The sequence below is a fragment of the Erwinia sp. 9145 genome, from assembly GCF_000745075.1.
Lineage (GTDB): Bacteria > Pseudomonadota > Gammaproteobacteria > Enterobacterales > Enterobacteriaceae > Erwinia > Erwinia oleae.
The window spans coordinates 632916-690586 of record NZ_JQNE01000001.1; the positions used below are offsets into that span (position 1 = coordinate 632916).

General features: G+C 55.4%; 54 protein-coding genes, 4 tRNA genes and 3 rRNA genes (2 of these 61 cut by a window edge). 41 read left to right on the forward strand and 20 right to left on the reverse strand.

What is annotated here, in order from left to right; genetic code table 11:
• Nucleotides 1-855 carry the 3' portion of a CdaR family transcriptional regulator gene (locus tag FA91_RS03070; RefSeq protein WP_034912438.1) on the forward strand. 303 nt of this gene lie to the left of the window's left edge, so 855 of the gene's 1158 nt are visible here — the last part of the coding sequence; the start codon falls outside the window, past its left edge; its stop codon occupies nt 853-855.
• 61 nt (nt 856-916) lie between these two features.
• Here FA91_RS03070 and FA91_RS03075 read toward each other — a convergent pair whose 3' ends face one another.
• The 4 genes from FA91_RS03075 to map all read right to left on the reverse strand — a co-directional run bounded on the left by FA91_RS03075 (nt 917) and on the right by map (nt 6106).
• Entirely contained in the window at nt 917-1309 is a 393-nt protein-coding gene (locus tag FA91_RS03075) for a DUF3461 family protein (protein WP_034912440.1), read from the reverse strand.
• Nucleotides 1310-1643: 334 nt separating this feature from the next.
• Nucleotides 1644-2468, reverse strand: a complete 825-nt coding sequence (gene dapD / locus FA91_RS03080; protein ID WP_034912441.1) for a 2,3,4,5-tetrahydropyridine-2,6-dicarboxylate N-succinyltransferase — start codon at nt 2466-2468, stop codon at nt 1644-1646.
• Between the two features lie 105 nt (nt 2469-2573).
• Nucleotides 2574-5219 carry a bifunctional uridylyltransferase/uridylyl-removing protein GlnD gene (gene glnD / locus FA91_RS03085; protein WP_034912444.1) on the reverse strand — a complete coding sequence of 882 codons (2646 nt, stop codon included), beginning with the start codon at nt 5217-5219 and terminating at the stop codon, nt 2574-2576.
• Nucleotides 5220-5311: 92 nt separating this feature from the next.
• Nucleotides 5312-6106 (reverse strand): type I methionyl aminopeptidase, encoded by a 795-nt coding sequence (gene map / locus FA91_RS03090; protein ID WP_034912447.1) that lies wholly within the window; start codon nt 6104-6106, stop codon nt 5312-5314.
• A 321-nt stretch (nt 6107-6427) separates the two neighbouring features.
• Between map and rpsB the strand changes: the two genes are divergently transcribed.
• The 22 genes from rpsB to FA91_RS03200 all read left to right on the forward strand — a co-directional run bounded on the left by rpsB (nt 6428) and on the right by FA91_RS03200 (nt 30836).
• Nucleotides 6428-7153, forward strand: coding sequence for a 30S ribosomal protein S2 (gene rpsB, locus FA91_RS03095; protein ID WP_034912448.1), 726 nt, complete (start codon nt 6428-6430; stop codon nt 7151-7153).
• Between the two features lie 183 nt (nt 7154-7336).
• Nucleotides 7337-8188 (forward strand): translation elongation factor Ts, encoded by an 852-nt coding sequence (gene tsf, locus FA91_RS03100; protein WP_034912450.1) that lies wholly within the window; start codon nt 7337-7339, stop codon nt 8186-8188.
• 150 nt (nt 8189-8338) lie between these two features.
• Nucleotides 8339-9064, forward strand: coding sequence for a UMP kinase (gene pyrH, locus FA91_RS03105; protein ID WP_034912451.1), 726 nt, complete (start codon nt 8339-8341; stop codon nt 9062-9064).
• A gap of 135 nt (nt 9065-9199) precedes the next feature.
• A complete protein-coding gene (gene frr / locus FA91_RS03110; protein ID WP_034912455.1) occupies nt 9200-9757 on the forward strand; it encodes a ribosome recycling factor in 558 nt (185 codons plus the stop codon).
• 137 nt (nt 9758-9894) lie between these two features.
• Nucleotides 9895-11097, forward strand: coding sequence for a 1-deoxy-D-xylulose-5-phosphate reductoisomerase (gene ispC, locus FA91_RS03115; RefSeq protein ID WP_034918870.1), 1203 nt, complete (start codon nt 9895-9897; stop codon nt 11095-11097).
• Nucleotides 11098-11254: 157 nt separating this feature from the next.
• Complete coding sequence (gene ispU / locus FA91_RS03120; protein WP_034912458.1) at nt 11255-12007, forward strand: (2E,6E)-farnesyl-diphosphate-specific ditrans,polycis-undecaprenyl-diphosphate synthase; 753 nt, start codon at nt 11255-11257, stop codon at nt 12005-12007.
• 18 nt (nt 12008-12025) lie between these two features.
• A complete protein-coding gene (cdsA, locus tag FA91_RS03125; RefSeq protein WP_034912459.1) occupies nt 12026-12883 on the forward strand; it encodes a phosphatidate cytidylyltransferase in 858 nt (285 codons plus the stop codon).
• An 8-nt stretch (nt 12884-12891) separates the two neighbouring features.
• Entirely contained in the window at nt 12892-14241 is a 1350-nt protein-coding gene (rseP, locus tag FA91_RS03130) for a sigma E protease regulator RseP (RefSeq protein ID WP_034912461.1), read from the forward strand.
• A 54-nt stretch (nt 14242-14295) separates the two neighbouring features.
• Nucleotides 14296-16701 carry an outer membrane protein assembly factor BamA gene (bamA, locus tag FA91_RS03135; RefSeq protein ID WP_034912463.1) on the forward strand — a complete coding sequence of 802 codons (2406 nt, stop codon included), beginning with the start codon at nt 14296-14298 and terminating at the stop codon, nt 16699-16701.
• A gap of 120 nt (nt 16702-16821) precedes the next feature.
• The gene (skp, locus tag FA91_RS03140) at nt 16822-17319 is read left to right on the forward strand and encodes a molecular chaperone Skp (protein WP_034918873.1); all 498 of its coding nucleotides are present in this window, start codon (nt 16822-16824) and stop codon (nt 17317-17319) included.
• A 3-nt stretch (nt 17320-17322) separates the two neighbouring features.
• Nucleotides 17323-18345, forward strand: coding sequence for a UDP-3-O-(3-hydroxymyristoyl)glucosamine N-acyltransferase (gene lpxD / locus FA91_RS03145; RefSeq protein WP_034912466.1), 1023 nt, complete (start codon nt 17323-17325; stop codon nt 18343-18345).
• Between the two features lie 191 nt (nt 18346-18536).
• Nucleotides 18537-18992 carry a 3-hydroxyacyl-ACP dehydratase FabZ gene (fabZ, locus tag FA91_RS03150; RefSeq protein ID WP_034912469.1) on the forward strand — a complete coding sequence of 152 codons (456 nt, stop codon included), beginning with the start codon at nt 18537-18539 and terminating at the stop codon, nt 18990-18992.
• Between the two features lie 3 nt (nt 18993-18995).
• Entirely contained in the window at nt 18996-19784 is a 789-nt protein-coding gene (gene lpxA, locus FA91_RS03155; protein WP_034912471.1) for an acyl-ACP--UDP-N-acetylglucosamine O-acyltransferase, read from the forward strand.
• A gap of 3 nt (nt 19785-19787) precedes the next feature.
• A complete protein-coding gene (lpxB, locus tag FA91_RS03160) occupies nt 19788-20966 on the forward strand; it encodes a lipid-A-disaccharide synthase (protein WP_051936975.1) in 1179 nt (392 codons plus the stop codon).
• Nucleotides 20963-21589, forward strand: coding sequence for a ribonuclease HII (gene rnhB / locus FA91_RS03165; protein ID WP_034912472.1), 627 nt, complete (start codon nt 20963-20965; stop codon nt 21587-21589). The genes lpxB and rnhB overlap by 4 nt, the downstream gene beginning before the upstream one ends.
• Nucleotides 21590-21600: 11 nt before the next feature.
• Nucleotides 21601-25083 carry a DNA polymerase III subunit alpha gene (gene dnaE, locus FA91_RS03170; RefSeq protein WP_034912475.1) on the forward strand — a complete coding sequence of 1161 codons (3483 nt, stop codon included), beginning with the start codon at nt 21601-21603 and terminating at the stop codon, nt 25081-25083.
• Between the two features lie 12 nt (nt 25084-25095).
• On the forward strand, nt 25096-26055 hold the full coding sequence (accA, locus tag FA91_RS03175; protein ID WP_034912476.1) for an acetyl-CoA carboxylase carboxyl transferase subunit alpha: 960 nt from the start codon (nt 25096-25098) through the stop codon (nt 26053-26055).
• A gap of 266 nt (nt 26056-26321) precedes the next feature.
• On the forward strand, nt 26322-26507 hold the full coding sequence (locus tag FA91_RS03180) for a YegP family protein (RefSeq protein ID WP_034912477.1): 186 nt from the start codon (nt 26322-26324) through the stop codon (nt 26505-26507).
• A gap of 84 nt (nt 26508-26591) precedes the next feature.
• Complete coding sequence (locus tag FA91_RS03185) at nt 26592-28730, forward strand: lysine decarboxylase LdcC (RefSeq protein WP_034912478.1); 2139 nt, start codon at nt 26592-26594, stop codon at nt 28728-28730.
• Nucleotides 28731-28805: 75 nt separating this feature from the next.
• Nucleotides 28806-29195, forward strand: a complete 390-nt coding sequence (locus FA91_RS03190) for a VOC family protein (protein WP_034918877.1) — start codon at nt 28806-28808, stop codon at nt 29193-29195.
• A 34-nt stretch (nt 29196-29229) separates the two neighbouring features.
• Nucleotides 29230-30522, forward strand: a complete 1293-nt coding sequence (gene tilS / locus FA91_RS03195; RefSeq protein WP_034912479.1) for a tRNA lysidine(34) synthetase TilS — start codon at nt 29230-29232, stop codon at nt 30520-30522.
• Entirely contained in the window at nt 30519-30836 is a 318-nt protein-coding gene (locus FA91_RS03200) for a cytochrome c (protein ID WP_034912480.1), read from the forward strand. The genes tilS and FA91_RS03200 overlap by 4 nt, the downstream gene beginning before the upstream one ends.
• 37 nt (nt 30837-30873) lie before the next feature.
• Here the strand turns inward: FA91_RS03200 and rof are convergent, their stop codons facing one another.
• Both rof and FA91_RS03210 read right to left on the reverse strand, forming a co-directional pair.
• Entirely contained in the window at nt 30874-31137 is a 264-nt protein-coding gene (gene rof / locus FA91_RS03205; protein WP_034912483.1) for a Rho-binding antiterminator, read from the reverse strand.
• Nucleotides 31124-31324, reverse strand: coding sequence for a YaeP family protein (locus FA91_RS03210; protein WP_034918878.1), 201 nt, complete (start codon nt 31322-31324; stop codon nt 31124-31126). The genes rof and FA91_RS03210 overlap by 14 nt, the downstream gene beginning before the upstream one ends.
• 133 nt (nt 31325-31457) lie before the next feature.
• On the opposite strand from FA91_RS03210, the gene FA91_RS03215 reads away from it, so the two are divergent.
• The 3 genes from FA91_RS03215 to FA91_RS03225 are packed head-to-tail and all read left to right on the forward strand — an operon-like array spanning nt 31458 to nt 32854.
• Nucleotides 31458-32012 (forward strand): YaeQ family protein, encoded by a 555-nt coding sequence (locus tag FA91_RS03215; protein WP_034912484.1) that lies wholly within the window; start codon nt 31458-31460, stop codon nt 32010-32012.
• A complete protein-coding gene (gene arfB / locus FA91_RS03220) occupies nt 32009-32431 on the forward strand; it encodes an alternative ribosome rescue aminoacyl-tRNA hydrolase ArfB (RefSeq protein ID WP_034912487.1) in 423 nt (140 codons plus the stop codon). The genes FA91_RS03215 and arfB overlap by 4 nt, the downstream gene beginning before the upstream one ends.
• Before the next feature lie 18 nt (nt 32432-32449).
• Nucleotides 32450-32854, forward strand: coding sequence for a copper resistance protein NlpE N-terminal domain-containing protein (locus tag FA91_RS03225; RefSeq protein ID WP_051936977.1), 405 nt, complete (start codon nt 32450-32452; stop codon nt 32852-32854).
• Nucleotides 32855-32896: 42 nt separating this feature from the next.
• Here FA91_RS03225 and proS read toward each other — a convergent pair whose 3' ends face one another.
• The 6 genes from proS to metN form a co-directional block, all read right to left on the reverse strand.
• Nucleotides 32897-34615, reverse strand: coding sequence for a proline--tRNA ligase (gene proS / locus FA91_RS03230; protein WP_034912489.1), 1719 nt, complete (start codon nt 34613-34615; stop codon nt 32897-32899).
• 96 nt (nt 34616-34711) lie between these two features.
• Nucleotides 34712-35419, reverse strand: a complete 708-nt coding sequence (tsaA, locus tag FA91_RS03235; protein WP_034912491.1) for a tRNA (N6-threonylcarbamoyladenosine(37)-N6)-methyltransferase TrmO — start codon at nt 35417-35419, stop codon at nt 34712-34714.
• On the reverse strand, nt 35416-35820 hold the full coding sequence (gene rcsF / locus FA91_RS03240) for an Rcs stress response system protein RcsF (protein ID WP_034912494.1): 405 nt from the start codon (nt 35818-35820) through the stop codon (nt 35416-35418). The genes tsaA and rcsF overlap by 4 nt, the downstream gene beginning before the upstream one ends.
• A gap of 130 nt (nt 35821-35950) precedes the next feature.
• Nucleotides 35951-36766 carry a MetQ/NlpA family lipoprotein gene (locus tag FA91_RS03245; protein WP_034912495.1) on the reverse strand — a complete coding sequence of 272 codons (816 nt, stop codon included), beginning with the start codon at nt 36764-36766 and terminating at the stop codon, nt 35951-35953.
• A gap of 30 nt (nt 36767-36796) precedes the next feature.
• Nucleotides 36797-37450: a methionine ABC transporter permease MetI gene (locus FA91_RS03250; RefSeq protein WP_034912498.1), complete on the reverse strand. Its 654-nt coding sequence runs from the start codon at nt 37448-37450 to the stop codon at nt 36797-36799.
• Entirely contained in the window at nt 37443-38474 is a 1032-nt protein-coding gene (gene metN / locus FA91_RS03255; protein WP_034912500.1) for a methionine ABC transporter ATP-binding protein MetN, read from the reverse strand. The genes FA91_RS03250 and metN overlap by 8 nt, the downstream gene beginning before the upstream one ends.
• A 179-nt stretch (nt 38475-38653) precedes the next feature.
• Between metN and gmhB the strand changes: the two genes are divergently transcribed.
• The 9 genes from gmhB (at nt 38654) to FA91_RS03300 (ending at nt 47005) form a co-directional block, all read left to right on the forward strand.
• Complete coding sequence (gmhB, locus tag FA91_RS03260; RefSeq protein WP_034912501.1) at nt 38654-39214, forward strand: D-glycero-beta-D-manno-heptose 1,7-bisphosphate 7-phosphatase; 561 nt, start codon at nt 38654-38656, stop codon at nt 39212-39214.
• Between the two features lie 385 nt (nt 39215-39599).
• Nucleotides 39600-41141 (forward strand): 16S ribosomal RNA (locus FA91_RS03265).
• Nucleotides 41142-41214: 73 nt separating this feature from the next.
• Nucleotides 41215-41291 (forward strand) — tRNA-Ile (locus tag FA91_RS03270).
• Between the two features lie 149 nt (nt 41292-41440).
• Nucleotides 41441-41516 (forward strand) — tRNA-Ala (locus tag FA91_RS03275).
• 198 nt (nt 41517-41714) lie between these two features.
• Nucleotides 41715-44719: ribosomal RNA gene (locus FA91_RS03280) — 23S ribosomal RNA — on the forward strand.
• A gap of 76 nt (nt 44720-44795) precedes the next feature.
• A 5S ribosomal RNA gene (gene rrf / locus FA91_RS03285) occupies nt 44796-44911 on the forward strand.
• Together the 16S, 23S and 5S rRNA genes with 3 tRNA genes alongside form the textbook arrangement of a ribosomal RNA operon.
• A gap of 101 nt (nt 44912-45012) precedes the next feature.
• Nucleotides 45013-45089, forward strand: a tRNA-Asp gene (locus FA91_RS03290).
• A 289-nt stretch (nt 45090-45378) separates the two neighbouring features.
• Entirely contained in the window at nt 45379-46182 is an 804-nt protein-coding gene (locus FA91_RS03295; protein ID WP_034912503.1) for an endonuclease/exonuclease/phosphatase family protein, read from the forward strand.
• A gap of 55 nt (nt 46183-46237) precedes the next feature.
• Complete coding sequence (locus tag FA91_RS03300) at nt 46238-47005, forward strand: class I SAM-dependent methyltransferase (RefSeq protein WP_034912506.1); 768 nt, start codon at nt 46238-46240, stop codon at nt 47003-47005.
• A gap of 58 nt (nt 47006-47063) precedes the next feature.
• Here FA91_RS03300 and mltD read toward each other — a convergent pair whose 3' ends face one another.
• A complete protein-coding gene (gene mltD / locus FA91_RS03305; protein ID WP_034912508.1) occupies nt 47064-48431 on the reverse strand; it encodes a murein transglycosylase D in 1368 nt (455 codons plus the stop codon).
• Nucleotides 48432-48502: 71 nt separating this feature from the next.
• Nucleotides 48503-49258 carry a hydroxyacylglutathione hydrolase gene (gene gloB, locus FA91_RS03310; RefSeq protein WP_034918882.1) on the reverse strand — a complete coding sequence of 252 codons (756 nt, stop codon included), beginning with the start codon at nt 49256-49258 and terminating at the stop codon, nt 48503-48505.
• A gap of 43 nt (nt 49259-49301) precedes the next feature.
• Between gloB and FA91_RS03315 the strand changes: the two genes are divergently transcribed.
• On the forward strand, nt 49302-50039 hold the full coding sequence (locus FA91_RS03315) for a methyltransferase domain-containing protein (RefSeq protein WP_034912510.1): 738 nt from the start codon (nt 49302-49304) through the stop codon (nt 50037-50039).
• Here FA91_RS03315 and rnhA read toward each other — a convergent pair.
• Complete coding sequence (gene rnhA / locus FA91_RS03320) at nt 50024-50491, reverse strand: ribonuclease HI (protein ID WP_034912512.1); 468 nt, start codon at nt 50489-50491, stop codon at nt 50024-50026. The genes FA91_RS03315 and rnhA overlap by 16 nt on opposite strands.
• Before the next feature lie 51 nt (nt 50492-50542).
• Between rnhA and dnaQ the strand changes: the two genes are divergently transcribed.
• Both dnaQ and FA91_RS03330 read left to right on the forward strand, forming a co-directional pair.
• On the forward strand, nt 50543-51277 hold the full coding sequence (gene dnaQ, locus FA91_RS03325) for a DNA polymerase III subunit epsilon (RefSeq protein WP_034912514.1): 735 nt from the start codon (nt 50543-50545) through the stop codon (nt 51275-51277).
• Nucleotides 51278-51401: 124 nt separating this feature from the next.
• Nucleotides 51402-51478 (forward strand) — tRNA-Asp (locus tag FA91_RS03330).
• Between the two features lie 58 nt (nt 51479-51536).
• On the opposite strand, the gene FA91_RS03335 is transcribed toward FA91_RS03330, so the two are convergent.
• A complete protein-coding gene (locus FA91_RS03335; RefSeq protein ID WP_034912517.1) occupies nt 51537-53024 on the reverse strand; it encodes an NCS1 family nucleobase:cation symporter-1 in 1488 nt (495 codons plus the stop codon).
• A 145-nt stretch (nt 53025-53169) separates the two neighbouring features.
• On the opposite strand from FA91_RS03335, the gene FA91_RS03340 reads away from it, so the two are divergent.
• The 3 genes from FA91_RS03340 to puuE are packed head-to-tail and all read left to right on the forward strand — an operon-like array spanning nt 53170 to nt 55636.
• Nucleotides 53170-53889: a GntR family transcriptional regulator gene (locus FA91_RS03340; RefSeq protein WP_034912520.1), complete on the forward strand. Its 720-nt coding sequence runs from the start codon at nt 53170-53172 to the stop codon at nt 53887-53889.
• Complete coding sequence (hpxA, locus tag FA91_RS03345) at nt 53886-54626, forward strand: allantoin racemase (protein ID WP_034912521.1); 741 nt, start codon at nt 53886-53888, stop codon at nt 54624-54626. The genes FA91_RS03340 and hpxA overlap by 4 nt, the downstream gene beginning before the upstream one ends.
• 26 nt (nt 54627-54652) lie before the next feature.
• Nucleotides 54653-55636, forward strand: coding sequence for an allantoinase PuuE (gene puuE / locus FA91_RS03350; RefSeq protein WP_034912524.1), 984 nt, complete (start codon nt 54653-54655; stop codon nt 55634-55636).
• Here the strand turns inward: puuE and hpxZ are convergent.
• The 4 genes in view from hpxZ to FA91_RS03370 are tightly spaced (at most 14 nt apart) and all read right to left on the reverse strand, a layout consistent with a single transcriptional unit that may run on beyond the window.
• The gene (gene hpxZ, locus FA91_RS03355; protein WP_197060513.1) at nt 55620-56000 is read right to left on the reverse strand and encodes an oxalurate catabolism protein HpxZ; all 381 of its coding nucleotides are present in this window, start codon (nt 55998-56000) and stop codon (nt 55620-55622) included. The genes puuE and hpxZ overlap by 17 nt on opposite strands.
• An 8-nt stretch (nt 56001-56008) precedes the next feature.
• A complete protein-coding gene (locus FA91_RS03360) occupies nt 56009-57397 on the reverse strand; it encodes an AtzE family amidohydrolase (protein ID WP_034912525.1) in 1389 nt (462 codons plus the stop codon).
• Nucleotides 57394-57582 (reverse strand): oxalurate catabolism protein HpxX, encoded by a 189-nt coding sequence (gene hpxX, locus FA91_RS03365; protein WP_034912526.1) that lies wholly within the window; start codon nt 57580-57582, stop codon nt 57394-57396. The genes FA91_RS03360 and hpxX overlap by 4 nt, the downstream gene beginning before the upstream one ends.
• A 14-nt stretch (nt 57583-57596) precedes the next feature.
• On the reverse strand, nt 57597-57671 hold the 3' end of the coding sequence (locus tag FA91_RS03370) for a gamma-glutamyltransferase family protein (RefSeq protein ID WP_034912527.1). 1500 nt of this gene lie beyond the right edge of the window; the window shows 75 of its 1575 coding nt (coding positions 1501-1575); its start codon lies beyond the right edge, outside the window; its stop codon occupies nt 57597-57599.

Below are 57671 nucleotides of genomic sequence, written 5' to 3' on the forward strand. Positions count from 1 at the left end.
CGCCACTACGGCGAACTGGTGTGCATGACGGCTGAAATGATGCTGGAACAGACGCGCCTGCTGCACATGCTGGCGCAGGACAGCCGCCTGCGTGAAGAGCTGGTGCTCAATCTGATCCGCAGTGAAACGATCTCGCCAGCGCTGATGGAGTGGGCGCAGCGGCTGGGGATCGACATCAACCAGCCGCGCGTGGTGGCCGTGGTTGAGGTGGACAGCGGACAGCTTGGCGTGGACAGCGCCATGTCTGAGCTGCAACAGTTACAGACGCTGCTTACCACGCCGGAGCGCGACAATCTTATCGCCATTGTTTCGCTGACTGAAATGGTGGTGCTGAAACCGGCGCTGAATGCGCACGGACGCTACGATGCGGACGATCATCGTAAACGCGTTGATCATCTGCTGGCGCGTATGAAAGAGAGCGGTCATTTACGGATGCGTATTGCGCTGGGTAACTATTTCACCGGGCCGGGCAGCATTGCGCGATCTTATCGCACCGCGCGCACTACCATGCTGGTAGGCAAACAGCGTATGCCGGAGCAGCGTAGCTTTTTCTATCAGGATTTGGTGTTGCCGGTATTGCTGGACAGCCTGCGCGGCGGCTGGCAGGCGAATGAGTTGTCGCGCCCGCTGGCGAAGCTGAAAGCGATGGATAATAACGGCCTGCTTAAACGCACGCTGAGCGCCTGGTTCAGTCATAACGTGCAGCCTTCGGCCACCGCGAAAGCGCTCTATATTCATCGCAACACACTTGAGTATCGGCTGAATCGGATCTCCGAGCTGACGGGCCTGAATCTGAGCAATTTCGACGATCGGCTACTGCTTTATGTCGCGCTGCAACTGGATGAGCAGCCCTGAAAATAGGACATAAAAAAACCAGCGTGTTTAACGCTGGTTTTTTATATCAGGCAGAGAAAAATTAACGACCGTTGCGGGTTAACGTTTCCAGATCGGCTTCGATTTCGCTGATCTTATTTGAAACCACGCTTTCCAGATGGCGTAAGTCTTCAAGAATTTTACGCTTCAGATCCACTTCAACGCGATCGCGCTGGCAAATCTGATCCAGCTCATCAATGACGTAACGCAGGTTGGGGCTGATTTCCTGAATTTCTTTGTAGCCCTGGCTGACGTTATCGGCCACCACGGTTTTACGCTGGCGCGGGTATTTAAACTTCACGCTTTTGGCAAAAAACTCGCCTTTGTCTTTGCGGAAGTAGATTTTCAGGATGTCGTTGCTGGCTTCCTGACGCAGGCTGTAACGGTCAATATCGTCGGGATTACTGACACCCAAACTTTTCAAATTATCATACATAAGAGTTATTTCCTGAATGAAGAGGGATCGCTCCGGCTGCGCGTCGTGAATACTGCGTTGTGCAGTGCTCGCCATGCTCATGGACGTTAAATCCACTCCGCTGGCTGCGCGCTTACGCCTTGTCTTCACTCAGCTCGCTCGTTTCGGACTATCGAAAAAGATAGCTTTAAAATTCACAGCCCGGATTACGAAAAGATTAAATTGCATTATTAACTGGCGCGGATTATCGCTCAGTTGTTGCGCAATAGCACCCGTTATTTCAGGGCCTGAAAGAAGTTATTTAAGCGGGAAGTGTAAAGATAAAATTACGGGCCGCCGGGCGCGGCCCGCAGGCTTAGTCGATGGTGCGCAGCAGTTCGTTGATGCCCACTTTTCCGCGGGTTTTTGCGTCAACTTTCTTGACGATCACCGCACAGTAAAGGCTGTAGCTGCCGTCTTTGGAGGGCAGGTTGCCGGAAACCACCACGGAACCCGCAGGAACACGTCCGTAATGAACTTCGCCGGTTTCGCGGTCATAAATTTTTGTGCTCTGACCGATGTAGACGCCCATTGAGATCACCGCGCCTTCTTCGACAATCACGCCTTCAACGATTTCAGAGCGCGCGCCGATAAAACAGTTGTCTTCGATGATGGTGGGATTGGCCTGCAACGGTTCCAGCACGCCGCCAATGCCAACGCCGCCGGACAGGTGTACGTTTTTGCCAATCTGCGCGCAGGAACCCACGGTTGCCCAGGTATCTACCATGGCGCCTTCATCAACGTAAGCGCCGATATTCACGTAAGAGGGCATCAGTACGGTGTTGCGGGCGATAAACGCGCCCTGGCGCACGGCGGCAGGCGGCACCACGCGAAAGCCCTCTTTTTTGAAGCGTGCGTCATCATAGTCAGCGAATTTCATCGGCACTTTGTCGTAAAAACGGCTTTCAGCGCCGTCAATCACCTGGTTGTCATTAAGGCGAAAAGAGAGCAGCACCGCCTTTTTTAACCACTGATGGGTGACCCATTCGCCATTAATCTTTTCAGCCACGCGCAGCGCGCCGCTGTCCAGTTGGGCAATAACCTGGCTCACCGCTTCGCGGGTGGCGGTATCGGCATTTGCAGGGGTAATGTCGGCGCGACGCTCAAAGGCGCTCTCAATAACACTCTGTAACTGTTGCATTAATTCTCATTTCCTGTGGTCAAAGCGGTTTGCGAAGCAGACACGCTCCCGCAAAAAAAGCGAGAAGCGCGCGACTCCGGCGGGTCGAAAAAAGTTTACTCCCGGTCACACTTTATCGTTTGGATCAAGGGCCTCTGTCAACCGTTGTTGCAACTCCTTGCGCAATTGCGGGTTGAGCGCCCGCCGCTCGCCGTTGGCTAAAATAAACAGATCTTCCACGCGTTCGCCGATGGTGCTGATCCGCGCGCCGTGCAGCGAGACGCCAAGATCGGCGAACACTTCCCCCACGCGCGCCAGCAGGCCAGGCTGATCCAACGCGATCAGCTCCAGATAGGTGCGACGATCGGTATGGGTTGGCAGAAATTTCGCTTCGGTTTCCACATTAAAGTGCCTGAGGCGCGGCGACGGCCGCCGCGTTCTTGGCGGCTGCCATGTCGTCTGACCGATAGCCTGCCGCAGCGCCTCGCGGATCATCTCGTGACGATCGGCTGCCAGCGGGCTGCCGTCCGGTTCCAGCACGATAAAGGTGTCCATCGCCATGCCGTCGCGGCTGGTGAAGATCTGCGCGTCATGAACGCTCAGATTGCGGCGATCCAACTCGCCTGCCACCGTGGCAAACAGGTAAGGACGATCCGGGCACCAGACGAAGATCTCCGTGCCGCCGCGCGTCGCCTGCGGGCTGACCAGCACCAGCGGTTTGCTCAGATCGTGATTGATCAAATGACGTGCATGCCAGGCGAGCTGGTTTGGCGTATGGCGCAGGAAGTAGTCGGCACGGCAGCGGCCCCAGATGTTTTGCAGCGCCTGTTCGTCGATGTTGTCCATTCGCAGCAGGGAGAGCGCTTGCAGGCGATGATGGCGCACGCGCTCGCGCAGATCGGGATGGTTGTCCATGCCGCGCCGAAGCTGTTTCTCGGTGGCGAAAAAGAGTTCGCGCAGCAGGCTCTGCTTCCAGCTGTTCCACAGATTGCCGTTGGTGGCGCAAATATCGGCCACCGTCAGGCAGATAAGATAGCGCAGCCGGTTTTCGTTCTGCATCACCTCCGCAAACTGCTGAATGACGGTGGGATCCTGAATATCGCGCCGTTGCGCGGTGACCGACATCAGCAGATGATGCTGCACCAGCCACGCAACCAGTTGCGTTTCCCGCGAGTTCAGATGATGCAGCTCGGCGAATTCCAGCACGTCCTGCGCGCCGAGGATCGAGTGGTCACCGCCGCGTCCTTTGGCGATATCGTGAAACAGCGCGGCCAGCAGCAGCAGTTCCGGCTGCGGCAGGCGCGGCCAAATCTCCACGCACAGCGGATGCTGCGGACGCGTCTCCTCGCTGGCGAAGCTCTCCAGCTTTTGCAGAACGCGAACGGTGTGTTCATCGACGGTGTAAGCATGGAAAAGATCGAACTGCATCTGTCCGACGATATTGCCCCATTGCGGCATATAGGCGCGTAAAACGCTGTGGCGGTGCATCGGCACCAGCGCCCGACTCACCGCGCCGGGATGCCGCAGAATGGCGAGAAACAGCTGTCGCGCCTCTGGAATATAACACAGCGGCTGATTGAGATGACTGCGCGCGTGGCGTAGCTGGCGCAGCGTGGTCGAGTAGATGCCGGTGATCACCGGCGTGCGCACCATGGTATAAAACATGCGCATGATCGCTTCAGGTTGACGGCTGAACAGCGTTTCATCAATCAGGTCGATCAGCGTGCCGCGTAGCTGAAATTCACTGTCAATCGGTCGTGGTTTTTCGTCCTCGCCCAGCGCGAGGATCGCCTCGTCGAAAAGCTGGAGCAGCATCTGATTCAGTTCGCCGATGCGGCGGGTCACGCGGTAGAAATCCTTCATCATCCGCTCGACCGGCTCATTCCCTTCACCGGCATAATTCAGCCGCTGCGCAACGTTAAGCTGACGATCAAACAGCAGGCGGTTATCGTAGCGCGGCAGCGTTAAATGCAGCGCGAAACGAATGCGCCACAGAAAGCTCTGACATTCGTTCAGCTCATTGCGCTCGGCGCTGGTGAGAAAGCCAAAATCAACCATCTCGTCCATTGAGGTGGCGCCAAAATGGCGACGCGCCACCCACAGCAGCGTGTGGATGTCGCGCAGGCCGCCGGGGCTGCTTTTGATGTCCGGCTCCAGGTTATAGCTGGTGCCGTGATAGCGATGATGCCGCGCCTGCTGCTCCTCGATTTTGGCGGCAAAAAAGCGGTCGGACGGCCAGAAGCCGTCGCTGAAGATGTTTTTCTGTAGCTCAAGAAACAGCGCAAGATCGCCGGTGATCAGGCGCGATTCAATCAGGTTGGTGGCGATAGTAAGATCGGATAACCCTTCCAGCAGGCACTCTTCAAGGGTGCGCACGCTATGGCCCACTTCCAGCTTCAGGTCCCACATCAGCGTCAGCAGCTCGCTGGTGCGGCGCGCGTCCTGCTCGGAAAGCACATTGCGGCTCAGCATCAGCACGTCGATATCGGAAAGCGGGTGCAGTTCACCACGGCCGTAGCCGCCAACCGCCACCAGCGCGATATCCTGCTGCGCCGGAAAGCCATAAAACTGCCAGAGGCGGCGGAGTAATCTGTCGATAAAAAGCGTACGCGCATCAATCAGTTCTTCCGCGTTGACGCCCTCATCAAACGCCTCCGCGAGGTTTTGCTGAAACTGCTCAAGGCGCAGGCGAATAGTATCGCGCGTCAGGTCGTTGTCCTGCCAGTCGGCGGGAGAAGGGGAAAGAGAGTACTTATTTAATTTTTTATTCACGCCTGGCTTCTCCGCGCATGGAGGAAAGGGATCCGGTGATGGCGGCGGCAAAAAAAAACCGGCTTTCGCCGGCTTTACACGCTGAAGAGCTATCAGGCGTCGTGCGTCAGAACCGCCGGAAGGGTCTCATCTTTACGCAGCGTCATAATTTCGCAGCCGTTTTCCGTCACCACGATAGTATGCTCATACTGCGCAGACAAGCTGCGATCTTTAGTTTTTACCGTCCAGCCATCTTTCATGCTGCGAATGCGGTAGTCACCGGCGTTGACCATCGGCTCAATGGTGAACGCCATGCCGGGCTGAAGCACCACGCCGCCGTCGTCCGCATCGTAATGCAGCACCTGCGGCTCTTCATGGAAGCCGCGGCCAATGCCGTGTCCACAGTATTCACGCACCACGGAGAAGTCCTGCGCTTCAACGAACTTCTGGATTTCACGGCCGATCGACCGCAGGCGAATGCCTGGCCTGACCATGCGCAGCCCCAGGTAAAGGCTCTCCTGGGTGATACGGCAGAGTCGTTCGCCCTGGATAGTGGGTTTGCCGACGATAAACATGGTGGAAGTATCGCCATGGAACTCATCTTTAATCACCGTGACATCAATATTCACGATATCGCCATCCTTCAGGATCTTGTCATCGCTGGGAATGCCGTGGCAAACCACTTCGTTGACGGAGATGCAAACGGATTTTGGAAAGCCGTGGTAGCCCAGGCTGGCCGATACCGCTTTTTGCGTGTTCACAATGTGATCGTGGCACAGTCTGTCCAGTTCGCCGGTGCTTACGCCGGCCACCACGTGCTCTGCAATCATTTCAAGCACTTCTGCGGCGAGGCGACCGGCCACGCGCATTTTTTCAATCTCTTCAGGGGTTTTAATTGTAATTGCCATTCAATTTGTCCGCAGTTGTCGACATTTTCGACAATAATAAAGCAAGTGGAGCAATGTTAGCAGTCCGCCCCGGCTCTGCCAATTGCAGTTTGTGTGTGCACGCACGCAACAACAATTATTGGCTTCGCACAGCGCTTTGTGGTATAAAGCGCGCCGACGATTCTCTGTGGCGACACCGGGAACGCATAACTCTCATTGTGTAAATAACACACATGTATCGAGACCATACGCCGGGGTGCCTTAATGTTTGCGTAAGCAGCAGCGAGGTCGGTTGTATGGGATACATGGAGGCCTAACCCCAAATCATTTATAGAGGTAATCATGGCAACTGTTTCCATGCGCGACATGCTTCAGGCAGGTGTACACTTCGGTCACCAGACCCGTTACTGGAACCCGAAAATGAAACCATTCATCTTCGGTGCGCGTAACAAAGTTCACATCATCAACCTGGAAAAAACCGTACCTATGTTCAACGAAGCCCTGGCTGAGCTGAACAAAATTTCTTCCCGTAAAGGTAAGATCCTTTTTGTAGGTACTAAGCGCGCGGCAAGCGAAGCGGTAAAAGAAGCAGCAGGCAGCTGTGACCAGTTCTTCGTCAATCACCGCTGGTTGGGTGGCATGCTGACTAACTGGAAAACCGTTCGTCAGTCCATCAAACGCCTGAAAGATCTGGAAACTCAGTCTCAGGACGGTACTTTCGACAAGCTGACCAAAAAAGAAGCGCTGATGCGTGCTCGTGAACTGGCCAAGCTGGAAAACAGCCTGGGCGGTATCAAAGACATGGGCGGCCTGCCGGACGCACTGTTTGTTATCGATGCTGACCACGAACACATTGCTATCAAAGAAGCAAACAACCTGGGTATCCCGGTATTTGCTGTTGTTGATACCAACTCTGATCCAGACGGCGTTGACTTCATCATTCCTGGTAATGATGACGCCATCCGTTCTGTCAGCCTGTACCTGACCGCCGTGGCTACTACCGTGCGTGAAGGTCGCTCTCAGGATCTGGCTCAGCAGGCGGAAGAAAGCTTCGCTGAAGCTGAGTAATAAGGACTGCTCTTCAACAGAGCCCTTATCAATCAGATAGTAATCTGTAAGGGGCCACGTATGGCCCCTTTATTTTTTTCGAATTTGCTTTGCCGCCGGCGAGGCGAAATATTTCTTCCGAGACCAGGCATTCGACGTGGCGCCACGGCGCTGACGAATGCTGAGCTAACCGAGGATTAGAGAATGGCTGATATTACTGCTGCTCTGGTAAAAGAACTGCGCGAGCGCACTGGCGCTGGCATGATGGATTGTAAAAAAGCGCTGACCGAAGCCAATGGCGACATCGAGCTGGCGATTGAGAACATGCGTAAATCCGGCGCAATCAAAGCGGCGAAAAAAGCAGGCAACGTAGCGGCCGACGGCGTGATCAAAACCAAAATCGTTGGCAACTACGGCATCATTCTGGAAGTTAACTGCCAGACTGACTTCGTTGCTAAAGACGGCGGCTTCCAGGCGTTTGCTGACAAAGTGCTGGATGCGGCTGTTGCAGGCAAAATCACTGACGTTGACGTGCTGAAAACCCAGTTTGAAGAAGAGCGCGTTGCGCTGGTAGCGAAAATTGGTGAAAACATCAATATCCGTCGCGTTGCTTCACTGGAAGGCGACGTGCTGGGCAACTACCTGCACGGCGCGCGTATCGGCGTGCTGATTGCTGCCACCGGTGCTGACGAAGAGCTGGTTAAGCAACTGGCGATGCACGTTGCGGCAAGCAAGCCTGAATTCGTTAAGCCAGAAGACGTGTCTGCCGATGTGGTTGAGCGTGAGCACCAGATCCAGCTCGACATCGCTATGCAGTCCGGCAAGCCGCGTGAAATCGCAGAGAAAATGGTTGAAGGCCGCATGAAGAAATTCACCGGCGAAGTTTCTCTGACCGGTCAGGCGTTTGTTATGGACCCAGGCAAAACCGTGGGCCAGCTGCTGAAAGAGAAAAATGCAGACGTGACTAACTTCATCCGTTTCGAAGTGGGCGAAGGCATTGAGAAAGCGGAAACCGACTTCGCGGCAGAAGTCGCGGCCATGTCCAAACAGTCTTAATGGTTAACAGGAACCGCCAAACGGCGGTTCCTTTTTATCTGCTTCAGAATACATTTTTCAGTCTCATCCCAATAGTCATTCACCCTGACTCAAGGGATGATAGCGCAGACTACATTCCCCTTATCGATGACAGCTTCCAGGAAAAAAACCATGGCAACGAATGCAAAACCCGTATATCAACGAATTCTGCTCAAGCTGAGCGGTGAAGCTCTGCAAGGCGCCGAAGGTTTCGGCATTGACGCCAGCGTGCTGGATCGTATGGCTCAGGAAGTGAAAGAGCTGGTAGAACTGGGCATTCAGGTCGGCGTGGTTATTGGTGGCGGTAACCTGTTCCGCGGCGCTGGCCTGGCGCAGGCAGGTATGAACCGCGTAGTCGGCGACCACATGGGCATGCTGGCAACCGTGATGAACGGCCTGGCGATGCGCGATGCGCTGCACCGCGCCTATGTCAACGCGCGTCTGATGTCGGCAATCCCGTTAAACGGCGTATGCGACAACTACAGCTGGGCAGAAGCAATCAGCCTGCTGCGGAATAACCGCGTGGTGATTTTCTCCGCCGGTACGGGCAATCCTTTCTTCACTACCGATTCAGCAGCCTGCCTGCGCGGTATTGAGATCGAAGCCGATGTGGTGTTGAAAGCGACGAAAGTAGACGGTGTTTACTCTGCCGATCCGGTGACAAACCCGGATGCAACGCTTCACGATCAGCTGAGCTACGCCGACGTGCTGGAGCGTGAGCTGAAGGTAATGGATCTGGCGGCATTCACCCTGGCGCGCGACCACAAGCTGCCCATTCGCGTATTTAATATGAATAAACCCGGCGCCCTGCGTCGCGTGGTGATGGGCGAAAAAGAAGGCACGCTGATTACGCACTAATACCCGTCAGCGTCGAGTTAAGGTATATTCTCTGCGTGGCGCGTGGTACGCGCTACACTAAAGAGTGATGACGACATTCGCAACGGGCGCAATTTTACGCGCCCGGCAGGTCAACCAGAATCCAAGGGTTCCAACGTGATTAACGAAATCAGAAAAGATACTGAAACGCGCATGGATAAAAGCGTTGAGGCATTCAAAAATAACATCAGTAAAATTCGTACCGGCCGCGCGTCGCCCAGTATTCTCGACGGGATTACGGTTGAATACTACGGTACGCCTACACCGCTGCGTCAGCTGGCCAGCGTAACGGTAGAAGATTCACGTACGCTGAAGGTAAACGTGTTCGACCGTTCAGTTAGCGCTGCCGTTGAAAAAGCCATTATGACCTCCGATCTCGGTCTGAATCCAAGCTCGGCGGGAAGCGATATCCGCGTTCCGCTGCCGGCGCTGACTGAAGAGCGTCGCAAAGATCTGATCAAGATCGTGCGTGGCGAAGCAGAGCAGGGCCGCGTTGCCGTACGTAACGTGCGTCGCGATGCTAACGACAAGCTTAAAGCGTTGTTGAAAGACAAAGAGATCAGTGAAGACGAAGATCGTCGCTCACAGGAAGAAATTCAAAAAATGACCGACGCCTTCATTAAAAAAGTGGATACCGCGTTGGCCGAGAAAGAAGCGGAGCTGATGGACTTCTGAGTTCGTCATCTTTCGCATAAACGCCGTACAGATTGCCGTTCTCGCGAGTGGTCAGTCTTACGGCGTTTTGCATTTCGTCTCGTTATTGATGAAGGCAGTGCAGGCGCCTTCCTCCGTTCACTATGCAGAGCAACTTCATGAAGCAATTAACGATCCTCGGTTCGACCGGCTCTATTGGCACCAGTACGCTGGCGGTGGTGCGCGCTAATCCGCAACGGTTTGCCGTGAAGGCACTGGTCGCTGGACATAACGTAGAGCTGATGGCGGAGCAGTGTCTGAATTTTCGGCCTGCTTATGCCGCGATGTCGGACGAACGATCGGCCAGCGCGCTGAGGCTGCGTCTGAAAAGTATGAACGTTGCCACCGAGGTAATGAGCGGTGAAGAGGCGGCCTGCGAGCTGGCCGCGCTGGACGACGTTGACCAGGTGATGGCGGCGATCGTCGGCGCTGCCGGCCTGTTGCCCACGCTGGCGGCTATTCGCGCAGGTAAGCAGGTTCTTCTTGCCAATAAAGAGTCGCTGGTCACCTGCGGCCAGCTTTTTCTTGAGGCGGTGAGCGCTTCCGGTGCGCAGCTTTTGCCCGTCGACAGCGAGCACAACGCCATTTTTCAGAGTTTGCCCGCTTCCCTCCAGCAGCAGTTAGGGTACGCTTCTCTGACGGATAATGGCATTGACAGCATTATCCTTACGGGGTCAGGTGGCCCTTTTCGCACGACGCCGCTGGCGGATTTGGCCCGCATGACGCCCGATCAGGCCTGTGCGCATCCGAACTGGTCAATGGGGCGTAAAATCTCCGTCGATTCGGCCACCATGATGAATAAAGGTCTGGAATATATTGAAGCCCGCTGGTTGTTTAACGCGAGCGATTCGCAAATGGAAGTGATCCTGCATCCGCAGTCGGTTATCCACTCCATGGTGCGCTATCGTGATGGCAGCGTGCTGGCTCAGCTTGGGTCGCCGGATATGCGTACGCCTATTGCTCATGTGATGGCGTGGCCGCAACGCGTGCAGTCTGGCGCAACGCCGCTGGATTTCACCCGCATGGGCGCAATGACCTTCGCCGAGCCGGACTACACACGCTATCCCTGCCTGAAGCTGGCGATTGACGCCTGCAAGAACGGACAGGCCGCAACGACTGCGCTAAATGCCGCTAATGAAATTGCCGTCGCCGCATTTCTTGACGCGCAAATCCGTTTTACCGACATTGCGGCTGTTAATATGGCCGTGTTGGAAACGTTGAACAGTGCAGAGCCAACCAGTGTGGATGCCGTTCTTGATATCGACAGACAGGCGCGTGCAGCCGCTATTGCCTGTCTGCCGCGTTTTGCTGCGGCGCGATAACGGGGCCGTCGCCATTTGTGGGGCAGGGGCGGAGATGGTATAGTCTTCGACCGCTAATTAATGCTGAGGCCGCATTGGTCACGGCTTTTTTTGCGCCACGCGGGCAAGATATTTCAGAAACCAGACTTTTTCTGAATAAAGGAAATAAATACGCGTTATGTCGTCCGAAAACTTATTACAACCCGATGACCTGCAAAGGGAAATTCCCCGTCACGTGGCCATCATTATGGATGGCAATGGCCGTTGGGCTAAAAACCAGGGCCGACTGCGCATAACGGGTCACAAGGCGGGCGTGAAATCGGTTCGTCGGGCCGTTAGTTTTGCCGTCAGCAACAAATTTGACGCGCTGACGCTCTACGCTTTCAGCAGTGAGAACTGGAACCGCCCTCCGCAAGAAGTGATGGCGTTGATGGAGCTGTTTGTCTGGGCGCTCGACAGCGAAGTAAAAAATCTGCATAAGCATAATGTTCGCCTGCGAATTATCGGTGACACCGGCCGTTTTAACGCCCGCTTGCAGGAGCGTATTCGCCGTGCAGAGGAACTTACTCAACAAAATAATGGACTGACACTCAACATTGCCGCGAATTATGGCGGTCGTTGGGATATTATTCACGGTGTCAGAAAAATCGCAGAGCAGGTGCAGGAAGGTCTTATTCGCCCCGATAACATCAGCGAAGAGACGCTTGGCTCACACCTTTGCCTTCAGGATCTGGCACCGGTGGATTTGGTAATAAGGACAGGGGGAGAGCATCGAATCAGTAACTTCTTGCTGTGGCAAATTGCTTACGCGGAGTTCTTTTTTACCGATGTTCTCTGGCCTGATTTTGATGAACAAGTTTTTGAAGGTGCATTGAATGCGTTTGCACAACGAGAGCGTCGCTTTGGCGGCGCAGCACCCGATGGCGCCTGAGCGCTCGGGGGGTAATCTTTGCTGAAGTCTCGCCTGATTACTGCATTTATACTCATTCCCATTGTGATAGCGGCGCTCTTTTTGCTGCCGCCCTCAGGGTTCGCGATTACCATCCTGGCCATCTGTATGCTGGCCGCCTGGGAATGGGGGCAGTTGGCGGGACTTGCGTCACGCGCTCAGCGTATCGCGCTCGCAGCAACATGCGGCCTTCTGCTGGTCGTGATGCTTTCCACCCTTCCGGCCTGGCAGCACTCCGTGCTTTTACCGCAGGTGACAGGATCGCTCTGGGCTGCGCTGGCCTGGTGGATTGTTGCTTTGATTCTGGTGTTGTTTTATCCCACGTCCGCTTCACTCTGGCGTACTTCACGCCCGCTGCGTCTCCTTTTTGGCATTCTGACCATTGTGCCCTTTTTCTGGGGCATGATGGCGCTACGCCAGTATCATTACGACGTTGACCATTTTGCCGGTGCCTGGTGGCTGCTCTATATCATGTTTCTGGTATGGGGCGCGGATTCCGGCGCGTATATGTTTGGCCGCCTCTTCGGCAAACACAAGCTGGCACCTAAGGTTTCTCCCGGTAAAACCTGGGAAGGCTTTTTCGGCGGCCTTCTCTGTTCGGCGATTATCTCCTGGCTGTTCGGGCTGTGGGCGCCGCTGAGCATTCCTGCCGTCACGTTGCTAACCTGTTCAGTGGTGGCCGCGCTGGCCTCCGTGCTCGGCGATCTCACCGAAAGCATGTTCAAGCGCGAGGCGGGTATTAAGGACAGCGGAAATTTAATTCCGGGACATGGCGGTATTCTTGACCGTATTGACAGCCTTACCGCTGCGGTACCGGTTTTCGCCTGTTTGTTGTTGCTGGTCTTCGGGACGTTATAAGGGACGATATGCTGAGCATCCTGTGGAGCCTTGGCGCGTTTATCATTGCGCTGGGCGTATTGATTACCGTGCACGAGTTCGGCCACTTTTGGGTAGCCCGCCGCTGCGGCGTCAAGGTTGAGCGCTTTTCCATTGGTTTTGGTAAAGCGCTGTGGCGTCGTCGCGACGCGCAGGGCACGGAATACGTGGTTGCGCTGATCCCGCTCGGCGGCTATGTGAAGATGCTGGACGAGCGCGTCGAAAGCGTGACGCCGGAGCTTCGTCATCAGGCTTTCAATAATAAAACCATTCTTCAGCGCACGGCCATTATCAGCGCCGGGCCCATCGCAAATTTCCTTTTTGCTATTTTCGCTTACTGGCTGGTATTCATGATTGGCGTACCCGGCGTGCGCCCGGTAATTGGCGAAATAACCAGCAACTCGCCCGCCGCAGCGGCGCAAATTGCACCAGGCATGGAACTTAAAGCCGTTGACGGTATCGAAACGCCTGATTGGGAAGCTGTGCGCATGGCGCTGGTAGCAAAAATCGGCGAGAAAGACACCACGCTGAGCGTAGCGCCTTTCAACAGCGCGCAGCGCACCGATAAGCGGGTTGATTTACGGGACTGGCAGTTCGAACCGGATAAGCAGGACCCGGTCGCCGCGCTGGGTATCCAGCCGCGCGGTCCACAGATAGAAACCGTGCTGGCGAAGGTGCAAAGCAACTCGGCGGCGAGCAAAGCAGGTTTGCAAGCAGACGACAGGATCGTTAAAGTCGATGGTCAACCGCTGAAGCAGTGGATGGATTTTGCCACGCAGGTACGTAACAGTCCCGGCAAAGCGATGGCGGTTGAGGTGGAACGACACGGGCAAACGGTAGCAGTCACGCTGACGCCCGACGTGAAACCAGGCAATAAGGCGGAAGGGTTTGTCGGCGTGGTTCCGCGCTTTATTCCGCTTGCGGATGAATATAAAACGGTGCGCCAGTACGGCCCGTTTGCCGCGATAGGTGAGGCCACTGCAAAAACCTGGCAGCTCATGAAGCTGACGGTCAACATGCTGGGCAAGCTTATCGTAGGTGAAGTGAAGTTAAATAATCTCAGCGGGCCCATTTCGATTGCACAGGGTGCTGGGACGTCGGCGGAATACGGCCTGATTTATTACTTGATGTTCCTCGCGTTAATCAGCGTGAATCTCGGTATCATCAACCTGTTCCCTCTGCCGGTATTAGATGGTGGACATTTGCTGTTTCTGGCGATCGAAAAGATCAAAGGTGCGCCAGTGTCTGAGCGAGTTCAGGACTTCAGTTATCGCATCGGCTCAATTTTGCTGGTGTTGTTAATGGGGCTTGCGCTTTTCAATGATTTCTCGCGGTTATAGTTTGCCTTCGGGCAACTGAATGTGGGAACCAGTTAGGAAGAATGCATAACAACGATGGCGATGAAAAAGTTGCTCATAGCGTCGCTGCTGTTTAGCAGCGCTACCGTATACGCGGCAGACGGCTTCGTGGTGAAGGATATTCATTTCGAAGGCCTTCAACGAGTCGCCGTCGGTGCGGCATTACTGAGTATGCCCGTACGCGTCGGCGATTCCGTCTCCGACGACGACATCAGTAATACTATTCGCGCCCTTTTTGCTACCGGAAACTTTGAAGACGTTCAGGTTTTACGCGATGGCGATACGCTGATTGTTCAGGTGAAGGAGCGTCCAACGATTGCCAGCATCACCTTCTCCGGCAATAAAGCGGTGAAGGACGACATGCTCAAGCAAAACCTTGAGGCTTCTGGCGTGCGCGTGGGCGAAGCCCTCGACCGCACCACCATCACCTCAATCGAGAAAGGGCTGGAAGATTTCTACTATAGCGTCGGTAAATACAGCGCCAACGTCAAAGCGGTGGTCACACCGCTGCCACGTAACCGTGTGGATCTGAAACTGGTCTTCACCGAAGGCGTTTCCGCGAAAATTCAGCAGATCAACGTTGTTGGCAACAAAGACTTCAGCTCTGAAGAGCTGATTTCCCGCTTCCAGTTGCGCGATGAAGTGCCGTGGTGGAACGTGGTCGGCGACCGTAAGTATCAGAAGCAAAAGCTGGCTGGCGATCTCGAAACGCTGCGCAGCTTCTATCTCGATCGCGGCTATGCGCGTTTCAATATTGATTCCACGCAGGTCAGCCTGACGCCGGATAAAAAAGGCATCTATATCACCATCAACATCAACGAAGGCGATCAGTACAAGCTTTCAGGCGTGGTGGTGAATGGCAGCATGGCGGGCCACTCCGCTGAAGTAGAAGCGCTGACTAAAATCAAGCCTGGCGAACTGTACAACGGCGCGAAAGTGACGCGTATGGAAGACGACATCAAAAAGATGCTCGGCCGCTATGGCTATGCCTATCCGCGCGTGGCAACGCAGCCTGAAATCAACGATGCGGATAAAACCGTTAAGCTTCACGTCAACGTTGACGCGGGCAATCGTTACTACGTGCGTAAAGTACGCTTTGAAGGTAACGATACGTCAAAAGATTCCGTTCTGCGCCGCGAGATGCGCCAGATGGAAGGCGCGTGGCTGGGCAGCGATCTGGTCGAGCAGGGCAAAGAGCGCCTGAATCGTACCGGCTATTTTGAAACGGTTGATACCGATACGCAGCGCGTATCAGGCTCGCCGGATCAGGTTGATGTGGTTTACAAAGTGAAAGAGCGCAATACCGGCACCTTTAACTTTGGCGTTGGTTACGGTACGGAAAGCGGCGTCAGCTTCCAGGTTGGCGTCACGCAGGATAACTGGCTGGGCACCGGGAACACCGTTGGCATCAGCGGAACCAAAAACGACTACCAGACCTACGCTGAATTCTCACTGACCGATCCCTATTTTACCGTGGACGGCGTGAGCCTCGGTGGCCGCGTCTTCTATAACGACTTTGAAGCCGATGACGCCGATCTTTCCGACTACACCAACAAAAGTTACGGTGCGGACGGCACGCTTGGCTTCCCGGTTAACGAAAACAACACGCTTCGCGTTGGCCTGGGCTACGTACATAACTCATTGTCCAACATGCAGCCGCAGGTGGCGATGTTCCGTTATCTGCGCTCGGTGGGTCAGAACCCGGATCTCAGCGGTCGCGAGTCCTATTCTGCCGATGACTTCACCTTTAACTACGGCTGGACGTACAACAATCTCGACCGCGGGTTCTTCCCAACTTCGGGTAACCGTACCAACCTGAATGGCAAGGTGACCATTCCGGGCTCCGACAACGCCTTCTATAAAGCGACGCTGGATACGCAGCAGTACCTGCCGCTGAATCAGGATCGCACCTGGGTGCTGTTGGGACGTGGTCGCGTAGGCTACGGCGACGGACTGGATGGTAAAGAAATGCCGTTCTACGAGAACTTTTACGCGGGTGGTTCAAGCACCGTGCGCGGCTTCCGTTCCAATACCATCGGGCCGAAAGCGGCTTACTACAATGACAATTCGTCTACCTGCTCGGGCACGAATACGCTTTGTAGCTCTAACGATGCCGTGGGCGGTAACGCGATGGCAACAGCCAGCGCTGAGCTGATCACCCCAACGCCGTTCCTGAGTGAGAAGTATGCCAATTCGGTGCGCACCTCGCTGTTTGTGGATGGCGGTACGGCGTGGGATACGAAATGGGAAAATACCGCGGAGACGCGCGCAGCAGGCATTCCTGACTACAGCGATCCGGGCAATATCCGCCTGTCGGCGGGTCTGGCGCTACAGTGGATGTCGCCGCTGGGGCCGCTGGTCTTCTCGTATGCCCAACCGTTCAAAAAGTATGATGGAGACAAGGCTGAACAGTTCCAGTTTAACATTGGTAAAACCTGGTAACGCAGCCGATATGGAAATCATTTAAGAGTGTATCGCGCCGTTCACAGGCAGCTTGTGAAGAGCTGCCTTAACGCGCAGACCTGTGTCGAAGACACAAACGTTGATGGTAAGGAGTTTATAGTGAAAAAGTTGTTGTGTGCCGCAGGCCTCTCTATCGCCCTGGCGACTTCCGCAGGTGTACAGGCTGCTGATAAGATTGCAGTGGTGAACGTTTCCAGCATTTTCCAACAGTTACCGGCGCGTGCGACAGTTGCGAAACAGCTTGAGAATGAGTTCAAAGGCCGTGCTACCGAGCTTCAGGGTATGGAACGCGATCTGCAAACTAAAATGCAGCGTTTGCAGCGTGACGGCTCAACCATGAAGGCCAGCGAACGCAGCCGCATGGAAAAAGACGTCATGACCCAGCGTGAAGCCTTCTCCAGCAAAGCGCAGGCTTTCGAGCAGGATAATCGCCGTCGTCAGGCGGAAGAGCGTAATAAAATTCTGAGCCGTATTCAGGACGCCGTGCAGAAAGTGGCTGACGACGATGGCTACGATGTGGTGATTGATGCCAATGCTGTTGCTTATGCAGGTAAATCCAAAGACATCACCGCTGATGTTCTGAAACAGGTTAAATAATCAATGTCTTCAATTCGACTGGCTGATTTAGCCCAGCAGTTGGATGCAGAATTGCACGGAGATGGCGAGCTCGTCATCTCTGGCATTGCTTCTATGCAATCCGCCCAATCCGGTCAAATCACCTTTCTTTCCAACAGCCGCTATCGTGAACAGCTTGCCCACTGCAACGCGTCCGCCGTGGTGTTGACGCAGGCCGATCGCGACTGCTTTAACGGCGCGGCGCTGGTGGTTAACGATCCCTATCTGACCTATGCCCGCATGGCGCAAATACTGGATACCACGCCGCAGCCGGCGCATAATATCGCGTCCAGCGCGGTCATTGATGCCTCAGCCACGCTGGGAAGCGGCGTTTGCGTGGGTGCCAACGCGGTCATCGAGTCCGGTGTTGAACTGGGTGACAACGTGATCATCGGCGCAGGCTGTTTTATTGGAAAAAATGCGCGTATCGGTGCAGGTTCTCGTTTATGGGCGAACGTCTCGGTTTATCATGAAGTGCAAATTGGCAAGGCGTGCCTGATTCAGTCGGGAACGGTAATCGGCGCAGATGGTTTTGGTTACGCTAACGATCGCGGCAACTGGGTGAAAATTCCTCAGTTGGGTACGGTCATTATTGGCGATCGTGTAGAGATCGGTGCCTGTACCACTATCGATCGCGGCGCGCTTGATAACACTCAGATCGGGAATGGTGTTATCATTGATAACCAGTGCCAGATTGCACATAACGTTGTGATTGGCGACAATACCGCTGTTGCTGGCGGCGTGATCATGGCGGGCAGTTTAAAAATTGGCCGTTACTGCATGATTGGCGGCGCAAGCGTGATAAACGGCCACATGGAAATTTGTGACAAAGTTACCGTTACCGGAATGGGAATGGTCATGCGACCAATTACCGAACCAGGAGTATACTCCTCCGGCATTCCGCTACAGCCCAACAAAACCTGGCGCAAAACGGCAGCGCTGGTAATGAATATCGATGAAATAAGCAAGCGCTTAAAAAACGTCGAGCGCAAAGTCAATCAGGACTAAGCATTCTCAACCAGTCTGAAGCCAGCTTTCGCAGTTCGAACGATCGGCACCAGTGATACCGCTCGAACGGATAAAAACGGAATGCTGAGCCCGATGCACGGATACTGATTCGCGGCCTGCGAGGGATTTTAAGAACCTTGCAGGCCGTCTTATTGATGCCATCAGATTATTTTTAGGACAGGAAGAGTATTTTGACTACTGAAACTCATACTCTGAAGATTGAAGAGATTATTGAACTGCTGCCGCACCGCTATCCGTTTCTGCTGGTCGACCGCGTACTTGAATTCGAACCACATAAGTATTTACGCGCGGTGAAGAACGTATCGGTTAACGAACCGTTTTTCCAGGGACACTTCCCTGGTAAACCGATTTTGCCAGGCGTGCTGATTTTAGAAGCCATGGCGCAGGCAACGGGAATTCTTGCGTTCAAAAGCGTAGGCAAACTTGAGCCTGGCGAACTGTACTATTTCGCCGGTATCGATGAAGCGCGCTTCAAGCGTCCGGTCGTGCCGGGCGATCAGATGATCATGGAAGTCACCTTCGAGAAAACTCGCCGTGGGTTGACCCGCTTTAAAGGCGTGGCGACCGTTGACGGCAAAATTGTCTGCGAAGCAACGATGATGTGTGCCCGCAGCCGGGAGGCGTAATCCGTGATTGATGAATCCGCTGTTATCCATCCTTCGTCCGTGATTGAAGAGGGCGCCGTTATTGGCGCTCGCGTTCAGATTGGCCCATTTTGCTACATCGGCGCCCATGTCGACATCGGCGAAGGCACCGTCCTGAAATCGCATGTGGTTGTTAACGGCCATACGAAAATCGGCAAAGACAACACTGTTTATCAGTTTGCCACCATTGGCGAGGCGAATCAGGATCTGAAATACGCCGGTGAACCTACCCGCGTGGAGATTGGCGATCGAAACAGCATCCGCGAAAGCGTCACCATTCACCGCGGCACCGTTCAGGCTGACAGCCTGACCAAAGTCGGCAGCGACAACCTGCTCATGGTTAACGCGCACATTGCCCACGACTGCATCATTGGCGACCACTGCATACTTGCCAACAATGCCACGCTGGGCGGCCATGTCACGGTGGATGACTATGCCATTATCGGCGGCATGACGGCGGTTCATCAATTCTGCATCATTGGCGCACATGTGATGGTGGGCGGCTGTTCCGGCGTCGCGCAGGACGTGCCGCCATTTGTCATCGCGCAGGGTAACCACGCCACGCCGTTCGGCATCAACCTTGTAGGGCTGCAACGCCGCGGCTTCAGCAAAGAAGCGCTGCATGCCATTCGCAACGCCTATAAAATTCTGTACCGCAGCGGGAAAACGCTGGATGAAGCGAAACCTGAAATCGCTGAAATCGCGCGTGAACACGCTGAAGTGCAGCCGTTTTATGACTTCTTCACCCGCTCGACCCGAGGTTTGATTCGTTAAGTTATGCCATTGTCATCGGATAGCTATCCCGCCCGGCCAGGCGGGCGCGCCTTAACGATTGCCCTTGTCGCCGGAGAAACCTCCGGCGATATTCTTGGTGCCGGTCTGATCCGGGCATTAAGAGAAAAGCATCCCGACACGCGTTTTGTCGGCGTTGCCGGCCCGCTGATGCAGGCTGAAGGCTGCGAGGCGTGGTATGAGATGGAAGAGCTGGCGGTTATGGGCATTGTCGAAGTGGTTGGACGTCTGCGCCGCCTGCTGGCAATCCGCAGCGATCTTACCCGCCGTTTCAGCGAGCTGAAGCCGGACGTGTTTGTGGGCATTGATGCCCCAGATTTTAATATCACGCTGGAAGGGCGCCTCAAACAGCGCGGCATTCGTACTATTCACTATGTCAGTCCGTCGGTCTGGGCCTGGCGTCAGAAGCGCGTTTTCAAAATTGGTCGTGCCACCGATATGGTGCTGGCGTTCCTGCCTTTTGAAAAAGCGTTTTACGACCGTTTTAACGTTCCCTGCCGCTTTATTGGTCACACCATGGCCGATACAATGCCGATTGAGCCTGATAAAAAAGCGGCACGTCGCGAACTGGGGATTGCGGAAGAGAAACGCTGCCTGGCGCTGCTGCCGGGCAGCCGAAGCGCGGAAGTCGAGATGCTCAGCGGCGATTTTCTGAAAACGGCGATGCTGCTGCGACAAAGGTGGCCGGAGCTGGAAATTGTGGTGCCGCTGGTGAATCCGCGGCGACGGGAGCAGTTCGAGAAGATTAAAGCCGAAGTGGCGCCGGATCTGCCCGTGCATCTGCTGGATGGCAATGCCCGCGCCGCCATGATCGCCAGCGACGCCGCGCTGCTGGCATCAGGCACCGCCGCACTGGAGTGCATGCTGGCGAAGTGTCCGATGGTGGTGGGTTACCGCATGAAGCCTTTCACCTTCTGGCTGGCTAAGCGCCTGGTGAAGACCGACTATGTTTCGCTGCCCAATCTGCTGGCAGGGCGCGAGTTGGTGAAGGAGCTGTTGCAGGATGAGTGCCGTCCGGAACTGCTCGCCGCCGCGCTTGAGCCGCTGATGGCGGAAGGCGAAACCCGCCGCCAACTGCTGGCAACCTTCACGGAATTGCATCATCAAATTCGCTGGAACGCCGATGAACAGGCGGCGGCAGCGGTACTGGAGCTGTGCCCATGAATCCGTTTGTTTACCCCGTCGCCGCCTGCATTGCAGGCGTTGACGAAGTCGGTCGCGGCCCGCTGGTGGGCGCAGTGGTGACCGCGGCGGTGATCCTCGATCCGCGTCGTCCCATTGTGGGCCTGGCGGATTCCAAAAAATTGTCGGAAAAGCGTCGCCTGGCGTTGTACGATGAAATACAGGAAAAGGCACTAAGCTGGAGCCTGGGACGCGCGGAGCCGGAAGAGATCGACAACCTGAATATCCTGCACGCCACGATGCTGGCGATGCAGCGCGCCGTGGCCGGGCTTGCGATTACGCCGGACTTCGTGCTGATTGACGGCAATCGCTGCCCGGCGCTGCCGATGCCGTCGCAGGCGGTGGTTAAAGGCGACAGTCTGGTGGCGGAAATCAGCGCCGCATCGATTATGGCAAAGGTCACGCGTGACAGAGAGATGGCGGAGCTGGATCTTCTGTTCCCCGAATATGGCTTTGCGCAGCACAAAGGTTATCCGACGGCGCTGCATCTGGAAAAACTGATCCATCACGGCGCCACGCCGCACCATCGCCGCAGTTTTGCGCCGGTGCGCAACGCGTTGCTGGATGCTGAGGTTGCCGCCGCCGTACGTACAGTTCAGACTTAAGCGGAAAAAAAATGGCCGAACCTCGTTTTATTCATTTACGCGTACACAGTGACTACTCCATGGTTGATGGCCTGGCGAAAACTGGCCCGCTGGTGAAAAAAGCGGCGGCGCTTGAGATGCCGGCCATCGCCATTACCGACTACACCAATCTTTGTGGCCTGGTGAAGTTTTACGGCACGGCGCACGGGCAGGGCATCAAACCGATTATCGGCGCCGACTTCAAAGTTGCCAGTGAGGCGATGGGCGATGAGCTTTCGCAGTTGACGGTGCTGGCGGCCAACAACACCGGCTATCAAAATCTCACGCTGCTGATCTCGCGCGCCTACCTGCGTGGCTATGGTGGTGCGGGCCCGGTCATCGATCGCGACTGGCTTGTCGAGCTGTCGGAAGGATTGATTCTGCTCTCCGGCGGGCGCTGCGGCGACGTTGGCAAAATGCTGTTACGCGGCAATCAGACCATGGTGGCCGAATGCCTGGCCTTCTACCAGCAGCACTTCCCTGATCGTTACTACCTTGAACTGGTGCGCACCGGCCGCGCCGACGAAGAAACCTGGGTGCATGCCGCCGTTGAACTGGCGCTGGCCCAGGGCGTGCCGGTGGTGGCAACCAACGAAGTTTGCTTCCTTGAGGCGGATGATTTCGACGCGCACGAAATACGAGTGGCGATCCACGACGGCTTCACGCTGGACGATCCCAAACGCCCGCGCAATTACAGCCCGCAGCAGTACATGCGCAGCGTTGACGAAATGTGCGAGCTGTTTTCGGACATCCCGGAAGCGCTGCAAAACAGCGTGGAGATCGCCCGTCGCTGCAACGTGACCATCCGCCTCGGCGAGTACTTCCTGCCGCAGTTCCCTACCGGTGATATGACCACCGAAGATTTTCTGGTGGTGAAATCGCGTGAAGGCCTGGAAGAGCGCCTGGCGTTTCTCTTTCCCGATCCCGCTGAACGCGCGGAAAAACGGCCCGCCTATGACGAGCGTCTTGAAGTCGAACTTAACGTTATCAACCAGATGGGATTCCCTGGCTACTTTCTGATCGTGATGGAGTTTATCCAGTGGTCGAAGGATAACGACGTGCCGGTGGGGCCGGGACGCGGTTCCGGCGCGGGTTCGCTGGTCGCTTATGCATTGAAAATCACCGATCTCGATCCGCTGGAATTTGACCTGCTGTTCGAACGCTTCCTCAACCCTGAGCGCGTCTCCATGCCCGACTTTGACGTCGACTTCTGCATGGAAAAACGCGACCTGGTGATTGAGCACGTCGCCGAGATGTACGGTCGTAAGGCGGTTTCGCAGATTATCACCTTCGGCACCATGGCGGCGAAAGCGGTTATTCGTGACGTGGGGCGCGTGCTGGGGCATCCGTACGGTTTTGTCGATCGTATTTCAAAGCTGGTGCCGCCCGATCCCGGCATGACGCTGGAGAAAGCGTTTGCCGCCGAACCGCAGCTACCGGAAGTTTACGAAGCGGATGAAGAAGTTAAAGCGCTAATCGATATGGCGCGCAAGCTGGAAGGCGTGACGCGAAACGCCGGGAAGCACGCGGGCGGCGTGGTGATTGCGCCGACGCAGATCACCGATTTCGCACCGCTCTACTGTGATGAAAACGGCAACCATCCGGTTACCCAGTTCGACAAAAACGACGTGGAATACGCCGGGCTGGTGAAGTTTGACTTCCTCGGCCTGCGCACGTTAACCATCATCGACTGGGCGCTGGAGATGATCAACGCCCGGCGTAAAAAACAGGGCGAGCCGCCGATAGATATCGCCGCCATTCCGCTGGTAGATAAAAAAAGCTTCGACATGCTGCAACGCTCGGAAACCACTGCGGTGTTTCAGCTTGAATCGCGCGGCATGAAGGATCTGATTAAGCGACTGAAGCCGGACTGCTTCGAAGACATGATCGCGCTGGTGGCGCTGTTCCGCCCCGGCCCGCTTCAGTCAGGCATGGTGGACAACTTTATCGACCGTAAACACGGACGTGAAGCGATCTCCTATCCGGATATTCAATGGCAGCATGAGTCGCTGAAACCGGTGTTGGAACCGACCTACGGCATTATCCTGTATCAGGAACAGGTGATGCAGATTGCGCAGGTGCTGGCCGGCTACAGCCTGGGCGGCGCCGACATGCTGCGCCGCGCCATGGGCAAGAAAAACCCTGTTGAAATGGCCAAACAGCGCGGCGGTTTTGAAGAGGGCGCCAAATCGCGCGGCATTGACGGCGAACTGGCGGTTAAAATCTTCGATCTGGTGGAAAAGTTCGCCGGATATGGCTTCAACAAATCGCACTCGGCGGCCTACGCGCTGGTTTCTTATCAGACGCTGTGGCTGAAAGCGCATTATCCCGCCGAATTTATGGCGGCAGTGATGACCGCCGATATGGATAACACCGAAAAAGTGGTCGGGCTGGTTGATGAGTGCTGGCGAATGGGTCTGAAGGTGCTGCCGCCGGACATCAACTCCGGCCTCTACCAGTTCCACGTCAATGATGACGGCGAAATCGTCTACGGCATCGGCGCCATAAAAGGCGTTGGTGAGGGGCCGATTGAAGCAATCATTGAAGCACGTAATAAAGATGGCTACTTTCGCGAGCTGTTTGATCTTTGCGCGCGCACCGATACAAAAAAACTCAACCGCCGCGTGCTGGAAAAGCTTATTATGTCCGGCGCTTTCGACCGGCTGGGGCCGCATCGCGCCGCGTTGATGAGCGCGCTGGGCGATGCGCTGAAGGCGGCCGATCAGCATGCGAAAGCCGAGGCCATCGGCCAGGCTGACATGTTCGGCGTGCTGGCGGACGAACCGGAGCAGATCGAGCAGTCTTACGCAGACGTCACGCCGTGGCCGGAACAGGTCAGGCTGGATGGCGAGCGAGAGACGCTGGGTCTTTATCTCACCGGCCACCCGATCAATCAGTATCTGAAAGAAATAGAGCGTTACGTTGGCGGTATGCGTCTGAAGGACATGCATCCGACTGAACGAGGCAAAACCACGATGGCCGTTGGTCTGGTGGTCGCGGCCCGCGTAATGGTGACAAAACGCGGTAATCGCATTGGCATCTGCACGCTGGACGATCGTTCTGGTCGGCTGGAAGTGATGTTGTTTACCGACGCGCTTGACAGGTTCCAGCATCTGCTGGAGAAAGATCGTATTCTGATTGTCAGCGGACAGGTCAGCTTTGATGATTTCAACGGCGGCCTTAAAATGACCGCCCGCGATGTGATGGACATTGATGAAGCCCGCGAAAAATATGCACGCGGACTTGCTATCTCGCTGACAGACAGGCAAATTGATGACCAGCTTTTGAACCGTCTCCGTCAATCCCTGGAGCCCCATCGTTCGGGAACGATTCCGGTACATCTCTATTACCAGAGAGAGGATGCGCGGGCGAAACTGCGCTTTGGCGCAGCGTGGCGCGTGTCGCCCAGCGATCGTTTACTTAACGATCTGCGATCGCTAATCGGATCAGAGCAGGTGGAACTGGAGTTTGACTAAAACAGGATTATTATGAGTCTTAATTACCTGGATTTTGAACAGCCAATCGCAGAGCTTGAGGCGAAAATTGATTCACTCAAATCGGTTGGCCGTCAGGATGAAAAACTGGATATCAATCTGGACGAAGAAGTACAGCGTCTGCGTGAGAAAAGCGTAGAGCTGACGCGTAAGATCTTCGCCGATTTAGGTGCCTGGCAAATTGCGCAGCTGGCGCGCCATCCTTTGCGTCCTTATACGCTGGACTACGTCCGCAATGTCTTTACCGATTTTGACGAGCTGGCAGGCGATCGCGCCTACGCAGATGATAAAGCCATTGTTGGCGGCATCGCCCGTCTGGACGATCGTCCGGTGATGATCATTGGTCATCAGAAAGGCCGCGAAACCAAAGAAAAAATTCGCCGTAACTTCGGCATGCCTGCGCCGGAAGGCTATCGCAAAGCGCTGCGCCTGATGGAAATGGCCGAGCGTTTTAATATGCCGATTGTGACCTTTATTGACACACCGGGCGCTTATCCGGGCGTCGGCGCCGAAGAGCGCGGGCAAAGCGAGGCGATTGCCCGCAACCTGCGCGAAATGTCTGGCCTGAAAGTGCCGGTTATCTGCACCGTTATCGGTGAGGGGGGTTCCGGCGGCGCGCTGGCGATTGGCGTGGGTGATAAGGTGAATATGTTGCAGTACAGCACCTACTCGGTGATTTCGCCGGAAGGTTGCGCCTCAATTCTGTGGAAGAGCGCGGACAAAGCCCCGCTGGCCGCCGAAGCGATGGGCATCATCGCCTCCCGCCTGAAAGAGCTGAAGTTGATCGACACGGTGATCCCTGAGCCGTTGGGCGGCGCGCACCGGAATCCGGTGGCTATTGGCGCTTCCCTGAAGGCGCAGCTGCTGGAAGATCTGGCCGAGCTGGACGGACTCAGCAAGGAAGAGCTGCTGGATCGTCGCTATCAGCGCCTGATGAATTACGGTTACGCCTGAATATATTCCTTCCCTTCGCATATGCAGCGGCGAAAACCGCTGCATTCTCCGATCTGAATCCCCTCCTCCTGAATAGTTAATTTACATTAAACCTTATTACGTGGTCATTTTGGGTAACCCGTTAATATTTAGTTAAAGCGTGGCGCAATATGAAGCGTAAACTGTGTGACAGGTCAGATTTATTAATGTTTTAGCTTGATTGCTCACGCATTAATGTATTCTATTACGCCATCGCGCAGGAGCGTGTTAATTACACAGGAGGTTATATGGGTTATTACGAATTAAGAAAATCGAAGAAGGATACATCTCAGCCCTGGTATTTTGTGCTGATTGCGGGTAACCATGAAATTATCGCTACCAGCGAAATGTACGCCAGTAAACAGGGCGCTCAGCGCGGGATTGAATCCGTCCGTCAAAACGCCCCCACCTTCGCTGTCAACGATAAGACCTGATCGCTTCGGGGCAGAATAATTCTGCCCCGGCACACCATCTTCGCTATGCTTATTCCTTGCCGCAACGCCAACAGGAGGTGAGCATTGAACATTATCGCGATCATGGGCCCCCATAACGCATTCTATAAAGACGAACCCATTCGTGAGCTGGACGACGCGCTGAATGCCCGTAAATTTCAGACTATCTATCCGAAAGACGCCAACGACTTGCTCAAGCTGATTGAGCACAATCCGCGCATCTGCGGCGTGATTTTCGACTGGGACGAATACAGCTTCGATCTCTGTAGCGAAATTAATCAGCTTAATGAGTATCTGCCGCTATACGCGTTTATTAATACACACTCCACGATGGACGTCAGCATCAATGAAATGCGGATGGCCGTCTGGTTCTTCGAATACGGGCTGGGCGCGGCAGAAGAGATCGCACAGCGCATCAGCCAGTACACTGACGAATATTTCGACACCATTACGCCGCCGCTGACCAAAGCGCTGTTCACCTATGTAAAAGAGGGGAAATATACCTTCTGCACGCCCGGCCATATGGCGGGAACGGCCTTTCAGAAAAGCCCGGTTGGCACGCTGTTTTATGATTTTTTTGGCGCAAACACGCTGAAGGCGGATGTCTCCATCTCCGTCACCGAATTGGGATCGCTGCTCGATCACACCGGCCCGCATCTGGAGGCCGAAGAGTATGTGGCAAGAACCTTCGGGGCCGAGCAGAGCTACATGGTGACGAATGGCACCTCGACCTCGAATAAAATTGTTGGCATGTATGCGGCACCGGCAGGCAGCACGGTACTGATCGATCGCAACTGCCACAAGTCGCTGACGCATCTGCTGATGATGAGCGATATCATTCCCATCTGGCTTAAACCAACGCGCAACGCGCTGGGTATTCTCGGCGGTATTCCTAAACGCGAGTTCACTAAAGCGAGTATTGCGCTGAAAGTGGCACAAACCGAGCGCGCCAGCTGGCCGGTTCATGCGGTGATCACCAACTCCACCTACGACGGGCTGCTGTACAACACGCAATATATTAAAGACACGCTTGAGGTGCCCTCCATTCACTTCGACTCCGCGTGGGTGCCGTACACCAATTTTCACCCGATTTACAGCGGGCTGAGCGGCATGAGCGGCGAGCGTACACCGGGCAAAGTAATTTATGAAACGCAGTCCACGCACAAGCTGCTGGCCGCGTTTTCGCAGGCGTCGCTCATTCATATCAAGGGCGATTATGACGAGCAGACCTTTAACGAAGCCTACATGATGCACACCACCACCTCGCCGAACTACGCGATTGTTGCATCAATTGAAACCGCGGCGGCGATGCTGCGCGGCAATCCGGGCAAGCGGTTAATCAATCGCTCGGTTGAGCGGGCGCTGCATTTCCGGCGTGAGGTCCAGCGGCTTCGTGAAGAGTCCGACGGCTGGTTCTTTGATATCTGGCAGCCGGAAGGCGTGGACGAGCCGGAATGCTGGCCGATTCAGCCAGGGGATGAGGCGTGGCATGGCTTTGTGGACGCCGATGCTGATCATATGTACCTCGATCCGATCAAGGTCACCATTCTCACGCCCGGCATGAGCGAGCAGGGCGAGATGGCGGAGGAGGGTATTCCGGCCGCGCTGGTGGCCAAATTCCTGGACGAACGCGGCGTGGTGGTGGAGAAAACCGGCCCTTACAATCTGCTGTTCTTATTCAGCATTGGCATCGATAAAACCAAAGCGATGAGCGTGCTGCGTGGACTGACGGAGTTCAAACGTGCCTACGATCTCAATCTGCGGGTCAGAAACATGCTGCCGGATCTTTATGCGGAGGATCCTGATTTCTACCGTAATATGCGTATTCAGACGCTGGCGCAGGGCATTCATCGCCTGATCCGCGAACACGATCTGCCGCGCCTGATGCTTCAGGCCTTTTCAACGCTGCCGGAAATGAAGATGACGCCGCACCAGATGTTTCAGCAGCAGGTGCAGGGCAACGTGGAAACGGTGGATATCAGTGAAATGGTCGGGCGAGTGTCGGCCAATATGATCCTGCCCTATCCGCCAGGCGTGCCGGTGGTAATGCCGGGCGAGATGGTTACCGAAGAGAGCCGTGCAGTGCTCGATTTTCTGCTGATGCTCTGCACCATCGGTAAACACTACCCGGGCTTTGAAACGGATATTCACGGTGCGCGATTGACGGAAGAAGGTCAGTATTTAGTGCGTGTGCTGAAGGCGTGAATGCAGAATTGTGCCATTGTTACGCCGTAAGTAACGGCGTAGCGTATGACGCGCCGCCATCAGAAAAGGATAATCATGTTAACAATCAGCCACATTCATCATATTGCAATCATCGCCAGCGATTATGAAACCAGTAAGGCGTTTTACTGCGACATACTGGGCTTTACGCTGCAAGAAGAAGTCTATCGCGAGGCGCGTGACTCCTGGAAAGGCGATCTCGCGCTGAACGGGCAGTACGTCATCGAACTGTTTTCATTTCCGTCGCCGCCCGCGCGGCCTACGCAACCGGAAGCCTGCGGGCTGCGTCATCTGGCGTTTTGCGTGGAGGATATTGACGCGGCGGTGCAGCACCTGACGACTAAAGGCGTCAACTGCGAAGCGATCCGCGTTGATCCGCTGACCGATAAACGCTTTACCTTCTTCAGCGACCCGGACGGTTTGCCGCTGGAGCTGTATCAGGCGTAAACTGGCGCAGGATTTATTTCTTTTGCGGAACGCTATGTCAGCTTTACTCACACTCGAACATCATCTTGCCGGCCGCCAACAGCTGCTGGTGGCCTACAGCGGCGGACTGGATTCCAGCGTTCTGCTTCACCAACTGGTGCTGCTGCGCGAGCAGCGCCCGTCGCTGAAACTGCGCGCCATCCATATTCATCACGGGCTCAGCGCGTATGCCGATCGCTGGGTGAAACATTGCCAGCGGCAGTGCGACGCATGGCAGGTGCCGCTGGACGTGGTGCGGGTGACCATTGATGCAAAAAATCACGGCGTTGAAGCTGCCGCACGCGCGGCGCGCTATGCCGCTTTTGCTCAGCATCGGGCAGAAAATGAGTGCCTGCTTACCGCGCAGCATCTGGACGATCAGTGCGAAACGCTGTTGCTGGCGCTGAAGCGCGGTAGCGGCCCGGCGGGGCTGTCCGCCATGCCGCACGCGGCGCGGCATCACCTGCGTCCGTTGCTCTCCTGCTCCCGTGACGCGCTGGCGTCGTGGGCCGCCGCGCATCATCTGACGTGGATTGAAGACGACAGCAATCAGGATCGTCGCTTTGACCGCAACTTTTTACGCCGGGAGATAGTGCCGCAGCTCTCCGCGCGCTGGCCGCATTTTGCGCAGGCCGCCGCGCGCAGCGCGGAGCTCTGCGCAGAGCAGGAACAACTGCTGAACGAGCTGCTGGCGGAAACGCTCTCTGAACTGGTAAATGACGAGGGCGCGCTGTGGTTTCGGCCGCTTGAAAAGATGAGCGAAGCGAAACGCGCCGCGCTGCTGCGTCGCTGGATTGCCGGACAGCAGGGGCTGATGCCATCGAGAGACGCGATTCGGCGTATCTGGCAGGAGGTTGCCTGTAGTCGGGAGGACGCCGTTCCGCGCCTGGTCTGCGGTAGCGCAGAAGTCCGTCGTTTTCGCGACCGTCTCTACTGGCTGCCTGTTACCCTATCCATAGCCGATACGGTGATTGACTGGTCACCGCCTTTTGCGCCGCTGATGTTGCCAGACGGGCTGGGCCGGCTCAGCATGGGCGAGGGGGAAACGCGGGTGCGCACACCGGCGGAGAACGAGTCGGTCAGCGTGCGTTTTCGTGCGCAGGGACAGTTTCACCTGTCAGGGCGAGCGGGAAGCCGCCCGTTGAAAAAGATCTGGCAGGCGTTGGGCGTACCGCCGTGGCAGCGTGAGCGCACGCCGCTGATCTTCTATAACGAAAACTTAATTTCAGCCGTCGGCGTATTTGTCACGCGCGAAGGCGAGGCGGCAGCGTCGCCGTGTTGGCAGCTTGCGTGGAGCAAAAATTCATGAATGTGCGTTTAAAGTTAGTGGCGCTGGCGGTTTATGCCGTCGCGCTGCCAGCCTTTGCAGCGGGCAATCCCGCCGCCGGGCAGCAAAAATCAGCGAGCTGTCAGGCCTGCCACGGTGCGGAAGGCAAGGCGAAAGTAACACTTTATCCCAACCTGGCCGGGCAGCACGCCGACTATCTGGCTCACGCTATGCATGCTTATAAAAAAGGGGAACGCAGCGGTGGCCAGGCGGAGGTGATGAAGGCGTTTGTTTCGGGACTGAGCGATGAGGACATTGATGATTTGGCGGCGTGGTATGCCAGTATGAAGCCCTGATGAAGGGAAGGGACGGAGGTGGTTCCGTCCCGCAGGATTAATCAGACTCGCTGACCGAAACGGTACCCAGCTCAGGATGGCTGAAACGCGCGATGTGGTCGAGGCGTAATTCGCGAACCTCGCCTGAGAGATCGACCGCCAGATATTCAACGTTTTTACGCGATATCATATCTGTCGCTTTCGCCTGTAGCACTTCACCGTTTTTCAGCTCAAGCGCCAGCACCCAGCTCTTCTGACAGGCAAGTTCCAGGTTGTCGTAATCGTCGCAGTTAATGGGTTTATAGGCTTCATTCGTCAACATAATCACTCACCAATAAGTTAGCAGCAGCAAACGCTGCCTGTTCCCTGATGGAAGAGTGTAGCGCATCGTTTGCCGCTACCTCATTGAGTGCTTTCAACACGCATTCCAGGGCGTCCGGCACGTATCCCAGATCGCCACTGCCGATTTGGGCGTATTTCTGGCGAACTAAATCACAATACTTTTGCAAGTGCACCTCCCGGACCACATTTTCTTCGTTGATTTCACGACTATAGCACAGGCTGTACGGCGAAATCAGCCAGGTGGCGAGTGATTTGCTGAAGCCTGAGGTACAATAGGCGGCAATATGGATAAGGAATTTTATGGCACTTAAAGCAACAATCTATAAAGCCGCCGTCAACGTGGCGGACATGGACCGATCGGTCTTTCTCGACAGCAACCTGACGCTGGCCCGCCATCCTTCAGAAACGGAAGAGCGCCTGATGCTGCGGCTGGTGGCCTGGCTGGTCAACGCGCACGAGCGGCTGACGTTTACGCGCGGCCTGAGCGCGGAGGATGAGCCTGAAATCTGGCGAATGAACGACCATAACGGCATCGAACTGTGGGTGGAGTTGGGCCTGCCGGACGAACGCAGAATAAAAAAAGCATGCAGCCGCTCAGGCGAAGTCTGCTTATATACGTACAACGCCCGCGCCGCGCAGATTTGGTGGCAACAAAACCAGGCTCGCCTGGCGCAGCAGGATAATCTGACCGTACGTTTCCTGGATGATGAACAGCTTAAGGCGCTGACACAACTTGCCTCGCGTTCAATGACGCTCCAGGCCACCATTCAGGACGGCACCATCTGGCTTTCGGACGAGCAGCATCATCTGGAGCTGCACTTTACCGACTGGCTGATTAACGGCAAGCTGGCATGATTGTTCTGTCGCAGAACGTGGTCATCCCCGACGGCGAGCTTGAGATCACTGCGATCCGGGCGCAGGGCGCGGGCGGTCAGAATGTGAATAAAACCTCGACGGCGATCCACCTGCGTTTTAACGTGCACGCCTCCAGCCTGCCCGGGTTTTACAAATCTCGCCTGCTTGCCGCCAGCCATCATCTGATCACCCCTGATGGCGTGGTGATCATCAAAGCTCAGGAGTACCGCAGCCAGGAGATGAACCGGGAAGCGGCGCTGAAGCGGCTTGAAAATTTAATCCGTGAGCTGACGGCACCGGAGAAAACGCGACGCGCGACGCGGCCGACGCTGTCATCGAAAAAGCGCCGGCTGGAAAGTAAAACGCGCAAGGCTACGATTAAATCTTTGCGCGGCAAAATGCGCCGCGTGCCGGACTGACTGATGCAGGAGAAGAGAATGAAAAAGAGCGTTATTGCGCTGCTGGCAACGCTGTTAGCGGGGCCGCTGGTGGGATGTCAGAATCATGATGCTGCGCCGGTCGCAGAGACGCCTGAAACCATGGCCGAAACTTATCAGGGAACCCTCCCTTGCGCCGATTGCGCAGGCATTCAGGTTTCACTTTCGCTGCGTCAGGGCGGTCGCTATATGCTGAACGAGCGCTATAGCGGAACCAACGAAGAGAGTACCGCGCAGCAGGGCCGTTGGACCCGAACGGCAGAACGGCTGGTGCTGGTATCGGATAAAGGAGAGAAGCGCTATTTCCGGCCGTTGAATGACGGGCTGGAGATGCTGGATAAGGAAGGACTGCCGATCCGTTCAACGCATCGTTATCAGCTGATGCCGGTGAAAACGGTGAAGTGATAATAACGACAGGCCGCAAAAACGGCCTGTCGGGCGAAACGCTTAGCCGTTGATTTCAGCGATCAGGAAGTCGACGATAGCGTCAGTGCTGATCATCCGCTTCTCGCCTTCGCGACGGGATTTGTACTCGATTTCGTTGTTATCGAGATTGCGATCGCCAATCACAATGGTATGCGGCACGCCAATCAGCTCCATATCTGCAAACATCACGCCCGGACGCTCTTTACGATCGTCGAGGATCGCATCAATGCCGCTGGCGCGAAGCTGGTTGTAAATCTCTTCCGCCAGCTCTTTAACGCGAAACGATTTGTGCATGTTCATCGGCAGGATCGCTACCTGGAAAGGCGCCAGCGCCGCAGGCCAGATTATGCCGCGATCGTCGTGATTCTGCTCAATGGCGGCAGCCACAATGCGGCTGATACCGATGCCGTAACATCCCATGGTCAGTATCTGATTGCGGCCGTCTTCGCCCTGTACGGACGCTTTCATCGCCTCGGAGTATTTTGTGCCGAGCTGGAATATATGACCGACTTCGATGCCGCGTTTGATCATCAGCGTGCCTTTTCCGTCCGGGCTGGCGTCGCCTTCCACCACGTTACGGATGTCCGCCACGCGGGGTAAAGGCAGATCGCGCTGCCAGTTGATGCCGGTAAAGTGCTTGCCGTCAACGTTGGCGCCCGCGCTGAAATCGCTCATGGCGGCGACGGTGCGATCGACAACCACCGGTATCGTCAGGCCAATCGGACCGAGCGAACCCGGGCCTGCGCCGGTGGCCGCACGGATTTCGTCTTCGCTGGCGAAGGTTAACGGCGCCGCAACGATATCGATCTTCTCTGCTTTCACGTCGTTCAGTTCGTGATCGCCGCGCACCAGCAGCGCTACCAGCGAATGACCGCTTTCTGGCGTTGCTTTCACCAGCAGCGTCTTAACGGTTTTTCGAATCGGCAGGCCAAACTGCTCAACCAGCGCGGCAATGGTTTTTGCATCGGGCGTATCAATCTCTTTCAACGCCTGCGTTGCGTCCGGACGACCGCCCGCTGGCGCGACGGCTTCGGCCATCTCAATATTGGCCGCGTAGTCAGATTCAGTAGAGAAAACGATATCGTCCTCGCCGCTCTCTGCCAGCACCTGGAACTCGTGTGACGCACTGCCGCCGATTGAACCGGTATCCGCCTGTACCGCGCGGAAATTCAGCCCCATCCGGCTGAAGCTCTGGCTGTAGGCGCGGTACATATCATCGTAGGTTGCCTGAAGCGATTCCTGCGAGGTGTGGAATGAGTACGCGTCTTTCATAATGAATTCGCGACCGCGCATCACGCCAAAACGCGGGCGCACTTCGTCGCGAAACTTGGTCTGGATCTGATAAACGTTCAGCGGCAGTTGCTTATAGGAACTCAGCTCGTTGCGGATCAGATCGGTCACCACTTCTTCATGCGTCGGGCCAAGAACGAAAGGGCGATCGCCGCGATCGACAAAGCGCAGCAGTTCCGGGCCATACTGCTCCCAGCGTCCGCTCTCCTGCCACAAATCCGCTGGCTGAACGACCGGCATGGAGATCTCAATGGCACCGGCGTTGTTCATCTCTTCACGCACGATGTTTTCAACTTTCTTCAGTACGCGCAGGCCGGTCGGCAGCCAGGTATAAAGACCGGAAGCCAGTTTGCGGATCATCCCTGCGCGTAGCATCAGCTGATGGCTGATGACTTCGGCGTCGGCAGGCGTTTCCTTTTGTGTGGAGAGCAGATATTGAGTCGTACGCATGAGTTACCATTCCCGTTAAGCGATACAGTGCGCTGTAAAAATCTGGCGGCTAGTGTACCAGCGCGGCAGGGGACTCAAAAGATGCAGAGAAATAAATTAACGGCGATCGACCGCAATCACTTCTGTTCCGCTTGCATTCACCCGCCAGCGCACGTTGAAATCGAGCACCCAGGCGGCGTATTCGCGATCCGGCTCTTCGCCCTGACGGTAAGCTGGCCGGGGATCCTGCGCCAGAACCTGCGCAATAAAGCGTGCCAGGTGCGGATAGTACTGCGCGTATGCAGCAATTTGCTGCCCGGCCTGCGATGAAAATGATACCGGCATCGTGGCGGCAGGCGCCTGCTGCGCAAAGCCAGCCCGCGCGTCGGGTATTGATTCCGCAAAGGGCAGGTAGGGTTTGATATCAACAACCGGCGTACCGTCTACCAGATCCAGACTGCCCAGCTCCAGCACAACGCTGCCTTTTTCGCTGCGAATGCCGGTCAGCTCGACCAGCGACATGCCGATGGGATTCGGACGAAATGTGGATCGCGTGGCGAACACGCCCATGCGCGCGTTGCCGCCCAGCCGTGGAGGGCGCACCGTTGGTCGCCAGCCGCCCGCCATGGTTTGATGGAAGACAAACAGCAACCACAAATGGCTGAACGATTCCAGTCCGCGTACGGCTTCGGGCTGATTGTACGGCGCGTGAAGGTGAAGCTCGCCGCCGCCGTCCTCAATCAGGCCAGGCTGGCGGGGAACGGCAAATTTTTCCTTCCAGGGAGAGTGAATAGTGCCGATTTTCTGGAAGGAAAAGGAACTCATTGGTTCGACACTTTCAGCGCGGAGCCCTGGCAAACGGCCTGGCGATAACAGCCCTGAGCGCTGCTGACGACTTCGCAATGGTGCAGCAGTACGGCGTTGGCCTTCATGGAAGACGCGCGGATCTGCATTCTTTTGCGGGCGGTATTGATGTTCGGCGGCGAGTTTTGCGCGCTGGCCTGACAGTCTTCGCCATACACTTCGCCCAGATCGCGGAAAGGTTTGCTCACCAGATCGCCGGCGTCAGTATAGAGTTTTACCATGTTAGGACGCGGCGTGGGCTTAACGCGTGTTGACTCCGTTTGCGGGGTTGGCTTAAAAGGCTCAACAGGTTTGTAAGGCTTATGCAGCAGCGAACACCCTGTGAGCGAGAGGGCTAACAAACAGAGCGGTAGAACACGCATGGGAAAATCCTCACATTCGGTAAAAGTGGCGTTATTGAAACAATCTCAGGGAGAAATAACAAGGGATCCGGAAAGAACAAAGCGGGCATTTAGCCCGCTTTGCAGCCTGTCCCGCATAAAAATGCAGTAATTACCAGCCTTTCACTGCGCCGCCGTTGAAGATCTTGTTGGCCGCTTCATTGACGTCGTCAGTCTGATACGCCTGAACGAATTTTTTCACGTTCTCTGCGTCTTTATTATCTTCACGCGCAACGATCATATTGACGTATGGTGAGTCTTTGTCTTCCACAAAGATGCCATCTTTAGCTGGCGTCAGATTGATCTGGCTGGCGTAGGTGGTGTTGATTACAGCCAGGGCAATCTGCTGATCGTCCAGTGAACGTGGCAACTGCGGAGCTTCCAGCTCAACCAGCTTGATGTTTTTCGGGTTTTCGATCACATCCAGCGAGGTTGGCATCAGGCCCACGCCCTCTTTGAGCTTGATCAGGCCCACTTTCTGTAACAGCAGCAGCGATCGGCCCAGGTTAGTAGGATCGTTGGGAATGGCAACCTGTGCGCCGTTTTGTAACTCATCTAATGATTTGATTTTTCTGGAGTAACCTGCGATAGGATAGACAAAGGTGTTACCCACGGAAACCAGCTTGTAGCCGCGATCCTTGATCTGCTGATCCAGGTAAGGTTTATGCTGGAAGGCGTTGGCATCGATATCGCCTTTGCTCAGCGCTTCATTCGGCAGCACGTAGTCGTTAAAGGTGACCAGCTCGACGTCGAGGCCAAACTTATCTTTTGCGACTTTTTTCGCCACTTCAGCAACCTGCTGCTCGCTACCGACGATCACGCCAACCTTGATGTGATTCGGATCTTTTTCTTTCTGATCGCAGCCTGCCAGAGCCAGTGAACCCATCAGCGCAGCCACAGCGGCAAATGTTTTTACGTTAAAAGACATATCCCTTCCTTAATCAATATGAACGGTTTTTTATCGGTGCGTGACCACGCGTACAATGCGGTCGCCGCAGAATTGAATCAAATACACCAGCACGACCAGCAATATCAGGACCGTGTTCATCACGGTAGCGTTGTAGCCGATATAGCCATACTGATAACCAATCTGGCCCAGTCCGCCCGCGCCCACCGCGCCACCCATTGCAGAATAGCCTACCAGCGTAATTAGCGTAATGGTGGCGGCATTCACCAGCCCCGGCAGCGCTTCCGGCAGCAACACTTTGCAAACGATCTGCAACGGCGTGGCGCCCATGGCGCGGGATGCTTCAATCAGTCCCGAAGGCAGCTCAAGCAGTGCGTTTTCCACCATGCGCGCGATAAAGGGGGCCGCGCCAACGGTGAGCGGCACAATGGCCGCCTGCAAACCGATTGATGTTCCCACCACCATGCGGGTAAAGGGGATCATCCAGACCAGCAGAATAATGAAAGGGATCGAGCGGAAAATATTTACCGCCGCCGACAGCGTACGGTAGAGCTTCACGCTTGACATGATCTGTCCCGGCCGGGTCACGTAAAGCAGCACGCCCACCGGCAGGCCAAGAACAAAACCGAAGAAACCGGAGACAAAGGTCATCATCAGCGTTTCCCAAATGCCGCGACCCAGCAGCCACATCATTGCTTCAGACATAGCCTAATACCTCTACTTTCACGTGGTGCGCTTGCAAAAATTCAATGGCGGCCTGCGTGTCCGCCGTGTTGCCGTGCATTTCGGTCAGCATGATGCCGAATTTGACGCCGCCGGCATAATCCATCTGCGCGCTGATAATATTGTTATTCACATTGTAGCGGCGCGCTGACTCAGAGAGCAGCGGCGCATCGACCGACTGGCCGGTGAATTCAAGGCGCAATAAAGGAACGCGATCCGATTGGCTTTCTGCCGACAGCCGCGCGGAATAGTCTTCCGGAATATCCAGATGCAGCGTGGACTGAATAAACTGCTGCGCCAGCGGCGTCTTGGGATGCGAGAACACTTCGCTTACCGTATCCTGTTCAATCAACTCACCCTGGCTGATGACCGCTACCCGATCGCAAATACGTTTCACCACGTCCATTTCATGCGTGATCAGCAGTATGGTAATGCCCAGACGGCGGTTAATATCTTTTAACAGTTCAAGGATGGCGCGCGTTGTCGCCGGATCGAGCGCGCTGGTTGCTTCATCGCACAGCAGCACCTTCGGATTACTGGCCAGCGCGCGGGCAATAGCAACGCGCTGCTTCTGACCGCCAGAGAGATTTGCGGGCCACGCATCCTGTTTGTCGGCAAGGCCAACCAGCTCAAGCAATTCACGGACGCGCGTTTTGATTTCATCACGCGAGAGCTTGCCTAACTCCAGCGGCAACGCGACGTTACCCGCCACGGTGCGCGAGTTCATCAGATTGAAATGCTGAAAAATCATGCCGATCTGACGCCGCGCCTGGGTAAGCTGGCTTTCTGAAAGGGTGGTGAGATCCTGATTATCAACCAGCACGCTGCCTGACGTCGGACGCTCAAGCAGGTTAACGCAGCGGATTAACGTACTTTTCCCCGCGCCGGATGCGCCAATGACGCCGTAAATTTGCCCCGCAGGCACGTGCAGGCTGACGTCTGACAGCGCCGTTATCGTGCGTGTGCCTTGCTGGAACACTTTTGTGATATTCGAAAGTTTTATCATTTTATTTGGTAATGCAGTTATCCGTGGCGTTCATTTGAAAAGATACCGGCAGTGCGGCATGCGGGTGGATGGTAAGGCATCCAGACGGCTGAATCAATGAAAGTCACTCAAACTGTCATTCTCTCCCGCGACCTAATCATGCGATACTTATGCACATCTTTTGCAGCAGGAGTTTCTACGTGACAGACAAAGTCCCGGCAATATTTCTCGATCGCGACGGCACCATAAATGTCGATCATGGTTATGTACATGAAATCGATAAGTTCCATTTTATCGATGGCGCTATCGAGGCGATGAAAGAACTAAAAAGTATGGGCTTCGCGCTGGTGATGGTGTCGAATCAGTCCGGCATTGCGCGCGGAATGTTCACGGAAGATACCTTTATGCGTTTGACCGAATGGATGGACTGGTCGCTGGCGGATCGCGATGTCGATCTTGATGGTATCTACTTCTGTCCGCACCACCCTGACGCGGCGGTAGAGGCTTATCGGCAGTCGTGTGATTGCCGTAAGCCCGCCCCCGGCATGCTGCTCAGCGCGCAACGCGACCTGAATATCGATATGGCCGCCTCTTATATGGTTGGCGATAAACCCGAGGACATGCAGGCGGCGCAGGCGGCAGGCGTGGGGAAAAAGGTTTTAGTGCGTAGCGGTAAAGCCGTTACGGCCGAGGGTGAAAAAGCAGCAGACTGGGTAATCGATAGCCTTGCAGACTTGCCTTCACGCATAAAACAGGGTTAAAAAGCGTCGTTTTGCGTGAAGTTTCAGCGAACAATAAAAAAGTTCATTTTTATGCTTGCCTTCCCCTGAGGCATCCCTATAATGCGCCTCCATCGAACGGCAGCAGGGCAGACGCCCGGCGCTGAATGATGAAGAGAAAATTCTGTAAAACAGGGTTGACTCTGTAAGAGGAAAGCGTAATATACGCCACCTCGCGAACCGCCGGTTAAGCCGCGTTCGCACTGCTCTTTAACAATTTATCAGACAATCTGTGTGGGCACTCGCAGGATTGATATCACAGCCTTCGGGCGAATGAACTATCAAGTCTTTGTTGAGTGAACACGTAATTCATTACGACGTTTTAATTCACAGAGCATCGCCATCCACGTGATGGCAAATCAGACTTTAATTGAAGAGTTTGATCATGGCTCAGATTGAACGCTGGCGGCAGGCCTAACACATGCAAGTCGAACGGTAGCACAGAGGAGCTTGCTCCTCGGGTGACGAGTGGCGGACGGGTGAGTAATGTCTGGGGATCTGCCCGGTAGAGGGGGATAACCACTGGAAACGGTGGCTAATACCGCATAATCTCGCAAGAGCAAAGTGGGGGACCTTCGGGCCTCACACTACCGGATGAACCCAGATGGGATTAGCCAGCTGGTGAGGTAACGGCTCACCAGGGCGACGATCCCTAGCTGGTCTGAGAGGATGACCAGCCACACTGGAACTGAGACACGGTCCAGACTCCTACGGGAGGCAGCAGTGGGGAATATTGCACAATGGGCGCAAGCCTGATGCAGCCATGCCGCGTGTATGAAGAAGGCCTTCGGGTTGTAAAGTACTTTCAGCGGGGAGGAAGGGTGAAGAGCGAATAACTTTTCACATTGACGTTACCCGCAGAAGAAGCACCGGCTAACTCCGTGCCAGCAGCCGCGGTAATACGGAGGGTGCAAGCGTTAATCGGAATTACTGGGCGTAAAGCGCACGCAGGCGGTCTGTTAAGTCAGATGTGAAATCCCCGGGCTCAACCCGGGAACTGCATTTGAAACTGGCAGGCTTGAGTCTCGTAGAGGGGGGTGGAATTCCAGGTGTAGCGGTGAAATGCGTAGAGATCTGGAGGAATACCGGTGGCGAAGGCGGCCCCCTGGACGAAGACTGACGCTCAGGTGCGAAAGCGTGGGGAGCAAACAGGATTAGATACCCTGGTAGTCCACGCCGTAAACGATGTCGATTTGGAGGCTGTGAGCTTGACTCGTGGCTTCCGTAGCTAACGCGTTAAATCGACCGCCTGGGGAGTACGGCCGCAAGGTTAAAACTCAAATGAATTGACGGGGGCCCGCACAAGCGGTGGAGCATGTGGTTTAATTCGATGCAACGCGAAGAACCTTACCTGGTCTTGACATCCACGGAATCGGGCAGAGATGCCTGAGTGCCTTCGGGAGCCGTGAGACAGGTGCTGCATGGCTGTCGTCAGCTCGTGTTGTGAAATGTTGGGTTAAGTCCCGCAACGAGCGCAACCCTTATCCTTTGTTGCCAGCGATTCGGTCGGGAACTCAAAGGAGACTGCCGGTGATAAACCGGAGGAAGGTGGGGATGACGTCAAGTCATCATGGCCCTTACGACCAGGGCTACACACGTGCTACAATGGCGCATACAAAGAGAAGCGACCTCGCGAGAGCAAGCGGACCTCATAAAGTGCGTCGTAGTCCGGATCGGAGTCTGCAACCCGACTCCGTGAAGTCGGAATCGCTAGTAATCGTGGATCAGAATGCCACGGTGAATACGTTCCCGGGCCTTGTACACACCGCCCGTCACACCATGGGAGTGGGTTGCAAAAGAAGTAGGTAGCTTAACCTTCGGGAGGGCGCTTACCACTTTGTGATTCATGACTGGGGTGAAGTCGTAACAAGGTAACCGTAGGGGAACCTGCGGTTGGATCACCTCCTTACCAGAAGATACTTTTTTGCGCAGTGTCCACAACAGATTGTCTGATAGAAGTAATGAGCAGAAAAAACCTCTACAGGCTTGTAGCTCAGGTGGTTAGAGCGCACCCCTGATAAGGGTGAGGTCGGTGGTTCAAGTCCACTCAGGCCTACCAAATTTCACCTCATGCGGCGTTATGCGCGCGGTCGTTTACGTAAGTAAACTTCCCTTCCGCATGCCTTGCCTGAGAAGAAATTAACGTGTTTTCCGCAGGGAAAAGACGTGACTCGGTTGAGTGGTAGTAAAGGTCTCTGCACACTGTATGGGGCTATAGCTCAGCTGGGAGAGCGCCTGCCTTGCACGCAGGAGGTCAGCGGTTCGATCCCGCTTAGCTCCACCATGCAGTCTGAAATCACTTCAGAGCGTACCGGTAACGGTGTGCTGTGAAGTATTTGCTCTTTAACAATCCGGAACAAGCTGAAAATTTGAAAACGACATAGTGGGTCACTCTTCGTATAAAGAGTGGCGCAAACACTATGGTCGGGTCTCTCAAATGCCTGCAACAGCATGTGTCCTCCGGGACGCTTGTGGGTTGTGAGGTTAAGTGACGAAGCGTACACGGTGGATGCCCTGGCAGTCAGAGGCGATGAAGGGCGTGCTAATCTGCGATAAGCGTCGGTAAGGTGATATGAACCGTTATACCCGACGATACCCGAATGGGGAAACCCGGTGCAATCCGTTGCATCATCGCAACATGAATACATAGTGTTGCGAGGCGAACCGGGGGAACTGAAACATCTAAGTACCCCGAGGAAAAGAAATCAACCGAGATTCCCCCAGTAGCGGCGAGCGAACGGGGAGGAGCCCGGAACCATCATCAGCGGTTGCGTCAGTGGAAGCGTCTGGAAAGTCGCACGATACAGGGTGAAAGTCCCGTACACGAAGATGCAGCCGTTGTGAGTTCGAAGAGTAGGGCGGGACACGTGGTATCCTGTCTGAATATGGGGGGACCATCCTCCAAGGCTAAATACTCCTGACTGACCGATAGTGAACCAGTACCGTGAGGGAAAGGCGAAAAGAACCCCGGCGAGGGGAGTGAAACAGAACCTGAAACCGTGTACGTACAAGCAGTGGGAGCCTCATTTATGGGGTGACTGCGTACCTTTTGTATAATGGGTCAGCGACTTGTATTCTGTAGCAAGGTTAACCGTATAGGGGAGCCGAAGGGAAACCGAGTCTTAACCGGGCGTTAAGTTGCAGGGTACAGACCCGAAACCCGGTGATCTAGCCATGGGCAGGTTGAAGGTTGGGTAACACTAACTGGAGGACCGAACCGACTGATGTTGAAAAATCAGCGGATGACCTGTGGCTGGGGGTGAAAGGCCAATCAAACCGGGAGATAGCTGGTTCTCCCCGAAAGCTATTTAGGTAGCGCCTCGTGAATTCATCTCCGGGGGTAGAGCACTGTTTCGGCTAGGGGGCCATCCCGGCTTACCAACCCGATGCAAACTGCGAATACCGGAGAATGTTATCACGGGAGACACACGGCGGGTGCTAACGTCCGTCGTGAAGAGGGAAACAACCCAGACCGCCAGCTAAGGTCCCAAAGTCATGGTTAAGTGGGAAACGATGTGGGAAGGCCCAGACAGCCAGGATGTTGGCTTAGAAGCAGCCATCATTTAAAGAAAGCGTAATAGCTCACTGGTCGAGTCGGCCTGCGCGGAAGATGTAACGGGGCTAAACCATGCACCGAAGCTGCGGCAGCGGACGTATCACTTAAGGCGCTTAACGTGACGGCGAAGCCGGCACGTTCAAGCCACAACAACGTTGAGTCGGTCTGCGAACTGACAACAACGAAGCGTCTTAAGGATACGTCCGTTGGGTAGGGGAGCGTTCTGTAAGCCGTTGAAGGTGGACTGTGAGGTCTGCTGGAGGTATCAGAAGTGCGAATGCTGACATAAGTAACGATAAAGCGGGTGAAAAGCCCGCTCGCCGGAAGACCAAGGGTTCCTGTCCAACGTTAATCGGGGCAGGGTGAGTCGACCCCTAAGGCGAGGCCGAAAGGCGTAGTCGATGGGAAACAGGTTAATATTCCTGTACTCGGTGTTACTGCGAAGGGGGGACGGAGAAGGCTATGTTGGCCGGGCGACGGTAGTCCCGGTTTAAGCGTGTAGGTGTGTGTTCCAGGCAAATCCGGTTCACTTTACACTGAGGCGTGATGACGAGGCACCACGGTGCTGAAGCAACAAATGCCCTGCTTCCAGGAAAAGCCTCTAAGCATCAGGTAACACAGAATCGTACCCCAAACCGACACAGGTGGTCAGGTAGAGAATACCAAGGCGCTTGAGAGAACCCGGGTGAAGGAACTAGGCAAAATGGTGCCGTAACTTCGGGAGAAGGCACGCTGGTGTGTAGGTGAAGTCACTTGCTGACGGAGCTGAAGCCAGTCGAAGATACCAGCTGGCTGCAACTGTTTATTAAAAACACAGCACTGTGCAAACACGAAAGTGGACGTATACGGTGTGACGCCTGCCCGGTGCCGGAAGGTTAATTGATGAGGTTATCCGTAAGGAGAAGCTTTTGATCGAAGCCCCGGTAAACGGCGGCCGTAACTATAACGGTCCTAAGGTAGCGAAATTCCTTGTCGGGTAAGTTCCGACCTGCACGAATGGCGTAATGATGGCCAGGCTGTCTCCACCCGGGACTCAGTGAAATTGAACTCGCTGTGAAGATGCAGTGTACCCGCGGCAAGACGGAAAGACCCCGTGAACCTTTACTACAGCTTGACACTGAACACTGAGCCTTGATGTGCAGGATAGGTGGGAGGCTTTGAAGCGTGGACGCCAGTCTGCGCGGAGCCATCCTTGAAATACCACCCTTTAATGTTTGGTGTTCTAACCTTGCGCCGTGATCCGGCGCGGGGACAGTGTCTGGTGGGTAGTTTGACTGGGGCGGTCTCCTCCCAAAGCGTAACGGAGGAGCACGAAGATTGGCTAATCACGGTCGGACATCGTGAGGTTAGTGCAAAGGCATAAGCCAGTTTGACTGCGAGAGTGACGGCTCGAGCAGGTGCGAAAGCAGGTCTTAGTGATCCGGTGGTTCTGAATGGAAGGGCCATCGCTCAACGGATAAAAGGTACTCCGGGGATAACAGGCTGATACCGCCCAAGAGTTCATATCGACGGCGGTGTTTGGCACCTCGATGTCGGCTCATCACATCCTGGGGCTGTAGCAGGTCCCAAGGGTACGGCTGTTCGCCGTTTAAAGTGGTACGCGAGCTGGGTTTAGAACGTCGTGAGACAGTTCGGTCCCTATCTGCCGTGGGCGCTGGAGAATTGAGAGGGTTTGCTCCCAGTACGAGAGGACCGGAGTGAACGCACCACTGGTGTACGGGTTGTCATGCCAATGGCACTGCCCGGTAGCTAAGTGCGGAACGGATAAGCGCTGAAAGCATCTAAGCGCGAAACCAGCCTCGAGATGAGTTCTCCCTGAGTCCTGGCGACTCCTGAAGGGACGTTGAAGACGACGACGTTGATAGGCCGGATGTGTAAGCGCAGCGATGCGTTGAGCTGACCGGTACTAATGACCCGAGAGGCTTAACCTTACAACGCCAGAAGCGTTCTGGTGGTATTGAGAGACGAAGAAGAATTTTCAGCGGATGTTCCGGATAACAGAATTTGCCTGGCGGCTTTAGCGCGGTGGTCCCACCTGACCCCATGCCGAACTCAGAAGTGAAACGCCGTAGCGCCGATGGTAGTGTGGGGTCTCCCCATGTGAGAGTAGGGAACTGCCAGGCATCATATTAAGGTTCATACGAACCGTGACCTCTCCGGTGACGCGGAAAGGGCGACATACCTGATATCAGAAGCAACATTCTGAATTCAGTCCAGAATCGGTGGAGCGGTAGTTCAGTTGGTTAGAATACCTGCCTGTCACGCAGGGGGTCGCGGGTTCGAGCCCCGTCCGTTCCGCCACATTACAAGGCCCTGAGTCATAAGACTCAGGGCTTTTTTTTGCCCGCTATTCCTTATCTTAAGGTGGTTGGTGCTGTCATTGCATGCACCTGGTATGACAGTGGTCGGCGGTCGTATGGACAGAACAGAATGCGTCAGCCGTGACAGGTAAAGATAAGTGGCTATCAGTCGCATATGTTTACTGTCGAATTGGCGTTATTAGCTGCCTGCGATTGAAAGTCTGTCCTAAAGCCCCTATAACTGAAAGCTATAGCAATCTATTTAGCGGTAACTGACGCCAGGCGGTAAAGTGCGAAAAAAGACGTATGCCATGAGGTATGTAGCGGGACAGCCAGCGGAACAGATCTTTCCGCCAGGAGCCATGCTGCATGTGGGTAAGGCGTTGCCCCCGGGTGCCCCACTGACAACCGAGTCGTCATTACGCGTGCTGGTCTGGAACATTTTCAAACAGCAGCGCGCAGACTGGCTTTCGGTGCTGCAAAACTTTGGTAAAGATGCGCATCTGGTGCTGCTTCAGGAAGCGCAAACGACGCCGGAGTTGGTGAAATTCGCTACGACTCACTATCTCGCCGCCGATCAGGTTCCCGCCTTTGTCCTGCCTCAACACCCTTCGGGCGTGATGACTCTTGCCTCAGCACATCCTGTATACTGCTGCCCGCTACGGGAACGTGAGCCTTTGCTGCGCTTATCAAAATCGGCGCTGGTTACCGCTTATCCCTTACCTGATAACCAGATGCTGATGGTGGTGAATATTCATGCTGTTAATTTCAGTCTCGGTATTGATGTGTACAGCAAGCAGCTTGATCCCATTGGCGAGCAAATTATCCATCATCAGGGGCCGGTGATCATGGCGGGTGATTTCAATGCCTGGAGCCGACAGCGCATCAACGCGTTATATAATTTCGCCCGTGATATGGGGCTGGAAGAGGTAGGCTTTACTGACGATCATCGACGTAAAGCGTTCGGGCGTCCTCTGGATTTCATTTTCTATCGCGGCATGGGCGTGGCGGAGGCTTCGGTACTGGTGACTCGCGCTTCCGATCATAACCCTCTACTCGTCGAATTCCATCCGCGCAAACCTGCGCTTCTCTGAATACCTCTGGCAGGACCCGGCCCCTGCCTGCACGCGCACCCGATAAGGAGAATGAATGGCAACGCATCATCATGACAATGTCGATAGTCAGTTTGGCGATCGCGCAGAAGCCTATCTGAGCAGCGCCCTGCACGCCAGCGGGCGCGACCTGCTTAAGCTGGAAGAGTGCCTGGCAGGAGAGAAAGAAGCACGCCTGTTGGACGTGGGTTGCGGCGGTGGGCATGCAAGCTATCTCGCTGCTCGACATGTATCCAGCGTCGTCGCTTACGATCTTTCAGAAAAAATGCTCAACGTGGTTAATGAAACCGCCAAATCGCGTGGCTACAGTCATCTCACCACGCAGCAGGGCTACGCCGAACGCCTGCCTTTTGATGATCAACAGTTTGATATTGCCATCAGCCGCTATTCCGCTCATCACTGGCACGATCCGGGACGTGCGCTGCGGGAGATCAATCGGGTATTAAAACCAGGCGGCAAAGTCATCATTATGGACGTTAGCGCGCCCGGAAATGCCTTGCTGGACATCTGGTTGCAAACCATTGAAGCGCTAAGAGACACCTCGCACGTCAAAGACTATGCGCCAGGTGAATGGCTGAGTATGTTTACCGAGGCGGGACTGGCCATTACCGGCGTCAGTCAGGACAGGTTACAGCTTGAATTTTCGAGCTGGATTGAACGTATGCGAACGCCGACGGTAATGGTTGAGGCGATCCGCGCCTATCAGCGCTCAGCCAGCGACGAGGTTCAGCGCTATTTCGAGCTTCAGCCAGACGGCAGTTTCAGTAGCGATATCATTTTTGTTGAAGCGTTCAGGCCTTATTAGTTGGCCTGAGACGTAAAAAAAAAGCCAATCTGATGATTGGCTTTTTTATTGCGGAGGCTCAGCTGTCAGGCGTTGAGGTATTACTCACAAAAAGCGTTAGCTTATCGCCAGGCTGAAGATCTTTAGTTTCGCTGCTGTTCCAGCGTAACAGATCTTCCATGTTCACACCGTGGCGTTTGGCGATGCTGGCCAGAGAATCACCCTTACGAACCCTGTAGGTGATGCTGTTGCCATTATCGGCCAGGCTGGTCGCGTTTCCGCTACCGCCCAGGCTCAGCGTCTGTCCTGGTTTAATACTGCTGGCGCTGCTCAGGTTATTCGCGCGTTGCAGATCCTTCACCGGGATGTTGAGGCGTTTGGCTATGCCAGACAACGTGTCGCCGTTACGAACCTTATACGAACCTGATGCCAGAGCGCCAGGCTGAACCGCTGCTATATCACCAGATGCTAACGAACTGCGAAGCTTTGCGACATTCGATTTAGGCACCATAATGTAGTGCGGTCCGTTAGGGCCCGTGCTGCTTCGTTTGTAACCCGCATTAAAGCTTTTCAGCTTGCTCAGCGACATCCCTGCCATATCAGCAGCCTGAGTCAGTTCAATCTGCTGACCGATTTCCACCCTTGCTAATGCGCGGGTTTCATTAGGTGTCGGCAGACGCACGCCGTACTGCTTATTCTTTTTAAGAATGTCGCCAAGCGCCAACATTTTTGGTACGTAAATCGTCGTTTCGCGCGGCAGTGATAAAGACCAGAAGTCCGTCGGTTTCCCGCGCGCCTTGTTGGCTTTAATCGCTTTCATAACGCGCCCTTCGCCGCTGTTATATGCCGCGATGGTCAGCAACCAGTCGCCGTCAAACATGCGGTTCATTCGCTCCATCATGTCCAGCGCGACTTTCGTCGAGGCCACGATATCACGACGCCCGTCGTACCACTGGGTTTGCTTCAACCCGTAATGACGCCCCGTTTGCGGCACTATCTGCCAGATGCCAGCGGCATCGGCGGCAGAGGTAGCATGGGGGTCAAAAGCGCTCTCCACTATGGGTAGTAGTACCAGTTCCATCGGCATCTTACGTTGCTTAATCTGCTCGACAATCCAGTACATATACGGCTCTGCCCGTAATGTTACATCGTGGAGATAGCTCTTGTTTCTTAAATATTTTTGCTTCTGTTCGCGTATCCGGGAATTTTCCGGAACCTTCATCTTCAACTCGGTGCTAATGAAACTCCACAAACCCTGTTCCTGCGTCACGCTGGTCCCATCGTCCTGCCAGCGTGGAGACAGCAAGCGGTCTGTGTCTTTTACGTTTTCATTTTGACCTGCTGAAGACAAACTCTGTGCATGTTGTTCAGGATCGCCGGCATCGTGCTTGTTTGCCTGGCACCCAACCAACAAGACCGAGGCGAGTAATATCGCTTTAGCCTTCATGTGTGTGTCAATTTGTCGCTTAAAAGACGAGCAACTATACGTGCATGGTTAAACCAATACAACCCGAAAAATCAAAAATTGTCTTTCTTCTCGCGTAGCGTTGCGAAAACCTGATATTCATGTTGTGGAGATGTTTCGAAGCCAATAATCTTTTGTAAATCATCTTCTTGCGTTCTTAGAAAAACATTTATTCTGCGTTCTAAAGCCAGTTTTGTCGGCAAGGTGACCTGTTTTTTTACCCGTAACTCCTTAATTTCATGGTAGTAGCGCGCTATTTCGACATCATTTGGAAAAATTGCGTTGGAAAACGTTAAGTTTGATAACGTATATTCATGTGCGCAACAGATTAACGTTTCTTCGGGAAGCTGGTTAATCTTTTGAAATGACTCAAACATTTGCTCGGGCGTACCTTCAAATAAACGCCCGCAACCGCCAGAAAACATCGTGTCACCACAGAAAAGGTAAGGAAAACTAAAATATGAGATATGTCCTAAAGTATGGCCAGGCGTATGGAGGATGGTAAAGTCACGGTCCAGGAGGGTGAGAGTGTCCCCTTCAGTAACGATCTCCGTCGCGCCCTTGTCCTGGGTTTCATTCGGCCCATAAACCACCAACCCGGGAAATTTTTCCCGCAGTTTTTTTACGCCGTCCACATGGTCGCCGTGATGATGTGTCAATAAAATGGCCACGGGCTGCCACTGATTTTCGTCGAGCGCTTTCAGCACGGGTGCCGCTTCGCCAGGATCGACAATCAGGCACTGACCTGCTTCGTTATTTAATGTCCAGATGTAGTTGTCCTGAAGAGCCGGAATACTGGTAAGATTCATCATCGCCTCATTTTTGGCCTGAGTGTAAAGAAGATGGTAGAGCATGAAGCCCGCTAAAACACGTCAAATTCGTCAGGTTCCGCAGCGTTGGGCTGATATGCCCTGGGGCGAGTTTTACCGTGACGCGCTGACCAAACATCTCCAGCCCTGTCTGGCTAAGATGTATGGTTTTCATCTGTTAAAGATAGGACAACTTAGCGCTGAAATAGATACCGATAAGTGCGCCATTTCGCATCAGGTCAATGTGGCGTTGAGCGGTGAGTCGTTACAGGTACAGGCCGATCCGCTGAGCCTGCCGTTTGCATCGAAATCCGTGGACGCCTGCCTGCTGGCGCATTGCCTCGCCTGGAGCAGCGATGCGCATCGCATTCTGCGGGAGGTGGATCGCGTGCTGGTTGATGATGGTTGGATCATCGTCAGCGGTTTTAATCCTTTTAGCGTACTGGGTATAGGAAAGCTGATCCCTGGTCTGCATCGTCGTGTGCCCTGGAACAGCCGCATGTTCACACAGATGAGAATGATGGACTGGCTGAGCCTGCTCAATTATGAAGTTGTGCAGCGCACACGCTTTCAGGTGCTGCCGTGGAACCGGCAGGGCGGCAAGGTTATCAGCACGCATTTTCCGGCACTGGGTTGTTTAAGCATTATCGTTGCCCGCAAGCGCACCTTTCCCCTTATTCGCAATCCGGCGAAAAGAGCCGCCCTGAACAGACAACTGAGTCCGGCGGTGAGCGCCACCAGCCGGCTGCACGCGCGCTGTAACGATCAGGACGCGGACTGATAACCAATATCGTCGAACGCCGGGCTGCCGGCAGCCGCGCGCGCCAGCTCGTCACAGCGCTCGTTCTCTGCATGTCCGGCATGGCCTTTTACCCACTCCCAGCGTATTTGATGATGGCTTAAGGCGGTATCGAGTCGTTTCCACAGATCAACATTCTTCACCGGCTTTTTGTCGGCCGTTTTCCAACCGCGTTTTTTCCAGTTATGGATCCAACTGGTGATCCCCTGTCGGACGTACTGGCTGTCGGTGCTGATCACCACTTCACACTGCTGAGTCAGCGCTTCCAGGGCGACGATGGCCGCCATCAGTTCCATACGATTATTGGTGGTGAGGAAATAACCGGCGCTGAAGGTTTTTTCATGTTTGCCATAGCGTAAAATCGCGCCATAACCGCCGGGGCCGGGGTTGCCCAGGCACGATCCATCGGTGAAAATTTCTACCTGCTTCACCATCTCTGGTAGACTCCGTACTGAAAAACGCCAAGTCTGACATAAACGGGTCCTATGAGCACAGTAAATACAACGCGTCAGATCGTTCTTGATACTGAAACCACCGGTATGAACATGATTGGGGTGCACTACGAAGGGCATCGCATCATTGAAATTGGTGCCGTTGAGGTAGTGAACCGCCGTCTGACCGGTAACAACTACCATGTTTATCTCAAGCCCGATCGCCTGATCGATCCCGAGGCGTTCGGCGTGCACGGCATTGCCGATGAGTTTCTTGCCGACAAACCCACTTTTGCCGATATCGCTGACGAATTTATCGCCTGGATCAACGGTGCAGAGCTGGTTATTCATAATGCCTCGTTTGATATCGGCTTTATGGACTACGAGTTTTCGAAACTGGGGCGCAATATTCCCAAAACCGAGACCTTCTGTAAGGTAACCGACAGTCTGGCGATGGCGAGGAAACTGTTTCCCGGCAAGCGCAACAGCCTGGATGCACTCTGTTCGCGCTATGAGATAGACAACGGGCGTCGAACCCTCCATGGGGCGCTGTTGGACTCCGAAATTCTTGCAGAGGTGTTCCTGGCGATGACCGGCGGGCAGACCTCGCTGGCGTTTTCCATGGAAGGCGATCGACAGGAGCAAACCGGCGGCGACACCATCTATCGCATTGCGCGACCCACATCAGGTCTGCGCGTGATTTCGGCCAGTGATGACGAGATAACCGCCCATGAAGAACGTCTCGATTTAGTGATGAAGAAGGGCGGAAGCTGCCTCTGGCGGGCCTGAGTGCCGCAGACAGCAAAGAGAGGGCGAAAAAACGCGCAGTCGGTTGGATTGGCAGAGAAAAAGCGTTGACGCCCGTTCGACCTCACCGTAATATCCAGCCCGTTCCCGACGGGGAACACCGCGCGGAGCGGTAGTTCAGTTGGTTAGAATACCTGCCTGTCACGCAGGGGGTCGCGGGTTCGAGCCCCGTCCGTTCCGCCAATATTCAGAAAGCCTGACTCAGTAATGAGTCAGGCTTTTGTCGTTTTGGGCCTTGCTCTTAATCTACCGCCATTTTCCCGTTAAAGCCTTTTACGGATCGCTCAAGTTCATTGCGAGCAAACCAGCGATAGCAGCCTGCCGACAACGCAACGCCAATGAACCAGCTAAAATTGGCAACGTTATGCAGGGAAGGAATAAAGCTGATGGTCAGGCCGATCGCGACCGACGGCACCAGCGCGGCAATGGCTTTCGGGTTAAAACCACCGCGATACCAGTACTTTCCTGTTGGCGTGTCATCAAACAGGTCGTCAACGAAAACCTTTCCACGCTTGATGATATAAAAATCACACAACAGAATGCCGAACAGCGGCCCGATAAAGGCGCCCAGCACGTCCAGCGTGTAGTGAATAACCTCTGGCGACTGGAAAAGGTTCCACGGCGTCAGCAGCACCGAGCCGACGGCGGCGATCATCCCACCGGTACGAAAGCTGATTTTCTGCGGCGAACAGTTAGAAAAATCAAAGGCGGGCGAAACAAAATTCGCCACGATATTGATACCGATGGTGGCGGTAATCATCGTCAGCAGTCCAATGGCCACCGCCAGATCGCTGCCAACCATACTGACCGTCTCAATCGGATCGGTGATCATACGGCCAAACAGCGACTGCGTGCCGGAGACAATCACCACGGTCACCACGGAAAACAACAGAAAGTTAAAAGGCAGACCCCAGCGGTTGCCGCGACGAATTTCCCCCATGCTTTTGCCATAGCGCGAGAAGTCGCCGAAGTTCAGCAGCGGGCCGGAAAAATAGGAAACCACTAAGGCGGTAGCGGTAATCATCTGCCATACCTGCTCGCCGCCGGAAAGCACTTTACTGGCAAGCGTTAGCGAAATACCGTCAAAACCGGTTTTGTATACAATCCATCCTGCCAGCGCCAGCATTACCACGTAAACCGCAGGCCCGGCGATATCAATAAAGCGCTTAATCGCACGCATTCCATGCCAGAACACCATCGCCTGCGCAAACCACATTATGCCGAAACAGATCCAGCCGAGCTGGGAAAGCCCCAGCCAGGATGCCTGCGTCATCGACGCCAGCGACGGCCAGAACTTCAGCGAAACCAGCATCAGCGCATTGGCCGCAAGGTAAGTCTGAATGCCGTACCAGGCAAATGCGATCAGGCCGCGGATCACCGCCGGAATGTTGGCGCCAAAGACGCCGAACGCCTGACGACAAATCACCGCGTAGGGCACGCCCGTCATCTGGCTGGGTTTGGCCACCAGGTTGGCGCAAAGCTGCACAATACAGATCCCCGCAAGCAGGCACAGCAGCACCTGCCAGCTCGCCAGTCCCAGCGTGAAGAAGCTGGCGGCCACCACGTAGCCGCCCATGCTGTGTACATCCGACATCCAGAAAGAAAAAATGTTGTACCAGTTCCAGTTGCGATCGCGCGTGGGCGCCAGATCTTCATTACACAGCCGTGGGCTGTAGTTTGCGTGGGCTTCAACCGCCGACGCCGGGGTGACATTCTGACTGTTTGGCATGAAACCTGCTCCTGTGAAGTGAACCGAATGCCCGATGGGTCAGGGTGAATAGTGCAAGGTCCAGGCCAGAATCCGATCTTGTATACAAAAAGTTAAATTCAGGTATACGATTACGGGTGAAAAATGAGGGGTTTTGGAGCAAAAAATGAACAGTGAAACCAGCCTGAAAACGGCTTCTGACCTGCCGGAGCGGGATGAGCCCATTTATCAGGCGCTGATGTCAGCGATTGTCGAACATCAGCTCTTGCCGGGCAGCAAACTGCCGGAAGAAGCGCTTGCCGGGGTGTTCGGCGTCAGCCGCACCGGCATCCGCAAAGTGCTTCAGCGCCTCGCGGCGGTGCAGATGGTGATATTAACGCCCAGACGCGGTGCGCTGGTTGCCTCTCCCTCGGTCAGCGAAGCGCGGGACATCTTTACAACGCGCTCGCTGCTGGAGTGCGCCAACCTGCCTGCGGTGCTGGAGCACTGCCAGCCCGCTCATCTGCTGGCGCTGGAAGCGGTGATCCGGCATGAGCAGCAGGCCCACGACGAGGGCGATGGCCCGGCGGCGATCCGTTTTTCTGCGGCGTTTCATATCCAGCTGCATGCCATTTCCGGCAATCAGGTGCTCACTGAGATGGTGACGCGTTTGTCTCAGCGTTCGTCGCTGGCGATTGCCGCCTGGAGCGCGCCCTGGCAGCAGGGCTGCCGCTGCAACGATCACGACAGGCTGATCGCATTATTAAGAAATAAAGCGCTGGAACCGCTTTCTGACGCATTGCGGCAACATTTTGAACATATCGTTGCCACATTGCGCTTTGAACGTGCTGGCGAAACGCTGCCTGATTTCGCCAGGCTGTTTGCGCACAAAGGAGTTAATCAATGACGGAAAAACAGATTATTCAGGTGATCAATCCGAATACCAGCCTGGCGATGACTGAAACCATCGCGGCGGCAGCGCGCGCCGTGGCTGGCCCGCAGACCGACATCGTGGCGGTTTCTCCGGCGCAGGGCGTACCGTCCATCGAAGGGCACTTTGACGAAGCGGTTGCCGCCATTGGCGTGCTTGAGCAAATCAAAGCGGGGCGCAACGCCCACGGACACGTCATCGCCTGCTTTGGCGATCCGGGGCTGCTGGCGGCGCGTGAGCTGGCGCGCGGGCCGGTGGTCGGTATTGCGGAGGCGGCGATGCATATGGCGACGATGGTCGCCACGCGCTTTTCCATCGTCACCACGCTGCCGCGCACGGTGATCATTGCGCGTCATCTGCTGCGTCAGTACGGCTTTGAGCACCACTGCGCGGCGTTGCATGCGATTGATTTACCGGTACTGGCGCTGGAAGACGGCAGCGGTCTGGCGCAGCAAAAAGTGCGTGAAGGCTGTATACAGGCGATGCGTCGGGACGGCAGCGGGGCGATCGTTCTGGGCTGCGGCGGCATGGCCACGCTGGCGCGCGAGTTGACGCATGAGCTGGGCATTCCGGTGATTGACGGCGTGGGCGCGGCGGTGAAAATGGTGGAATCGCTGGTGGCGTTAGGATTATCCACCAGCAAACATGGCGATTTGGATTATCCCCTCCAAAAAACACTGTCAGGTCAGTTTGAGCGCCTAAACTTGCTGTAAACCGGCCTGAACAAAGGATAGCAATGATGACCGATGCCGCAGAAAAAAAAGAGTACAGCTTTAATAAGAATTACCCGCGCGATCTGAGGGGCTACGCGGGCAACCCGCCTCATGCGGCCTGGCCCGGCGAGGCGCGCATCGCCGTGCAGTTTGTACTCAACTATGAAGAGGGCGCAGAAAGCAATGTGCTGCATGGCGATACTGCTTCCGAGCAGTTTCTTTCCGATATCATCGGCGCGGCGAGCTACCCGGAACGTCATATGTCGATGGACTCCCTCTATGAATACGGCTCCCGCGCAGGTTTCTGGCGCATTCATAATGAGTTTAAAAAGCGGAATTTGCCGCTGACGGTTTTTGGCGTGGCGATGGCGCTGGCGCGGCATCCGGAAGTGGTCGAGGCGATCAAAGAGGCCGATTATGACGTGGTCAGCCACGGCTGGCGCTGGATCCACTATCAGAATATGGACGCAAAAACCGAGCGGCAGCATATGCAGCAGGCCATCGACACGCTGCGCGACCTGTTCGGCAAAGCGCCGACCGGCTGGTACACCGGGCGCGACAGCCCGAATACGCGGCGGCTGGTGGTGGAGCAGGGCAGCTTTACCTACGACAGCGACTACTACGGCGACGATCTGCCCTTCTGGACGCAGGTGAGCTGTCAGGATGGCACGGTCAAGCCGCACCTGATTATTCCCTATTCGCTGGAAACCAACGACATGCGCTTCGCCACGCCGCAGGGATTTAACACCGCCGAGCAGTTCTATACCTATCTGAAGGACAGTTTCGACGTGCTGTACGAAGAAGGGGAAACCTCGCCGAAAATGCTCTCCGTGGGCATGCACTGCCGCCTGCTCGGCCGTCCGGGCCGTTTCAAAGCGCTTCAGCGCTTTCTCGACTACCTTGAGCAGCACGACGGCGTGTGGATCTGTACCCGTCAGCAGATTGCCGACCACTGGCTGACGGCGCATCCGGCGGAGGAGGTCAAAAACTCCGTCAGCTCATCACGCTGACCTGCGCCGCGACAATGCGCCAGCCAGCGGCAAACTTCACCCAGGTTTGCTGCTGGCGACCAATTTTGTCGCTGCCTTCACGGGTGAATTCGGTGCTGCATACCGCGTAGTCTTCGCCAAAGGTCACAATCACCGTATTCCGTAGCCGACGATCCAGCCCGACGGACGGGCGTGCGGCGCGAAATGCGCTTATCGCCTCAATGCCGTAAAGGTTTTCTCCGGCGCCGAGCCGCACGGTGCGTTCGTCGTGCCAGAACAGCATGTCCAGCGTGGCGATATCGTTGGTTACCAGCGCCAGTTCATAACGGTAAAATGCGTCGCTGACCTCGGCCAGCACGGCGGGGCGATTGATGTCGCTATTCATAATGATACTCACAATGTTGCCGACAGGGCTTGCGCCACGCCGCGTTGCTCCAGCGCATACGCCGCGCGCAGGCAGGCCTGTTCATTAAAAGGGGCGGCGATGAGCTGCACACCGATGGGCAGCCCTGACGTTGTTAACGGAACCGTGGTGACCGGCAGGCCGAGAAATGAGATCGGCTGGGTCAGCATGCCCATGCTGGCGCGGATCGGCAAATCGGTCTGATTAATCTGCATGGTCTCCTCGCCAATCAGCGTTGCGCGACAGGGCGTTGCGGGCGCGATCAGCAGGTCGAACTGTCTGAAATGCGCCAGCACCTGCTGTTGAAAATAGCGGCGAAAACGCTGCGCCTGCACGTACCACGCCGCCGGGATCATCGCCCCGGCCAGCAAGCGCTCGCGCGACAACGGTTCCATGCGATCCGGCGCGTTGCGCAGCGCCGGAAGATAGTGATTGCCGCCTTCCGATGCGGTGATCATAAAGGCCGCGCTGCGCGCCAGTTCCGCTTCCGGCAGCGTTATCTCATCCTGCGCGTTCAGCGCCTTTGCCACCGCCGCGACCGCGCCGCGCGCGGCATCGTCGCACCACGTCGTAAAATAACCGCCCAGCACGCCAACGCGCAGCCCTTCCGTACCTCGCATCAGCAACGGCGAGACGGGCTGAACCGCTGTGTCTGACTGGAAGCGGTCATCCGCATCATGCCCTTGCAGAGCGTCATAAACCCGCGTCAGATCGGCGGTACTGCGGGCGAACGGGCCAATATGGTCGAGGCTGGCAACAAACGGCTGAGTGCCGCTACGGGAAAGTCGTCCAAAGGTGGGCTTCAGGCCAAAAATGCCACACAGCGAAGCCGGCACGCGAATTGAACCGTTGGTATCGCTGCCGAGAGAAAAATGCACCAGTCCGGCGGCAACCGCCGCTGCCGAGCCGCCGGACGATCCACCGGCAATGCGGCGCAGATCGTGCGGATTGCGCGTGGCGCCGTAGTGGCTGTTTTCAGTGGTGAAACCGTAGGCATACGCATCCATATTCAGCATGCCGGTCAGCAGGCCGCCCGCCTCAGCGGCTTTCCGCACCGCCCAGCTATCGCGCACCGCCGCCGGGCGTTCACTGAACAATCGGGCGCCGGCCAGCGTGGTATAGCCCGCGACGTCAAACAGGTTTTTGACCGCATAAGGCACCGCCGCCAGCGGCGGCAACGGTTGCCCCGACTGACGCAGACCATCGATGCGCTGCGCTTCCGCCAGCAGTCGATCGCGGGTAATCGCTGTCCAGGCATTCATTTTCGGGTTATCGCGTTCAATATTGCGCAGCGTCTGTCGGGCAATATCGACCGCGCAGAGTTCACCGCGCCTGAGCGCCGTTTGTAACTGTTCAATTGACAGATCGTTGAGCGTCATGGCTGATACACTCCGGCGACTTCAAGGCGATCGTCGAGCGGGAACGCCATCAGCGGTTCAGCCATGGCGGCGATGCGCGTGAACTGCACCAGCAGTTCAGCACGGCGCGATGGGTCGAGCGGAACATCCATCAGACTCTCCATCTGCGCCAGCCAGGCGGCGAGTTCCTGTTGATTTTGCTTCATCGTTTTTTCTCCTGTCAAAAACCGGCGGCGCTGCCGTCGCTGCGGGGATCGCTGGCGCCTTCCAGCATGCCGCTGGCATGGCGCACGAT

Excerpts from the sequence above, each read along its gene's own strand:
- FA91_RS03075 (WP_034912440.1), bottom strand. The coding sequence starts at position 1,309 with ATGTATGATAATTTGAAAAGTTTGGGTGTCAGTAATCCCGACGATATT.
- dapD (WP_034912441.1), bottom strand. The coding sequence starts at position 2,468 with ATGCAACAGTTACAGAGTGTTATTGAGAGCGCCTTTGAGCGTCGCGCC.
- map (WP_034912447.1), bottom strand. The coding sequence starts at position 6,106 with ATGGCAATTACAATTAAAACCCCTGAAGAGATTGAAAAAATGCGCGTG.
- rpsB (WP_034912448.1), top strand. The coding sequence starts at position 6,428 with ATGGCAACTGTTTCCATGCGCGACATGCTTCAGGCAGGTGTACACTTC.
- tsf (WP_034912450.1), top strand. The coding sequence starts at position 7,337 with ATGGCTGATATTACTGCTGCTCTGGTAAAAGAACTGCGCGAGCGCACT.
- pyrH (WP_034912451.1), top strand. The coding sequence starts at position 8,339 with ATGGCAACGAATGCAAAACCCGTATATCAACGAATTCTGCTCAAGCTG.
- ispC (WP_034918870.1), top strand. The coding sequence starts at position 9,895 with ATGAAGCAATTAACGATCCTCGGTTCGACCGGCTCTATTGGCACCAGT.
- ispU (WP_034912458.1), top strand. The coding sequence starts at position 11,255 with ATGTCGTCCGAAAACTTATTACAACCCGATGACCTGCAAAGGGAAATT.
- rseP (WP_034912461.1), top strand. The coding sequence starts at position 12,892 with ATGCTGAGCATCCTGTGGAGCCTTGGCGCGTTTATCATTGCGCTGGGC.
- bamA (WP_034912463.1), top strand. The coding sequence starts at position 14,296 with ATGGCGATGAAAAAGTTGCTCATAGCGTCGCTGCTGTTTAGCAGCGCT.
- lpxD (WP_034912466.1), top strand. The coding sequence starts at position 17,323 with ATGTCTTCAATTCGACTGGCTGATTTAGCCCAGCAGTTGGATGCAGAA.
- lpxB (WP_051936975.1), top strand. The coding sequence starts at position 19,788 with ATGCCATTGTCATCGGATAGCTATCCCGCCCGGCCAGGCGGGCGCGCC.
- rnhB (WP_034912472.1), top strand. The coding sequence starts at position 20,963 with ATGAATCCGTTTGTTTACCCCGTCGCCGCCTGCATTGCAGGCGTTGAC.
- dnaE (WP_034912475.1), top strand. The coding sequence starts at position 21,601 with ATGGCCGAACCTCGTTTTATTCATTTACGCGTACACAGTGACTACTCC.
- accA (WP_034912476.1), top strand. The coding sequence starts at position 25,096 with ATGAGTCTTAATTACCTGGATTTTGAACAGCCAATCGCAGAGCTTGAG.
- FA91_RS03180 (WP_034912477.1), top strand. The coding sequence starts at position 26,322 with ATGGGTTATTACGAATTAAGAAAATCGAAGAAGGATACATCTCAGCCC.
- FA91_RS03190 (WP_034918877.1), top strand. The coding sequence starts at position 28,806 with ATGTTAACAATCAGCCACATTCATCATATTGCAATCATCGCCAGCGAT.
- tilS (WP_034912479.1), top strand. The coding sequence starts at position 29,230 with ATGTCAGCTTTACTCACACTCGAACATCATCTTGCCGGCCGCCAACAG.
- FA91_RS03200 (WP_034912480.1), top strand. The coding sequence starts at position 30,519 with ATGAATGTGCGTTTAAAGTTAGTGGCGCTGGCGGTTTATGCCGTCGCG.
- rof (WP_034912483.1), bottom strand. The coding sequence starts at position 31,137 with ATGTTGACGAATGAAGCCTATAAACCCATTAACTGCGACGATTACGAC.
- FA91_RS03215 (WP_034912484.1), top strand. The coding sequence starts at position 31,458 with ATGGCACTTAAAGCAACAATCTATAAAGCCGCCGTCAACGTGGCGGAC.
- arfB (WP_034912487.1), top strand. The coding sequence starts at position 32,009 with ATGATTGTTCTGTCGCAGAACGTGGTCATCCCCGACGGCGAGCTTGAG.
- FA91_RS03225 (WP_051936977.1), top strand. The coding sequence starts at position 32,450 with ATGAAAAAGAGCGTTATTGCGCTGCTGGCAACGCTGTTAGCGGGGCCG.
- proS (WP_034912489.1), bottom strand. The coding sequence starts at position 34,615 with ATGCGTACGACTCAATATCTGCTCTCCACACAAAAGGAAACGCCTGCC.
- tsaA (WP_034912491.1), bottom strand. The coding sequence starts at position 35,419 with ATGAGTTCCTTTTCCTTCCAGAAAATCGGCACTATTCACTCTCCCTGG.
- rcsF (WP_034912494.1), bottom strand. The coding sequence starts at position 35,820 with ATGCGTGTTCTACCGCTCTGTTTGTTAGCCCTCTCGCTCACAGGGTGT.
- FA91_RS03245 (WP_034912495.1), bottom strand. The coding sequence starts at position 36,766 with ATGTCTTTTAACGTAAAAACATTTGCCGCTGTGGCTGCGCTGATGGGT.
- FA91_RS03250 (WP_034912498.1), bottom strand. The coding sequence starts at position 37,450 with ATGTCTGAAGCAATGATGTGGCTGCTGGGTCGCGGCATTTGGGAAACG.
- metN (WP_034912500.1), bottom strand. The coding sequence starts at position 38,474 with ATGATAAAACTTTCGAATATCACAAAAGTGTTCCAGCAAGGCACACGC.
- FA91_RS03300 (WP_034912506.1), top strand. The coding sequence starts at position 46,238 with ATGGCAACGCATCATCATGACAATGTCGATAGTCAGTTTGGCGATCGC.
- mltD (WP_034912508.1), bottom strand. The coding sequence starts at position 48,431 with ATGAAGGCTAAAGCGATATTACTCGCCTCGGTCTTGTTGGTTGGGTGC.
- gloB (WP_034918882.1), bottom strand. The coding sequence starts at position 49,258 with ATGAATCTTACCAGTATTCCGGCTCTTCAGGACAACTACATCTGGACA.
- FA91_RS03315 (WP_034912510.1), top strand. The coding sequence starts at position 49,302 with ATGAAGCCCGCTAAAACACGTCAAATTCGTCAGGTTCCGCAGCGTTGG.
- rnhA (WP_034912512.1), bottom strand. The coding sequence starts at position 50,491 with ATGGTGAAGCAGGTAGAAATTTTCACCGATGGATCGTGCCTGGGCAAC.
- dnaQ (WP_034912514.1), top strand. The coding sequence starts at position 50,543 with ATGAGCACAGTAAATACAACGCGTCAGATCGTTCTTGATACTGAAACC.
- FA91_RS03335 (WP_034912517.1), bottom strand. The coding sequence starts at position 53,024 with ATGCCAAACAGTCAGAATGTCACCCCGGCGTCGGCGGTTGAAGCCCAC.
- FA91_RS03340 (WP_034912520.1), top strand. The coding sequence starts at position 53,170 with ATGAACAGTGAAACCAGCCTGAAAACGGCTTCTGACCTGCCGGAGCGG.
- hpxA (WP_034912521.1), top strand. The coding sequence starts at position 53,886 with ATGACGGAAAAACAGATTATTCAGGTGATCAATCCGAATACCAGCCTG.
- puuE (WP_034912524.1), top strand. The coding sequence starts at position 54,653 with ATGACCGATGCCGCAGAAAAAAAAGAGTACAGCTTTAATAAGAATTAC.
- hpxZ (WP_197060513.1), bottom strand. The coding sequence starts at position 56,000 with ATGAATAGCGACATCAATCGCCCCGCCGTGCTGGCCGAGGTCAGCGAC.
- FA91_RS03360 (WP_034912525.1), bottom strand. The coding sequence starts at position 57,397 with ATGACGCTCAACGATCTGTCAATTGAACAGTTACAAACGGCGCTCAGG.
- hpxX (WP_034912526.1), bottom strand. The coding sequence starts at position 57,582 with ATGAAGCAAAATCAACAGGAACTCGCCGCCTGGCTGGCGCAGATGGAG.